54 protein-coding genes and 1 pseudogene (1 of these 55 only partly in view) are annotated in these 56,130 nt (G+C 70.8%); 30 read left to right on the forward strand and 25 right to left on the reverse strand.

Going from position 1 to position 56,130, the window contains the following annotated elements:
• Nucleotides 1–294 (forward strand): annotated as a pseudogene (locus tag OFY01_RS06025) (hypothetical protein); the annotation flags it as partial.
• Between the two features lie 77 nt (nt 295–371).
• Here OFY01_RS06025 and OFY01_RS06030 read toward each other — a convergent pair.
• From OFY01_RS06030 to OFY01_RS06045, 4 genes are all read right to left on the reverse strand, one after another.
• Entirely contained in the window at nt 372–1,046 is a 675-nt protein-coding gene (locus OFY01_RS06030; RefSeq protein WP_266597038.1) for a D-alanine--D-alanine ligase family protein, read from the reverse strand.
• Nucleotides 1,043–1,840 (reverse strand): diaminopimelate epimerase, encoded by a 798-nt coding sequence (gene dapF, locus OFY01_RS06035; protein ID WP_266597040.1) that lies wholly within the window; start codon nt 1,838–1,840, stop codon nt 1,043–1,045. The genes OFY01_RS06030 and dapF overlap by 4 nt, the downstream gene beginning before the upstream one ends.
• A 455-nt stretch (nt 1,841–2,295) precedes the next feature.
• Nucleotides 2,296–3,486 carry a methyltransferase domain-containing protein gene (locus OFY01_RS06040; RefSeq protein ID WP_266597042.1) on the reverse strand — a complete coding sequence of 397 codons (1,191 nt, stop codon included), beginning with the start codon at nt 3,484–3,486 and terminating at the stop codon, nt 2,296–2,298.
• The gene (locus OFY01_RS06045) at nt 3,487–3,624 is read right to left on the reverse strand and encodes a hypothetical protein (RefSeq protein WP_266597044.1); all 138 of its coding nucleotides are present in this window, start codon (nt 3,622–3,624) and stop codon (nt 3,487–3,489) included.
• Between the two features lie 147 nt (nt 3,625–3,771).
• Here OFY01_RS06045 and OFY01_RS06050 point away from each other — a divergent pair, with 147 nt between their 5' ends.
• Both OFY01_RS06050 and OFY01_RS06055 read left to right on the forward strand, forming a co-directional pair.
• Entirely contained in the window at nt 3,772–4,950 is a 1,179-nt protein-coding gene (locus tag OFY01_RS06050; protein ID WP_266597046.1) for a helix-turn-helix domain-containing protein, read from the forward strand.
• A 305-nt stretch (nt 4,951–5,255) separates the two neighbouring features.
• On the forward strand, nt 5,256–5,510 hold the full coding sequence (locus OFY01_RS06055; protein ID WP_266597048.1) for a hypothetical protein: 255 nt from the start codon (nt 5,256–5,258) through the stop codon (nt 5,508–5,510).
• Nucleotides 5,511–5,617: 107 nt separating this feature from the next.
• Here the strand turns inward: OFY01_RS06055 and OFY01_RS06060 are convergent, their stop codons facing one another.
• Both OFY01_RS06060 and OFY01_RS06065 read right to left on the reverse strand, forming a co-directional pair.
• A complete protein-coding gene (locus OFY01_RS06060; RefSeq protein ID WP_323135482.1) occupies nt 5,618–6,481 on the reverse strand; it encodes a S1 family serine peptidase in 864 nt (287 codons plus the stop codon).
• 351 nt (nt 6,482–6,832) lie between these two features.
• The gene (locus OFY01_RS06065) at nt 6,833–7,330 is read right to left on the reverse strand and encodes a hypothetical protein (protein ID WP_266597052.1); all 498 of its coding nucleotides are present in this window, start codon (nt 7,328–7,330) and stop codon (nt 6,833–6,835) included.
• A gap of 1,231 nt (nt 7,331–8,561) precedes the next feature.
• Between OFY01_RS06065 and OFY01_RS06070 the strand changes: the two genes are divergently transcribed.
• From OFY01_RS06070 to leuE, 4 genes are all read left to right on the forward strand, one after another.
• Complete coding sequence (locus OFY01_RS06070; RefSeq protein WP_266597054.1) at nt 8,562–9,260, forward strand: RNA polymerase sigma factor; 699 nt, start codon at nt 8,562–8,564, stop codon at nt 9,258–9,260.
• A complete protein-coding gene (locus OFY01_RS06075) occupies nt 9,260–10,528 on the forward strand; it encodes a hypothetical protein (protein WP_266597056.1) in 1,269 nt (422 codons plus the stop codon). The genes OFY01_RS06070 and OFY01_RS06075 overlap by 1 nt, the downstream gene beginning before the upstream one ends.
• 376 nt (nt 10,529–10,904) lie before the next feature.
• A complete protein-coding gene (locus tag OFY01_RS06080) occupies nt 10,905–12,485 on the forward strand; it encodes an acyl-CoA mutase large subunit family protein (RefSeq protein WP_266597058.1) in 1,581 nt (526 codons plus the stop codon).
• Between the two features lie 147 nt (nt 12,486–12,632).
• Nucleotides 12,633–13,289, forward strand: a complete 657-nt coding sequence (gene leuE / locus OFY01_RS06085; RefSeq protein ID WP_266597060.1) for a leucine efflux protein LeuE — start codon at nt 12,633–12,635, stop codon at nt 13,287–13,289.
• Here leuE and OFY01_RS06090 read toward each other — a convergent pair.
• The 4 genes from OFY01_RS06090 to OFY01_RS06105 all read right to left on the reverse strand — a co-directional run bounded on the left by OFY01_RS06090 (nt 13,272) and on the right by OFY01_RS06105 (nt 20,155).
• Nucleotides 13,272–14,429 carry an acyltransferase family protein gene (locus OFY01_RS06090; protein ID WP_266597062.1) on the reverse strand — a complete coding sequence of 386 codons (1,158 nt, stop codon included), beginning with the start codon at nt 14,427–14,429 and terminating at the stop codon, nt 13,272–13,274. The two genes, leuE and OFY01_RS06090, sit on opposite strands and share 18 nt — an antisense overlap.
• A gap of 316 nt (nt 14,430–14,745) precedes the next feature.
• On the reverse strand, nt 14,746–17,487 hold the full coding sequence (locus OFY01_RS06095; protein ID WP_266597064.1) for a glycosyltransferase family 4 protein: 2,742 nt from the start codon (nt 17,485–17,487) through the stop codon (nt 14,746–14,748).
• 266 nt (nt 17,488–17,753) lie between these two features.
• Entirely contained in the window at nt 17,754–19,169 is a 1,416-nt protein-coding gene (locus OFY01_RS06100; RefSeq protein WP_266597066.1) for an alpha-2,8-polysialyltransferase family protein, read from the reverse strand.
• Complete coding sequence (locus OFY01_RS06105) at nt 19,169–20,155, reverse strand: glycosyltransferase family 2 protein (protein ID WP_266597068.1); 987 nt, start codon at nt 20,153–20,155, stop codon at nt 19,169–19,171. The genes OFY01_RS06100 and OFY01_RS06105 overlap by 1 nt, the downstream gene beginning before the upstream one ends.
• A 198-nt stretch (nt 20,156–20,353) precedes the next feature.
• On the opposite strand from OFY01_RS06105, the gene OFY01_RS06110 reads away from it, so the two are divergent.
• The 12 genes from OFY01_RS06110 to OFY01_RS06165 all read left to right on the forward strand — a co-directional run bounded on the left by OFY01_RS06110 (nt 20,354) and on the right by OFY01_RS06165 (nt 34,728).
• Entirely contained in the window at nt 20,354–21,682 is a 1,329-nt protein-coding gene (locus OFY01_RS06110; protein ID WP_266597070.1) for a DUF6716 putative glycosyltransferase, read from the forward strand.
• Between the two features lie 50 nt (nt 21,683–21,732).
• Nucleotides 21,733–23,016, forward strand: coding sequence for an N-acylneuraminate cytidylyltransferase (locus tag OFY01_RS06115; RefSeq protein ID WP_266597072.1), 1,284 nt, complete (start codon nt 21,733–21,735; stop codon nt 23,014–23,016).
• Between the two features lie 87 nt (nt 23,017–23,103).
• A complete protein-coding gene (locus tag OFY01_RS06120; protein WP_266597074.1) occupies nt 23,104–24,060 on the forward strand; it encodes an N-acetylneuraminate synthase family protein in 957 nt (318 codons plus the stop codon).
• Nucleotides 24,061–24,130: 70 nt separating this feature from the next.
• On the forward strand, nt 24,131–25,177 hold the full coding sequence (locus OFY01_RS06125; protein WP_266597076.1) for a hypothetical protein: 1,047 nt from the start codon (nt 24,131–24,133) through the stop codon (nt 25,175–25,177).
• A 557-nt stretch (nt 25,178–25,734) separates the two neighbouring features.
• Nucleotides 25,735–26,205 carry a pyridoxamine 5'-phosphate oxidase family protein gene (locus OFY01_RS06130; RefSeq protein ID WP_266597078.1) on the forward strand — a complete coding sequence of 157 codons (471 nt, stop codon included), beginning with the start codon at nt 25,735–25,737 and terminating at the stop codon, nt 26,203–26,205.
• Nucleotides 26,206–26,342: 137 nt separating this feature from the next.
• Nucleotides 26,343–27,626, forward strand: coding sequence for an amidohydrolase (locus OFY01_RS06135; protein WP_266597158.1), 1,284 nt, complete (start codon nt 26,343–26,345; stop codon nt 27,624–27,626).
• Nucleotides 27,627–27,758: 132 nt separating this feature from the next.
• The gene (locus OFY01_RS06140; protein ID WP_266597080.1) at nt 27,759–28,865 is read left to right on the forward strand and encodes a BMP family lipoprotein; all 1,107 of its coding nucleotides are present in this window, start codon (nt 27,759–27,761) and stop codon (nt 28,863–28,865) included.
• A 256-nt stretch (nt 28,866–29,121) separates the two neighbouring features.
• Nucleotides 29,122–30,174 carry a BMP family lipoprotein gene (locus tag OFY01_RS06145; protein WP_266597082.1) on the forward strand — a complete coding sequence of 351 codons (1,053 nt, stop codon included), beginning with the start codon at nt 29,122–29,124 and terminating at the stop codon, nt 30,172–30,174.
• Between the two features lie 150 nt (nt 30,175–30,324).
• Nucleotides 30,325–31,914: an ABC transporter ATP-binding protein gene (locus OFY01_RS06150; RefSeq protein ID WP_266597159.1), complete on the forward strand. Its 1,590-nt coding sequence runs from the start codon at nt 30,325–30,327 to the stop codon at nt 31,912–31,914.
• Complete coding sequence (locus OFY01_RS06155; RefSeq protein ID WP_266597084.1) at nt 31,914–33,053, forward strand: ABC transporter permease; 1,140 nt, start codon at nt 31,914–31,916, stop codon at nt 33,051–33,053. The genes OFY01_RS06150 and OFY01_RS06155 overlap by 1 nt, the downstream gene beginning before the upstream one ends.
• Nucleotides 33,053–34,333: an ABC transporter permease gene (locus OFY01_RS06160; RefSeq protein ID WP_266597086.1), complete on the forward strand. Its 1,281-nt coding sequence runs from the start codon at nt 33,053–33,055 to the stop codon at nt 34,331–34,333. The genes OFY01_RS06155 and OFY01_RS06160 overlap by 1 nt, the downstream gene beginning before the upstream one ends.
• Nucleotides 34,330–34,728: a cytidine deaminase gene (locus OFY01_RS06165; RefSeq protein ID WP_266597088.1), complete on the forward strand. Its 399-nt coding sequence runs from the start codon at nt 34,330–34,332 to the stop codon at nt 34,726–34,728. Before OFY01_RS06160 ends, OFY01_RS06165 begins: the two co-directional genes overlap by 4 nt.
• Nucleotides 34,729–34,816: 88 nt before the next feature.
• Here OFY01_RS06165 and OFY01_RS32740 read toward each other — a convergent pair whose 3' ends face one another.
• On the reverse strand, nt 34,817–35,047 hold the full coding sequence (locus OFY01_RS32740; protein ID WP_456115282.1) for a hypothetical protein: 231 nt from the start codon (nt 35,045–35,047) through the stop codon (nt 34,817–34,819).
• A gap of 48 nt (nt 35,048–35,095) precedes the next feature.
• Between OFY01_RS32740 and OFY01_RS32745 the strand changes: the two genes are divergently transcribed.
• From OFY01_RS32745 to OFY01_RS06185, 3 genes are all read left to right on the forward strand, one after another.
• Entirely contained in the window at nt 35,096–35,242 is a 147-nt protein-coding gene (locus OFY01_RS32745; RefSeq protein ID WP_456115283.1) for a hypothetical protein, read from the forward strand.
• A gap of 124 nt (nt 35,243–35,366) precedes the next feature.
• Nucleotides 35,367–36,644 (forward strand): thymidine phosphorylase, encoded by a 1,278-nt coding sequence (locus tag OFY01_RS06180; protein ID WP_266597090.1) that lies wholly within the window; start codon nt 35,367–35,369, stop codon nt 36,642–36,644.
• A 105-nt stretch (nt 36,645–36,749) separates the two neighbouring features.
• On the forward strand, nt 36,750–37,340 hold the full coding sequence (locus OFY01_RS06185) for a Uma2 family endonuclease (protein WP_266597092.1): 591 nt from the start codon (nt 36,750–36,752) through the stop codon (nt 37,338–37,340).
• A 25-nt stretch (nt 37,341–37,365) separates the two neighbouring features.
• Here OFY01_RS06185 and OFY01_RS06190 read toward each other — a convergent pair whose 3' ends face one another.
• Nucleotides 37,366–38,301, reverse strand: a complete 936-nt coding sequence (locus OFY01_RS06190) for an AEC family transporter (protein WP_266597094.1) — start codon at nt 38,299–38,301, stop codon at nt 37,366–37,368.
• A 52-nt stretch (nt 38,302–38,353) separates the two neighbouring features.
• Between OFY01_RS06190 and OFY01_RS06195 the strand changes: the two genes are divergently transcribed.
• Nucleotides 38,354–38,803, forward strand: coding sequence for an STAS domain-containing protein (locus tag OFY01_RS06195; RefSeq protein WP_266597096.1), 450 nt, complete (start codon nt 38,354–38,356; stop codon nt 38,801–38,803).
• On the opposite strand, the gene OFY01_RS06200 is transcribed toward OFY01_RS06195, so the two are convergent.
• Nucleotides 38,714–39,691: a sigma-70 family RNA polymerase sigma factor gene (locus OFY01_RS06200; RefSeq protein WP_266597098.1), complete on the reverse strand. Its 978-nt coding sequence runs from the start codon at nt 39,689–39,691 to the stop codon at nt 38,714–38,716. The genes OFY01_RS06195 and OFY01_RS06200 overlap by 90 nt on opposite strands.
• A gap of 194 nt (nt 39,692–39,885) precedes the next feature.
• Nucleotides 39,886–41,286 carry an MFS transporter gene (locus OFY01_RS06205; RefSeq protein ID WP_266597100.1) on the reverse strand — a complete coding sequence of 467 codons (1,401 nt, stop codon included), beginning with the start codon at nt 41,284–41,286 and terminating at the stop codon, nt 39,886–39,888.
• A 62-nt stretch (nt 41,287–41,348) separates the two neighbouring features.
• Between OFY01_RS06205 and OFY01_RS06210 the strand changes: the two genes are divergently transcribed.
• On the forward strand, nt 41,349–42,320 hold the full coding sequence (locus tag OFY01_RS06210; RefSeq protein ID WP_266597102.1) for a LysR family transcriptional regulator: 972 nt from the start codon (nt 41,349–41,351) through the stop codon (nt 42,318–42,320).
• Between the two features lie 21 nt (nt 42,321–42,341).
• Here the strand turns inward: OFY01_RS06210 and OFY01_RS06215 are convergent, their stop codons facing one another.
• The gene (locus OFY01_RS06215; protein ID WP_266597104.1) at nt 42,342–43,109 is read right to left on the reverse strand and encodes an alpha/beta hydrolase; all 768 of its coding nucleotides are present in this window, start codon (nt 43,107–43,109) and stop codon (nt 42,342–42,344) included.
• Between the two features lie 113 nt (nt 43,110–43,222).
• Between OFY01_RS06215 and OFY01_RS06220 the strand changes: the two genes are divergently transcribed.
• Nucleotides 43,223–44,392, forward strand: coding sequence for an adenosine deaminase (locus OFY01_RS06220; RefSeq protein WP_266597106.1), 1,170 nt, complete (start codon nt 43,223–43,225; stop codon nt 44,390–44,392).
• Nucleotides 44,393–44,524: 132 nt separating this feature from the next.
• Complete coding sequence (locus OFY01_RS06225; RefSeq protein WP_266597108.1) at nt 44,525–44,890, forward strand: ATP-binding protein; 366 nt, start codon at nt 44,525–44,527, stop codon at nt 44,888–44,890.
• Between the two features lie 107 nt (nt 44,891–44,997).
• Here the strand turns inward: OFY01_RS06225 and OFY01_RS06230 are convergent, their stop codons facing one another.
• Nucleotides 44,998–45,198, reverse strand: coding sequence for a PspC domain-containing protein (locus OFY01_RS06230; RefSeq protein ID WP_266597110.1), 201 nt, complete (start codon nt 45,196–45,198; stop codon nt 44,998–45,000).
• 96 nt (nt 45,199–45,294) lie between these two features.
• The gene (locus OFY01_RS06235; RefSeq protein ID WP_266597112.1) at nt 45,295–45,837 is read right to left on the reverse strand and encodes a VanZ family protein; all 543 of its coding nucleotides are present in this window, start codon (nt 45,835–45,837) and stop codon (nt 45,295–45,297) included.
• 143 nt (nt 45,838–45,980) lie between these two features.
• Between OFY01_RS06235 and OFY01_RS06240 the strand changes: the two genes are divergently transcribed.
• Nucleotides 45,981–46,151: a hydrophobic protein gene (locus tag OFY01_RS06240; RefSeq protein WP_266597160.1), complete on the forward strand. Its 171-nt coding sequence runs from the start codon at nt 45,981–45,983 to the stop codon at nt 46,149–46,151.
• Between the two features lie 34 nt (nt 46,152–46,185).
• Here OFY01_RS06240 and OFY01_RS06245 read toward each other — a convergent pair whose 3' ends face one another.
• From OFY01_RS06245 to afsQ1, 3 genes are read right to left on the reverse strand one after another with little or no spacing between them, the layout of a single operon-like run.
• On the reverse strand, nt 46,186–46,818 hold the full coding sequence (locus OFY01_RS06245; protein WP_266597114.1) for a hypothetical protein: 633 nt from the start codon (nt 46,816–46,818) through the stop codon (nt 46,186–46,188).
• 14 nt (nt 46,819–46,832) lie between these two features.
• The gene (locus tag OFY01_RS06250) at nt 46,833–48,560 is read right to left on the reverse strand and encodes an ATP-binding protein (RefSeq protein ID WP_407700284.1); all 1,728 of its coding nucleotides are present in this window, start codon (nt 48,558–48,560) and stop codon (nt 46,833–46,835) included.
• Nucleotides 48,458–49,135: a two-component system response regulator AfsQ1 gene (gene afsQ1, locus OFY01_RS06255; protein ID WP_067017699.1), complete on the reverse strand. Its 678-nt coding sequence runs from the start codon at nt 49,133–49,135 to the stop codon at nt 48,458–48,460. The genes OFY01_RS06250 and afsQ1 overlap by 103 nt, the downstream gene beginning before the upstream one ends.
• Before the next feature lie 278 nt (nt 49,136–49,413).
• On the opposite strand from afsQ1, the gene OFY01_RS06260 reads away from it, so the two are divergent.
• Complete coding sequence (locus OFY01_RS06260; protein ID WP_266597118.1) at nt 49,414–50,235, forward strand: SigE family RNA polymerase sigma factor; 822 nt, start codon at nt 49,414–49,416, stop codon at nt 50,233–50,235.
• 152 nt (nt 50,236–50,387) lie between these two features.
• Here OFY01_RS06260 and OFY01_RS06265 read toward each other — a convergent pair whose 3' ends face one another.
• The gene (locus tag OFY01_RS06265; protein ID WP_266597120.1) at nt 50,388–51,068 is read right to left on the reverse strand and encodes a uridine kinase family protein; all 681 of its coding nucleotides are present in this window, start codon (nt 51,066–51,068) and stop codon (nt 50,388–50,390) included.
• 130 nt (nt 51,069–51,198) lie between these two features.
• On the opposite strand from OFY01_RS06265, the gene OFY01_RS06270 reads away from it, so the two are divergent.
• Complete coding sequence (locus OFY01_RS06270; RefSeq protein ID WP_266597121.1) at nt 51,199–51,594, forward strand: hypothetical protein; 396 nt, start codon at nt 51,199–51,201, stop codon at nt 51,592–51,594.
• A gap of 62 nt (nt 51,595–51,656) precedes the next feature.
• Here the strand turns inward: OFY01_RS06270 and OFY01_RS06275 are convergent, their stop codons facing one another.
• Nucleotides 51,657–52,244 (reverse strand): NADPH-dependent FMN reductase, encoded by a 588-nt coding sequence (locus OFY01_RS06275; protein WP_266597122.1) that lies wholly within the window; start codon nt 52,242–52,244, stop codon nt 51,657–51,659.
• Nucleotides 52,245–52,377: 133 nt separating this feature from the next.
• On the opposite strand from OFY01_RS06275, the gene OFY01_RS06280 reads away from it, so the two are divergent.
• On the forward strand, nt 52,378–53,118 hold the full coding sequence (locus OFY01_RS06280; RefSeq protein WP_266597123.1) for a TetR/AcrR family transcriptional regulator: 741 nt from the start codon (nt 52,378–52,380) through the stop codon (nt 53,116–53,118).
• Between the two features lie 160 nt (nt 53,119–53,278).
• Here OFY01_RS06280 and OFY01_RS06285 read toward each other — a convergent pair whose 3' ends face one another.
• The 3 genes in view from OFY01_RS06285 to deoC are tightly spaced (at most 6 nt apart) and all read right to left on the reverse strand, a layout consistent with a single transcriptional unit that may run on beyond the window.
• Nucleotides 53,279–54,184 carry an aldehyde dehydrogenase family protein gene (locus OFY01_RS06285; protein WP_266597124.1) on the reverse strand — a complete coding sequence of 302 codons (906 nt, stop codon included), beginning with the start codon at nt 54,182–54,184 and terminating at the stop codon, nt 53,279–53,281.
• A complete protein-coding gene (locus OFY01_RS06290) occupies nt 54,177–55,613 on the reverse strand; it encodes an aldehyde dehydrogenase family protein (RefSeq protein WP_266597126.1) in 1,437 nt (478 codons plus the stop codon). The genes OFY01_RS06285 and OFY01_RS06290 overlap by 8 nt, the downstream gene beginning before the upstream one ends.
• A 6-nt stretch (nt 55,614–55,619) precedes the next feature.
• Nucleotides 55,620–56,130, reverse strand: the 3' portion of a protein-coding gene (gene deoC / locus OFY01_RS06295; protein ID WP_266597162.1) for a deoxyribose-phosphate aldolase. It continues 452 nt past the right edge of the window; the window shows 511 of its 963 coding nt (coding positions 453–963); its start codon lies beyond the right edge, outside the window; it ends in the stop codon at nt 55,620–55,622.

Raw genomic sequence — 56,130 nt, forward strand, 5'->3', positions numbered from 1 at the left:
ACCACCGCGCCCACCTCGGCCGGGCCGCCCCCGGCCGCCACGCCCGGTCGCCCGGGCCAGGCCAAGGACGAGGCCGCGCGGTGCCGTTCGTACGAGAACGGGCACGGGCTCAGCCGTGCCGACCGGGCCGCGGCGGGCTGCGACGAACCGGCCGCCGCGGAGCCGGCGGCCCCGGCGGCCGCCACATCGACAGCGGGCCCCGCCCCGACCGCGGCCCCGGTACCGTCCTCGGCACGTTCCGCCGCGGCGGCCGCCACCTCGCAGACCGGGCGGCACGGCCCCAAGCAGCCGTAGGCCGTGGTCGGCCGGGAGACCCGTGGGCGGGCCGTGAGCCTTGGGTGGGCCGTGAGTCGTGGAGTGGTCGTACGTCGTCAACGGCGGCAGCCGCCCCGGTCGTAGCCCGCATACGCGGGACGGCCGAGGTCGCCACCCCTGGCTGGAGTGAGGGTTAAATGATCCTCTGACCTGCGATTTTGTCGCGTGAGAGCCCTGTGGAAGTCGACCTCTTCGTGGACGAGGGCCATGCCGACGCTGGACCCTCCGAACGGAGGCTTCACCATGACCGTGTCGCCGCACCACTCGGCCGGGCCGCCGGACCAGACGCGCCAGTCGGGTGTGGGTACCTGGAGCGTCTCCATGACGCGTTTGCAGAGGATCTTGTCCGCCGCCACCGCCGAGGCGGCGACCCCGTTCCCGCAGTACGGCATGCGCAGGAAATCCATCAGGCCCTGAAGCCGCCCGTCCTCGCCGAAGGGGCCGTGCAGATTCGGCAGAGCCACGTCGTAGCGGACGAGCTCCTGGAGGAACCCCGGGTCGGTCGGGTCGAGGATCTTGAACCAGACACCCAGGCTTGCGAGCGACTCGGCGAGCGCGGTGCTCGACCTCTGCTCGACCGGGCACTTCGTGGAGTAGAGCTGGTCCTCGGCCGAGAGCGGACCGTACACGACGGCCACTTTGAGGCCCTGGTGCTCGCGCCTCCAGCCGCGCAGGCATCCGGTTGCCCGCTGAACGGACTCGGCGGTATCGGAATCGAGGAAGGTCGTCATGCGAGAACTCCTTCAAAGACCTGAGTGACGGGGCCGCCGACCCATTTCGTCTGTCGCCTGTCGTTGTGGGGGCGCACGACGAGCGGCTCGCCGGCGCGGTTGTGGACGGTCACTTCGCCGGGAGCGACGAGTCCCCTCATGGTGGCGATGACAACGGCTGCGACAGTGCCGCTGCCGCAGGAGAGCGTCTCGGCTTCTACGCCGCGCTCGTAGGTGCGGAGCTTGAGAGCCTGACGGCCGACGGATTGAACGAAGTTGACGTTCGTCCCGAGCGGGGCGAGGGCGGAGTGATGACGTACGAGACGTCCGACGAGCTCCGTGTCGATGGAGTCCACGTCGGAGACGACCGCGACGACATACTCGGTGCCCGTGTGAGCGCCGTCGAACCATGTCGGTCGGCCGTTGATGACGACTTGCACCACCCGGGGGTGGACGGACCCGACCTCGGCAGTGACCCAAACCGCGTCGTCGCCCACCATCGCCTGGTGATCGACTCCGGCCATCCGGAGCGTCATCTCCTGGTACCCGTAGTCGTGGCGCGCGGCCCATGCGCTGCACCGCAGTGCGTTGCCGCACATGGTGGCGATGCTGCCGTCCGCGTTGAAGCAGTCGACTTCAAGGTGCTGCGAGCCTTCACCGACCGGCCTGGACACGACGAGGCCGTCAGCGCCGACCCCGGTGCGGCGGGAGCAGAGGCGTTCAGCTTCCTTGGCCCAGTCCTCGTCGCTGCCAGGTGATGGGGCGGAAAGGAGGATGAAGTCGTTCCCTGCTCCGTGAATCTTCCGGAATTGCACAACAGGACTCTCCTTGGTCTCCTCGTGAGGCGATGAGTCTGCTGGTCATCGGCGGCCAGGGCTCAGGTGTCCCATGGCGGCCAATACCAGAAAGGTGCAGATCGTTCCCCAGACGAGGAGGGAGAGGATTCCGCCCCAGAACGGGCCATCCGCAGTGAAGTTCCACCGGTAGGTCGGCTTCATCAACCGCCGCCGGTACGCGGGGTGCTTCTTGACGGATGCCCCATGGCGGGAGGCAAGCTGGTTCCGGTCATGCATGAGGAGGTCCCTTCTTCCGCATTGGGTGATCGTGTGAGACCTGACCCGCCTACGACGTTCTTTGGCCGGACCGCGTAGGCGGGGCAGGGTCTTACCGGGTACCGCGTGTCGGTGCATTGGACAGTGGCCTGTTGCAGCGAGCGCAGTCGCCGCTTCCGTCGTCCCAAAGAACAACTGCGTGGCAGCGAGCACACGTTTCAGGCTTCGTTTTTCCCTCGCCTCGGCACCGGGCTGTCGGGCGAGTCGAGCCAGACGGTGAAATGGGGGCCTCCGGTCGTCGTCAGTCCGAAGCGCTCGAAGCCAGGACGCCCCTGCTCGTCCCACCAGCGCCACGACGCTTCCAACTCGTGCCACAGGCGGCGAGGACCGCACTGTGCAACCGCGTAACGGTCCTGGGCGGGCGCATAGTCGGCGGTGGCCCAACTGGCGCCGTCTGCGTCGCCGAGCCAGAGCCGGTACCAACCGTCCTCGCCGTACTCGACATGACAGAACAGATCCGGCACTTGAACGCCGATGGCGAACATGTGAATCCAGTCGCCCACGTCATCCGGACTCAGCTCCGTGATGTCCATCGAGGCGTCTGCCGGCCACTCCTGCCCGCACAGCCGGTCAGCGATCTGGGGGAACCGCTTGCGTTGCCGCGAAATGCGCATGAACGCCGACGACCGGGTGAGGTGCCCCTGAGCGATCCCGGACTCGTCGACCGTGAGCCGGGCGATCCCCTCGCCGCCGTAGCCGGGACCCCAGGGAGCGACGATGACGGCCCCCGGTTTGGCCTGCCCGATCCACTGTGAGGGGATCTCGCCGACCGAACAGGTTGCAATGATCCGGTCGTACGGAGACATCTTTCCGTACCCGTTCGTCCCATCACCGATGGCGATGTACGGAGCGAAGTCGCATTTGTAGAGCCGTCCCCGGGCCCCCTGCGCCAACTCGGGGTCGAGTTCGACGGTGAAGACGTTCTGGTCCCCGAGGCGATGGCACAAGAGGGCTGTGTTCCACCCGGTGCCCGTTCCGATCTCCAGTACGCGATGCCCCGGCTTCACATCCAGGTCGTGAAGCATCGAGAAGACCATCGTGGGCATGGACGAGGACGAGGTCGGCGTGCGTCCCCGGCGGTCTCCGTCGTACATGCCGCTGTCCCATTGGACCGTGATCGGAGCGTCGGACCAGACGGCCTGGCTCCACAGGTCCGGGTCTCGGGTGCGAAGAACTCGGTCGGTCTGACGGTTCATGCCCGCTCTGCCGGGCCAGATCCCGTCCGGGAGGAACTTGTCTCTCGGGCAGGCTTGGAAGGCCGACAGCCAATCGGAGGTGAGAACCCCCTTGCTGACCAGCTCAGCGGCAAGGGACTCTTGACTCGCTGGCGTCTTGGTCTCTTCGGTCATTTACCTACCGTCCGCCGGACCCTGGCCGTCGTTGGTGTTGCCGCCCTCGTCGGAACCGCCGCCGCCGTGCTTGTTCCCACTGTCCGAGTCGTCCTGGGGGTTGCCGCCATCCGTCGCCTTGAGCATCCACCAAGCCATCGTGATGCCTCCTTGTTGTGGTCGGCTTGCTGTCTGTAACTAGGGAACCGTGGAGGACCAAGATCAGTTAACACAATGCTTGCACAACTGCTATGAGCCAAGCTCTAGTTGGTGATGTCGGGCGTCTTGACATGGAAGAGTGGCTATATGGAGAGCACCCCTGCCGCTGGCGAGAACATCGCGGTTCTGCGTAAAGCCCGAGAGATGGCTCAGGCGAAACTTGCTCGGGAAGCGAAGATTTCGGTTTCGTACCTGACGAAGATCGAAACAGGGCTGCGGCCAGCTACACCGCCGGTGGTTGCGGCCATCGCGAAGGCTCTCCACGTACCCACGGCCCGGATCTACGGCCAACCATTCCTGGGGCCGTCAGAACAGGCCGACCTTCTCAACGACCTTCGCGGGGCCGTGCGTCGACACACGCTACCCAGGGAGGACACTCCACCGCTCGACGAGCTGACGGCCAACCTGAAGAACGCGGCCGACCTGCGCGCCGAAACTCGTTACCTTCAACTTCTGCGGATATTGCCCAGACTGCTCGGGCAGGCCACGGCCATTGCCCTTGATTCCAGGGGAGATAGCCAAGCCTGGGGGCAGGTGGCCGACCTCTACGGATGCGCCTACGCCGTAGCCCACCGCCTGGCTCAGCCCGATCTCGCCGACATGATCGTCTCCCGACAGCAATGGGCCGCACAGCAGACCTGGAACCCGACAGCCGAGGCCGCCGCAGCATGGAACGAGGCGGGCACCTTTCAATCGGCAGGGCAGTATGACGACGGGCTCGCGATCGTCGAACGAGCCATCTCGAAGTACGAAGCCGCCGGAGGAAACGGGCCAGAGCACGTCATAGCGCTCGGTTCCCTGCACCTGCGTGGAGTTGTCCTCGCCTCCCGCCACAAGGACAAGAACGCCACCGCGGATCATCTGCGTAGGGCGAAGGCGCTCGCCGGGCAGGTCGAGGGCGACCTCATGCGCCACAACCTCACCTTCGGCGCGGGAAACACGGCCCTCTACGAACTCGCGGCCCACATCGAGCTTGATCAGCCGAACAAGGCGACCGAGATGTCCGCCCCTCTGATGCAGACACCTCCGCCGGGCCTGAAGCCGAACCGCGTCGGGCGCCTCTACATCGACGTGAGCAGGGCGCGTCTGGCAACCAAAGACCTTCCAGGGGCGGAAGAGGCGTTGAAGAAGGCGTTCGAGGTTTCTCCGCAGATGGCGGAGATCCATCCGATGAGTCGGGAAGTGCTCCGCGTCCTGTTCGTCATGCACCAGCGGAGCCGCCCTGACCTGATGACGATGGCCAAGCGCACGGGGCTCGCCTCGTAGGTGCGCTCAGGTGCGGAGGGCGGCGTCGTACAGACAGTGGCTTTGTTCACGAGAACCGACAACAGATGTTCACGACTTTGGACGGCGGCCCAGGTGCCGCCGCGTTCGATTTCGCAGGGGGAATGTGGGGGTGCTGGTCTCGGTCGTCGGAGGGTGGTGCGCGCGCCGCTCCGTGCCGGGGCTCTGCCGGGAGGCTCGGCACGGAGCGGCCGAGGGGGGTGCCGGGTTCTGACGGCGCGCCGCCGCAGTGTCCAGCCATCTGCCCTGGGAGACTTTCCCGAATCGGACGAAAGGGAGCTACCTCGATGAACATGCCGTTCACCACCGTCCTGCGCTCTGCCGGGGAAGAGGCGGCCGCCGAGCACCGTGACGTGGAGTCTCTCGCCGTGCGCATGCCGGACGGCATCGAGATCAGTGCCTGGCTCGACGCCGACCAGGGTGTCCTGGTCCTGGAGGTCGAGGGCGACCCGCAAGCTCCTCACTTCCACGAGTTCGAGATCAGGCCCGGCGCGGCCAACCTGTTCTCCGTGAAGGCACATCGCCACCCGCGCCGACAGTAAGGCCGCGCCTTCGTCTTCGGGCGTCTGTCGGTGCGGTGACCGAGGCGGCGGTCCACACGGGTGCCGCAGGAAAGCGCTCTGCGGCACCCGTGGCCGGGGCGGGGCTGCTACTGCGAGGAGAGCCAGGCGTTGAAGTGGGCGGTGCTGCTGAGGATGGCGGGTGAGTCGGGCAGGCCGCAGCCGCGGCCTCCGGAGATGACGCCGACCACCGTGCCGTTGAGGATGGCCGGGCCGCCGGCGTCGCCGCGGCAGATGGCCTTGCTGCCGTCGGCGGGGCCCGCGCAGAACCGGCCGGTGGTGTCGAACGGGGTGAGGGGTGTGGAGTAGTCGGTGGCGCAGGTCTCGCTGGTGGTCACCGGCATCCGGGCGGCTTGCAGGCCCTCGGGCAGGGCCGTGGTGTCCGGCGCGGCGTGCCCCCAGCCCGCGAGGGTGAGGGACTGTCCCGGTGCCGGGTCGCTGGTGGCCAGTTTCGCGTAACGGACCCCGTTGTTCTCCGATGCTGCGGTGGCGAGGGTGAGGACACCGACGTCGTTCCTGAGGCTGGCGGCGTCGTAGCTCGGGTGGATCTTGATCGCGCTGACCGCGCTCTTGTTGGGGAGGCTGGAGCGGTTCGTCCCGCCCCAGGCCACCCGCAGCTTGGCGGAGGTCTGTCCGTCCAGGCAGTGGGCGGCCGTCACCACCTTGTGCGGGCCGCGCAGGAAGCCGCCGCAGATGTGGCGGAAACTGCCGCTCCAGCCCTGCGCCTGGATGCTGACCATGTACGGAGCGGTGTCCAGGGATGCGGCCTCGCCACCCGTGATGGCGTGAGCCGGGGCCGAGCCCGTAACCGCCAATCCGAAGACAGCCAGAGCAGAAACGATTGTCCTTCGCAGTAGCACCGCGAAACTCCTCAAGAACGGTGAACACCTGTATGTCGATGGCAGGACGTCGTCCTGCCATCGACATGAACGATCACGGGCCTGGCAGGTCACTTCGCGGCCATGCCCCCACGTGGCCGTCAGAGCTGAACACTCCCTGGGATCGGCAGCATCGGAGCCCTAGCGGGGGGCGCGTACCGGTTGGGCGGCGGCGTTCCCAGGCCGGTGTGGAGGCAATCGCACGACATGCCGGAGATCGACGCGGACGGAGCAAGCACGCCACCGTCAGACAGGAGGGCCTCATGTTGGTCGGTCGACTCGACATCACCGACCTGTGCAAGAGGCCCTCTGCCATGTGTCGCCCGCACAGCGATCACCCGAACGAGCCTGACTGGCAGGGGAGTTCGAGCAAGTCATATCCATCGGTCTGAGAGTCGCTTCTCAGGGGGCGGACGGTGTCCGGAACTACTCCACGCACATCGCCAACGCCTTGGAGGCGCCGTTCATCATCTCCGCTTTCCACGTGTTCGCCGTCTTCGCGTCCGGCGCGTTGGCCTGCTGCGCGTCAGTCACGTTGTTGTACAGGTTCGTGGAGGGCTTGGAGTCGGCGCCACCGCCGATGAGTGCCGTACCCTCCGGGCAAGTGGCACGGGCGATGCCACCGCTGTTCGCCCACTTCGAAGCGACGATCGTGGGCGTGGGCGCCCCGGGGGCGCACATGGCATACGCCCTGGCCTGGCCGTTGGTCAGCTGGACCTCCCAAGTGTTGGGCGTGTCCTCACTGGGTGCGTTCAGCTCCACGGAGTCGGTGTTCTGCTGGTAGCCGTTCCTGGTGTTGCGTGAGTCGAAGCCGCCGCCGACCAGCCCGGTGCCGGCCGGACACTTGGCAGTCGCTACCTCGTGCCTTTCCGACCAGCCCGACTCCACGATGGTGGGGGTCGGGGTCCGGTCAGACGCTGCCAACTGGTTGGCGAACGAAGCGGCAGGGGCAGAGCTTGAGTGGTCTGCCGGAGCGACCAGGATCGCCGCGACGGCTGCTCCTGCGACAGCGGCGATGGCGGACCGAGTAACGATGGACAACACAGCACGCTCCTGTGTGGGACGGCCGGAATTCCGGCGGTTTACAGGCAGAGGTATCGGTGACTTTGGCCCGGACTAGATCACGCACTGTGCGCGACGAACCGCGCAAACACCTGTCAGAAGAGCCGGAACGGCCAGAGCTCCAGCGAGCTCTTTGATGACGACCGTGGGCACGCCAACACACCTCCGCCACGAGAAACGGACATCAAGCACACCCTGCCCGCGAAGAACAGCAGTTGGCTGGGCGGCGTGCCCATGATGGCTATGCCCGGATGGGCAGCCACTCCGAGACACGGTCGTCGGCCTGAGGTCCACTCCAGCGAGTGACGATCAAGAACAAGCGTGTCTGGTGCCCGCAGTTGTCGTCGGCGCCTGGTCGCCTCGGATCGTGGGGTGCACCGTGGCAAGGTTGCTTCCCCTCCGCTGTGCGGGAGGCGCTGAGTACCTGGTCAGGACGGGTGTGGGGGCGACGGCGACTGATGCGGCCGTCGCGTGGTCGGTCGTAAACAAGATTCAGACCGTCACGGCCGGGGCTACCCGATCCTTGCGGGATCCGGTGCGAGAAGACTGACAGCCGTAGGAGTCGCCCACGGTGCGCCTGTCGGGCTCGATTCCCGCTCTCAGCAGGCGGGTTGTGAGCTTGATGGACGTGTACTGCTCCCGTGGTCGCTGTGGTGGACCAGCTCCCCGGGCAACGAGCAAAGCAGGAGCAACAGCCGCCCTCACCAACAGGCGGTCGGACGGCTCAGCGCATCGGCCTGGAGGGGATCGCGTGAGGTTCCGGACCGGTTGGTCACGGAGGTGGATGGCGCCGCACGTAGCCTCAGGTCAGGGCGGTAGATGCTGCGGAGACGGCCGGGGTCGCCACCCCCCACAGGAGAGACCCCGGCCGTCGCGCGGTACGGGTCGCGAGCGGCCCGTACTCTCTTCAGCGCCGGGCGTGCGGTTTCTGTCACACCGCTCTGTGTCACGTGATCGTCGCCCCTCGTACAGACATGGACGCCGGGCGTTTCAGGCCGTACCGTGCTGATTCGCGCCGCAGGCGCAGAATCGGGCGCGGGCAGACCGCCGGTGCCACGGGCGGCACGTCAACACGCCAGAACAGGGACAGGGAGTGCTGGGGGACGACGCGGAGCTGACCACCGCGGTGCTTGCGGCACAGGACGGGGACGAGACCGCGTTCCGGACTGTGTACCGCGCCGTGCACCCACGGCTGCTCGGATACATACGTACGCTCGTCGGCGATCCGGACGCCGAGGACGTCGCTTCGGAGGCATGGCTGCAGATCGCGCGCGACCTCGACCGGTTCGAGGGTGACGCCGACCGGTTCCGCGGCTGGGCCGCCAGGATCGCCCGCAACCGCGCCCTCGACCACATACGGATGAGGGGGCGCAGGCCCGCCATAGGCGGCGACGAGACCGAACTCACAGGCAAGCCCGCCCCCTCCGACACCGCCGACGAGGCGATCGAGACGCTCGCCACCGCGGACGCCATGGCGCTGATCGCCCGGCTCCCGCAGGACCAGGCCGAGGCCGTCGTGCTGCGCGTCGTCGTCGGGCTCGACGCCAAGACCGCCGCGCAGACCCTCGGCAAGCGCCCCGGCGCCGTCCGCACCGCCGCCCACCGCGGCCTCAAGAAGCTCGCCGAGCTGATCGGCGCCGAGGCGGCGGCCGGGCGGGGGAGTAGTGGCGACTCCCTCGACGGAGTGCCGCCACCGCGGCAACCGCAGCCGCCACATCAGTCCCGTACGACCACCACCGTGACGTCCGCCGGTGTGACGCATTCGCGTATGCGGACGCAGAAGGACATGTGATGGCCGACGAGCACTACAAGTGGCTGAACCGCGAGGCGGCGGAGCGTCTGCTGCGCGGGGAGCCCCTGAAGGCCGTCGAGAACGACGACAACGCTGCCCAGGCGCGGCAACTCGCCGCCGCGCTCGACGCGCTGGCCGCGCAGCGGTTCGCCGCCCCCGACACCTCTGACGCCTCCGTCACGAAGCCCTCGGCCGCCGGCACCGAACGTGCCGGCGCCGAGCTGCCGGGCGAGGAAGCCGCGCTGAAGGCGTTCCGCGACGCGCGGGCCGTGTCAGCCGTCGACGGCGCCGTGCGCGGCGCCGGTGGTGGCCGCGGTGCGCGCGGCGTACGCGCGTCCGGCGCGGGAGCGCGTCCCGGCGGGCCCCGGTGGACGCGGCCAATACGGTACGGGCTCGCGGCCGCCGTCGCCGCGTGCATGGTCGGCGGGGTCGCGGTCGCCGCGGGCGTCGGATTCCTGCCGTCGCCGTTCGGCGGCGGTGACGGGCCGACACCGGCCACGTCCGTGTCGCCCGCGGCGACCCAGGAACAGCCGCTCGCCTCCCCGTCGCCCGATCGGGCCGACGGCGGTGTGCCGGAGCGGCCCGACGGTTCGGCATCGTCCGACACCGGTGCCTCCGGCGACCCGGACCACCGGCGAGGAACCGGCGCGAACGACGACGGCGCCTCGAAGTCGCCCGGCGGCACCGCGGCGCCGGAGACCGGCAAGGGCTCCGACGCGCTCCACCGCCAACTGGTCGACGGCTGCCGCGACTACCGCGACGGCCGGCTCGGCACCGACGCCAAGCAGCGGTTGCGCGACGCCGCCCGCACGGCGGGCAACGCCACGGACGACCTCGGCCGCTTCTGCGACAAGGTGATCAGCCAGGTCGGCACGGAGCCCTCCGGCGGCTCCGACGGCGGCGGTTCGACTCGCTCGGGCGACACGGGCGGTGGCAAGGACGGGAAGTCCGCCAAGGACGGCAAGAGCAGCGACGAGGACGGAGAACACGGCCGTCGCAAGCACGCCCCCGTCCCGGTGGCCCCCGCCCCGGCCTCCGGCGAGCGGCCGGGCAAGAACCCCGGCACGGGTGGTCCCGGCCGGAGCCTCGTGAAGAAGCCCGGCAAGCCCGCCACTCACACGGCCGCGAGGCCGCCGAAGGCGCCGAAGGCACACCAACCGGTGAAGCCGGCCGTGGCGGTCAAGCCGGCCACGCCCACCGAGCGGTCCAAGCCGTCCAAGCTGTCTACGGCGTCCAAGGCGTCCAAGGCGTCACTCTCCGCGACCTGACGGCCGCGTCGAACGTTCGACGAACATCCGTCGAAAAAAGTTCAGCGACAGGTGTGACGTTTTCCGACCCCCCGGCGCAGTACTGAGTGAGCCGACTGGTCATCGGCCCGCGCACGAGCCGGGGTTCCCCCCGTACCTACGGCTCCGTGCCACTGGCGTGGGTGGGACACGTTCCCCCGGTCCCACCCACGCCGCTCAATCTCTCCCCCTTTCTCCTCTCTCCCGTTCTTCCGGTAGCTCTTCCGGTAACTCTGTGAGCAAGGTCCCAGCGTGGGCCCCTCCACTCGCCGCACGCCCGCCGCTACAGTCCGTCGCGAGGGTCGGCAATTACTTTCGAGTAACCGCAAGCAATCGGCAGATCGCTGGAGGCACAACCATGGCGCGCGAATCCGAGTCCGGACTGCCCATCGAGCCGGTGTACGGCCCGTCGGCTCTGGAGGGCTGGGACCCGGAGCAGAAGCTGGGCGAGCCGGGCGCCTACCCGTTCACCCGCGGCGTGTACCCGACGATGTACACCGGCCGTCCGTGGACCATGCGCCAGTACGCCGGGTTCGGCACGGCCACCGAGTCGAACGCCCGCTACAAGCAGCTGATCGCCAACGGCACGATGGGTCTGTCCGTCGCCTTCGACCTGCCGACCCAGATGGGCCACGACTCCGACGCGCCGATCGCGAGCGGCGAGGTCGGCAAGGTGGGCGTGGCGATCGACTCCATCGACGACATGCGGGTCCTGTTCGGCGGCATCCCGCTGGACAAGGTCTCGACGTCGATGACGATCAACGCCCCCGCCGCGCTGCTGCTGCTCCTCTACCAACTGGTCGCGGAGGAGCAGGGCGTGTCGGCGGACAAGCTGACCGGCACGATCCAGAACGACGTGCTCAAGGAGTACATCGCCCGCGGCACGTACATCTTCCCGCCCAAGCCCTCCCTCCGCCTGATCGCCGACATCTTCAAGTACTGCAAGGCCGAGATCCCGAAGTGGAACACCATCTCGATCTCGGGCTACCACATGGCGGAGGCCGGCGCCTCCCCCGCACAGGAGATCGCCTTCACCCTCGCGGACGGCATCCAGTACGTGCGCACGGCCATCGCCGCCGGGATGGACGTGGACGACTTCGCCCCGCGCCTCTCCTTCTTCTTCGTGGCGCGTACGACGATCCTGGAGGAGGTCGCCAAGTTCCGTGCGGCCAGGCGTATCTGGGCCCGTGTGATGAAGGAGGAGTTCGGCGCGAAGAACCCCAAGTCGCTCATGCTCCGGTTCCACACGCAGACGGCCGGGGTCCAGCTCACGGCCCAGCAGCCCGAGGTGAACCTGGTACGTGTGGCGGTCCAGGGCCTGGGCGCGGTCCTCGGCGGCACGCAGTCGCTGCACACGAACTCCTTCGACGAGGCGATCGCGCTGCCCACCGACAAGTCGGCCCGCCTCGCCCTGCGGACGCAGCAGGTCCTGGCCTACGAGACGGACGTGACGGCGACGGTCGACCCGTTCGCGGGCTCGTACGTCGTCGAGAAGATGACCGACGACGTGGAGGCGGCCGCCCTGGAGCTGATGGCCAAGGTCGAGGACCTCGGCGGCGCGGTCGACGCGATCGAGCGCGGCTTCCAGAAGTCCGAGATCGAGCGGTCCGCCTACCGGATCGCCCAGGAGACCGACTCCGGCGAGCGGGTCGTGGTCGGCGTCAACCGGTTCCAGCTCGACGAGGAGGAGCCCTACGAGCCGCTCCGCGTCGACCCGGCCATCGAGGCCCAGCAGGCCGAACGCCTCGCCAAGCTGCGCGCCGAGCGCGACCAGGGGGCGGTGGACGCGGCGCTGGCCGAGCTCAAGAAGGCCGCCGAGGGTGACGACAACGTTCTTTACCCGATGAAGGACGCGTTGCGCGCCCGCGCCACGGTCGGCGAGGTCTGCGACGCGCTGCGCGGGGTGTGGGGCACGTACGTTCCGTCGGACACCTTCTGAGCCCCGCGAGTCCCGAGGGCCCCGCGAGTCCCGAGGGCCCCGAGGGCCCCGAGGGCTCCGAGAGCCGGAGAAACGGCTCTGACCTGCTGGTTTTCAGTTCCTGAAACCCGAGGGCGGAGTGGCGCGCCGATATGCGACACTCCGCCCATGCTGGGTGTCATCGATCTGCCGACCTACCTCGCGGGCCTCGCCCTGATCATTCTTCTGCCGGGCCCGAACTCGCTGTACGTGGTGTCCGTCGCCGCCCGCCGCGGGATACGCACCGGCTACAAGGCCGCCGCGGGCGTGTGGTGCGGCGACACGGTCCTGATGACGCTGTCCGCGGCGGGCGTCGCGTCCCTGTTGCGGGCCAACGCGGTGCTGTTCGGCATCGTGAAGTACGCGGGTGCCGGATACCTCACCTGGCTCGCGGTCGGCATGCTGCGGGCCGCGTGGGGCATGTGGCGTACCCGCCGGGAGCGGCTCGCCGCCGACTCCGTCGCGGAGTCCGTGCCGCAGGCTCAGGAGCGGCCGCTGCGGCGCGCTTTCGTGATCAGCCTGCTCAACCCGAAGGCCATCTTGTTCTTCATCGCCTTCTTCGTGCAGTTCGTCGACCCGCACTACGCCTACCCGGCCCTGTCGTTCGTGGTCCTCGGCGCCTTCGCCCAGCTCGCCAGCGTGCTGTACCTCTCGACCCTCATCTTCGGCGGCACGAGGCTCGCGGCGGCCTTCCGCCGTCGCCGCCGTCTGTCGGCGGGCGCGACCTCGGCGGCGGGTGTCCTCTTCCTCGGCTTCGCCGTGAAGCTGTCACTGGCCGGCGCGTAGAGCTTCGGGAGCACGGTTCAGCGCGCCGCGCAGCCGCGGCGTCGCCCACCTCTCCACGTACCGGTTGAGCAGCCACGCGAGGAACAGCATCGCCGCCGCCGTCGCCAGGAACGTGGCCCAGGACGGCAGGCCCGCATGACGGTGCAGGGCGGCGATCACGACCCAGCCCAGGTGCTCGTGGACCAGGTAGAAGGGGTAGGTCAGCGCACCCGCGACCGTGAGCCAGCGCCAGTTCGCGCGGCGCGCCCAGCCGAGCGCCACGGCCGCCACCGCCGCGAAGCCGAACGTGACGATCGCGATGATCCAGAACGCGGAGCGGTACGAGAAGGCGTCCGGGGCCGGCCGGTGCCAGAGGTCGGCGACCGCGTAGTGCTGGCCGACGAGCCAGCTGACGGCGACAATGCCCCACGCCGTCGTGTCCCGGCGGTCGCGGTGCACCAGGTACAGGCCGATGCCGCCGATGAAGAACGGCGCGTACCGCGGCATCAGGACCAGGTCGAGGAGCGGCTCCCCGGACGCCTGCGCGATGGCCGCGCCCATCGTCCACAGCACGCAGAACATCACGACCCGGTGGCGGCTCGCGCCGGGCATGACGACGCACAGGGCGAACAGCGCGTAGAAGCGGATCTCCGCCCAAAGCGTCCAGTCCACGCCGAGGACACGGTGCGCGCCCACCGGCTGCTGGAGCAGCGTCAGGTTGGTCAGCGCGTCGCTGGGCGTGCCCGCCTTGTACGCCACCATCGGCAGCGCGAACACGGCCGTCACCAGCACCACCGCCACCCAGTAGGCGGGCATGAGGCGTGCGACGCGGGACGCGAAGAAGGCGCGCAGCGGGCGGCCCCAGCCGCTCATGCAGATCACGAAGCCGCTGATCACGAAGAAGATCTGCACGCCGAGGCAGCCGTAGGCGAAGGCGGAGTGCAGGCTCGGGAACTGCGTCGCCGGAGAACTCCCCCACGCGCGCGTGACGTCACCGCCCCGCCCGCCGTAGTGGTACGCCGCCACCATCAGCGCGGCGACCAGGCGGAGTCCGTCCAGCGCCCGCAGCCGCGAATGCGGGGCGGCCGACGGACTGGCTCCGTCTTGTCGCCGCGGCTGCCGCGGTGTTTCGGGCAGCGGCTTGACGGTCGTGCTGGTCACGTGAGTCCCCTCGGCGAGTGCTTCTCCAGGCGAGTCTCAGCAGGCTAGCCCCGGGACACGGCTGTATCCCGGGGCCGGTGGAACCGTTGGGCCGATGGTCCCGGCGAGTTCACCCGCGGGCCTCCTCCGGTTCGCGCTGTCTCGCGGGACCGCGCCCGGAGCGGTCGGATGCCACCAGCACCAGCACCAGCACCAGCACCAGCACCAGGGCAGCACCAGCACCAGCACAGCACCAACTGGGCCGGGCGGTGCAGCTGGCCGCGCTCTCCGGCCGGCACCAGCACCCCGCACCAGCACCTGTCGGGCTCGGCGGGCGTCAGTCGGCCTTCAGCAGCCGCGCCGAGCGGTTGCCGACCCCGATGCGGAGCGACTCCCTGCGGGCGAGCTGGCGTATCGCCTTGCCCCGCGCCCCGAGCAGCGGCGCCACGCGCGCGACCTCCGACCACACTCGGCCGCGGTCGCCGCCCGCCACCGCGGCCGCCGCCAGGAGTCGGCACGCCTTCTCGCTCTCGCCCTGCCGGGCCCGTATCTCGGCCATGCCGATGAGCACGTCCACCGGCTGCCGGCGGCGCAGAATCTCCTCGCCCACGCGCAGGGCGTCCTGGTGCCGGCCCGCCTTGAAGTGCCGGGTGAAGTCCTCCGCGAGGTAGCGGCCGTGCCGGGAGAGCACCGCGGGGAACGGCGGCTCGTCCGCGCCGTCGGGCTGCTCGGCCGCACGCGCGGGGTGCTCGGCCGCGCTCACGCGCAGTTCGGGGCCGGGCAGGCCGAGCGCCGTCGTCATGCGGGTGGTGAAGGCGGGAATGTCGAACAGCTCCTCCACGTCCTGGTACCCCTCCTCCGACACCTCCTCGTCGAGCACCCGCCGCAGCGCGTCGAGGGCCGCTTCGGGCGTGTACGCGGCGAAGGAGCGGTATCCGGGGACGCCTTCCAGGACCTCCCGGGAGCCCACCCGGTGGTAGGTGACCGTCCGAAGGCGCTGCTGCACCGCCTCGACCACGGACAGCGGCATCGGATCGTCGACGCTGGACAGGAAGAAGACGTCCGAGTCGGCGAGTTCCTCGCGCACCCGGCCACGGGAGAGCGCCCCCATCCAGTCGACGCGGTCCGACAGGAGTGTCGAGGAGCCGATGCGCCACGTCTTGTGGCCGATCCAGGAGAAGCGCCACGGCAGGCCCTGCGTGTGCGCGAGTTCCGCGACCCGCGAGAACAGGTCGAGGCCCTTGCGGTCCTGCATCGATCCGACCATCACGATCCTCGGCCGCTCGCCCGGGGTGCGCCGGGCACGGGCGCGGTGGGCGTCGCGGGGCACCGTGTTGTAGACGACGACCGGATCGGCCACGCCCAGCTGGCGGAACATGTCCGCCTGGGCGGTGGAGACGCACAACACCTTCAGTTTCGGCAGCAGTTCGAGCATCTCCGCGTGGCGCAGCGTGTGCTGCCCGCCCTCGAAGTTCATGACGTACTCCGTCTCGTGGGCGTAGAGCACCACGGAGCGCCCGGCCGTGAGCAGCGCGTTCACCAGGTCGTTGGCCAGCGGCGAACGCCAGAACGGCGCCAGGCTGTTGACGAGGACGACCTCGGCGCTCTCCAGGTCCGCGAGCACGTCCTCGGCGCGGGAGTAGACGCCCAGGTCGTAGTAGCGGACGTCGACCGGGCTCTGCGCGAGGAGCGCCTGCGTGTAGGTGAGTACCGGGATCGCCACACCGGTGACGTACGAGAAGCCCAGGCCGAGCACGGCCAGCGAGCGCGGCCGGTCCGCCCGCCGCTCGATGTCGCGCAGCGCGCGCGCCGCCCGCGAACCGGTCTCCGGCGCGATGTCGGCCGGTTCCGTGCCGGCCGGTTCCGTGCCGGCCGGTTCTGTGTCGGCCGGTTCTGTGCCGGCTGCCGCGTTCGCCGGTGCCGTACGCCGGGGCGCGGGCGGCTCGGCGGGGACGGCGGCCTCCTCGACGTGGCGCAGGGTGCGCGCGGCGACGTCCTCGTGGAAGGTGAGGAAGTGTTCGAGAGGCTCGCCGTGGGCGTTGGCGACGAACTTGCCGGAGCGGTGCAGGTCGGCGACGACGTCGACGAGTTCGCCGACGGTGCCGACGTTGCGCAGCAGCGGGTGGTTGATGGTCGGGAAGACGATGTTCAGCGGGGGCGGGCTGAACAGGACGAGCGGCGTGCCCGCCCGCAGCGTCTGCAGATAGGTGGTGGAGAAGAAGGTGATCGCGAGATCGTAGCCGTCCAGCGCCTCGGCCTCCAGGAGCGTGCCCTCGTCGAGCACGGTCACGTCGGGCAGGGAGCGCAGCCAGCCGAGGTGGCCGTCGAGAGTGGAGGGGTGCGGTTTGATCTCCACCTGCCCGAACTCGGCGAGGGCGGCGCACAGTTCGGACAGCTGCTTGCGGTGGTCCCCCCGGGGCAGCTTGCGCTGGTCACTGAGCGGCTGGTCGAGGATCACGATCCGCAGCGGTTCGCCGGGGCTCTTGCCGTGCCGGTGGGTGCTGGAGCGGGCGGCGCGCAGCAGTGTCGGGTCGTCGCTGTGGCCGAGCGCTCCGGTGATGTGGACGCGCGGGTCGGCATCGGCGGAGCGGAACATCAGGTGCTGCCGCGTGGCCGGGCCCCAGACACAGATCGCGGCGGGGGCGGACGCCCCGTAGTACCAGTTCTGGTCGCGCGGGCCCGTTTCCGTCTTCTTGAAGCGGAAGTCCAGGTGCCCGTCCTGGACCAGGACGAGCGGCAGGGCGCGTCTCAGGGTCTGGGCCACCCGACGGCCGCGCTGCGACTGGTCGTTGAAGAACACCAACCGGTCGATGCGCTCCTCATCGGTGAACGCGCGGACGCGGTGGCCGACCTCCTCGAGGAACTCGTCCCCGCTCAACGCCTCGTCCACGGTGAACAGGTTGCGGACCGTGAGGTCGTCGAAGCGGGCCTCGGCCTCCTGCTCGATCCAGCCGGCGACATTCCCGTCCCGGTCGGCGGTGATCAGGTGGAACGAGTGCGCTTCGGCCCCGGGGGCTCGCATGATGGAGGCGGCGAGGCCGACGCCGTTGCGGTTCTCGACAAAAACAGCGATGCGCATGGATGTATCAGTCCACTCCGAATGCAGGGGAACTATGGGTGCCCCGATACGCGTCGAGGCGGACATCACTGTTGACAAGCGAAACTCCCCGACGGTTGTGCGGAAGTTGAACACTTCACGCAACAGCGGGGAGTTTCATTTGCGCGGCGGAGCGGCGAGCAGAACGGAAAGAATTGGTGATGGACGAGAGGTGAACGACGGGCGACGCGATCCGGTCGCCCGACCTCATTCGACGCCCGCCCTCATTCGTCGACCGACCCTCATTCTCAGCGGCGTACCGATCGTTTCAGACGGCGAGCCTTGCGGGCGACCCGGCGGACCGTCGCGTTGCGCGGCAGGAACGCCAGCTGGGCCGGGACCCCGCCGGGCAGGCCGAGCGAGGTGAGGCGCTTCCTCTTGAAGTACCGCCAGGTGTCCGTGTCCAGGTGCCGCGTCAGATACCGCTCGGCGTGCGCGCGCAGCTCCGGCAGGATCTTCGGCTGCATGGTGAAGCCGACGGCGCGTACGAGATCGGTGAGCGCGTCGGCCTCCAGCGTCCCGCGCTGCTCGGCGACCTTCGCGCCGTCCGTCAGCTCGGGCAGCAGCGCGTCCACGATGGTGACCGGGACGCGGTTGCTGTTCTCGAAGGGCGACAGCCGGTCGAGCAGGGTGTCCGTGCCGATGCGGGCGACCGGCAGGTCGTAGAAGGTGGTGGCGGTGAACAGCGCTGTCGAGAAGCAGCCGACCACCAGGGCGGGCCGGGCCTTCTCGAACAGCACCTCGGCGAGCATCGGCGTGTCCAGGACCGTGAGCCGCACCCCGAGCCGCTCGGCCTCGGTCTCCAGGGCGCGGCTGTAGCGGGCCGGTGCCGTCGGGTGGGGCTTGAAGACGGCCGTGCGGTGGCCGCGGTCGACCGCGCCCCGCAGCATCCGTACGTGCAACTCCTCTTCCTCCTCGGTGGAGAGCACGTTCAGCGCGGACAGGTACTGGCCGAGCAGCAGCGCCGCGTCGTCGGGGACCGCGAGCGACGACGGCAGCCGGTTCGCCAGCTCGCCCAGCACCTTCAGGAAGGCGGGCGTGGGCACCACCTGCGCGGGCACGTCGAACTCGGTCAGCAGCAGCGGAGCGAGCCCCGGCACCAGGTCCAGGTGGAGCAGGCGCCGCACCCGCGTGCCGACCAGCGGGTCCAGCTTGTTGCGGGTCGGGCCGTAGCTCATCAGGCCGTCGGCGTACACGTCGATCGGCGCGCCGGTGAACAACTGCGCCACCGTCATCGCGGGTGAGACCTGGATGGATTCCAGGGCCAGCTCCACGCGGTCGTCGCCGAGTCCCCACAGCAGCCGCAGATAGCGCTCGAAGAGCGGGACGTCGTCGGGGCGCGGCGACCAGACCCCGGGGTGGAAGGGCCGGATGGCCTCGTTCCAGGAGAGCACGTCGTCGAAGCGGTCGCGCAGCGCCTCGAAGCCGGGCATGGCGTCCAGCGGCGTCGTGGTCTCCGGGGTGGCGGAGTTGTTGAACACGAGCAGCACGCGCCGGTCGGCCTCGGTGAACTGCCCGGAGTCTAGGGCGGCGGCCAGGGTGGCGGCGCCGTACAGCGTCGAGGCGCAGAGGATCTGAGTGGTCCGACTGGTCCGACTGGTCCGACTGGTCCGACTGGTCCGACTGGTCTGAGTGGTCTGATTCGTCTGAGCGGTACGAGCCATCACACGGCCGCCTTTCCTGCGGTGACCCGGCGCCGCAGCCGCCGCAGCGTGCCGGCGCGGCGGTGGTCCATGGTGTCCAGAACGTCGCCGAGGACGTCCTGCGGCATGCGCTGCAGCGCGGCCGCGCTCATCGACCGCAGCCTCTTGGCCACGGCCGGCTCCCACTTGGCCTCGTCCGAGAGGTGGTGGGCGATGATCGCGCAGTACGTGCGCAGTGCTTTTGGCAGCAGCCGGTCCGCGTCCGGGTCGGCCGCGGTCTCCTCCACCACCTGGTCGAAGGCGCGGATGAAGTCGAGCTGGCGGGCGTCCCCGATCTGCGTGAGGGACGACGCGACACCGCGCCGGTAGAACACACCCATCAGGTTCACCACGGCGAACGACTCCGCCTCCCGGTGCAGCTTCCAGATCCACGGCCGGTCCTCGGCCGTGCGCAGCCCGTCGGTGAAGTGCAGCAGGCCCCGGTCGAGCAGCCGCCGGTGGTACGCCCCGGCCCAGGCGTAGGCGTAGTCCACCGAGGTGGTGCGGTGGGCCGGCAGGATCGCGTCCCGGGGGCTGAGCACCTGGCCCCGCGGCCCCACCGGCGCCCGGTGCACGGTGCGGGCCCGCGCGGTGGCCTGCACGTGGTCGGTGCGGATGAAGTCGCAGCCCAGCTCCTCGATGGCGGCGACGAGCCGCTCGAAGTAGCCGGGGACGAGCCAGTCGTCCCCGTCCAGGAACGTCAGGTACTCGCCCCGCGCCGCGTCGAGACCGGTGTTGCGCGCCGTGGCCAGCCCTCCGTTCTCCTCGTGGCGGATGACCCGCACCTGGGCGACGTCAGACAGCTCCTCGGCCGCACGTTCGAGAATGGCCGGGGTTTCGTCCTTCGATCTGTCGTCGACAAGAACGAACTCGAAATCGTCCCGCGCATTCATGCGAAGGCTGGTGAGGGTGTCCGGGGCGTATTGCTGCACGTTGTAGAACGGCACGATCGCGGAGAGCTTTGGCACCCGCAGAACAGTAGGAGCGCGTCCGGCTGAACAACTTTCCGCCGCCCGTACGGTGGGTGAACTCCATGTGTCGGAACGGTGCATCCCATGTGTTTCGCCGCTTGCCGCGGGCCAGTTCGGCTCACGGTGGCGCGTTGTTAACTTTTCGTTGATTCGCGGTTGGGCCGCAACTAGAAATTGATTTCTAGCGTCTTCGACGTGCCGCCCAGTACTACGAAGCCCCGACGCGTCGCCGTCCTCGCGGACTCGGACACCCGCTGGAAATGGGGTGCGCTGACCGCAGCCCGCATCCAGCCGGACCCGTCCCTGGACGGATACCTGCTGCGCGGGCGGGCCACCCCGACACCCCGCCAGCTGAGGGAGGTCGGCGTGCGCGCCGACTCGCTGCGCGAGGTTACCGCCGTCGAGTTCCTGCGCGCCATGGAGCGCGAAGCCCGTCCGTACGACGTGGTCGTCCTCGCCCTCGTCGGCGGGGCCGTCCAGGCCGTGCTGCACGGGCTCGCGAAGACCTGGCAGGGGCGCCAGAAGCGGCCCGTCGTCGTCACCGGCTATGTCGGCGTCGTCTACGAGAAGCTCACCGACGGCCTGCTGCTGCGCCACGGCGCGGACGTCGTGCTCGCCAACTCGGCCTACGACGCCGACCGCTTCCGCGCCGTGTACCAGGGCGTGGGCGCGGACGCGTCGTCGGTGACCGAGTGCGCGCTGCCCTTCCTGGGCGGCGAGCCGTACGAGGCCGGTGCCGCGCACGACCGCCCGTACACGGTCGTCTTCGCCGCGCAGCCGTCGGTGCCCGAGACCCCGGCCGACCGCGCCTACCTGCTCAACCGCCTCATCCAGCACGCCCGTTCGCACCCCGACCGCGAGGTGCTGCTCAAACTGCGCAGCAAGCCCGGCGAGCACACCACGCACATCGAGGAGACGCCCTACCAGAAGCTCGCGCGGAAGCTGGAGGGCGGCGGCGGCCTCCCGTCCAACTTCCGCCTCGTGTACGGGAACATGGGCGAGGTGCTCGACCGGACGGATCTGCTGGTCACGGTCAGCTCCACGGCCGCGCTCGAAGCCCTGCACCGGCGGATCCCCACCGCGCTGCTCACCGACCTCGGTGTGCGTGAAGCGCTGGGCAATCACCACTTCACCGGGTCGAACTGCCTCGTCTCCTGGGACCAGTTGGACGCCGACGCGCGCCCCGAGGCCGACCCCGCGTGGGTCGCCCGCCAGGGCGTCGCGGCCGACGGCTCGTACGAGCACGCCTTCGACGCGGCGCGCGAGCGCGTCGCCGGGCTGGTCGCGGCCGACCGGCTGCCCGCCATCGACCCGTACTACAGCCCCGCCACGGCCCCCGGCTACCTGCCCCGCATCCTCGCCCGCCACCACCTCGCCCCCGACGGCTCCCCGCTGCCCGGCGCGCCCGCGGCCGACAAGGAGCCCGGCGCCGTGCGCCAGGTCGTCCGGCGCGCGGCCCGCGGCGCCTACCGGCACGGCGTGCAGCGCGTGGCGCCCGTGATCCGGCGGATGGGGGAGCTGTGACCCCGCGGACCCATGACCCTTCCGACAGCCCTCCCGAAGGAGAAGCGCCCATGACCGACCCCGCAGCGGGACAGGCGGCGACCCCGGTCCGCCGCGTCCTCGCCGTCATCCCCGCCCGCGGCGGCTCCAAGGGGGTGCCCGCCAAGAACCTCGCACCGGTCGGCGGCGTGCCGCTGGTGGCGCGGGCGGTCCGCGAGTGCCGGGCCACCCGGCTGGTCACGGACGTCGTGGTCTCCACCGACGACCAGGCCATCGCCGCCGCGGCCCGGCAGGCCGGCGCGGAGGTCGTCCTTCGCCCCGCCGACATCGCCGGGGACACGGCGACCTCCGAGGCCGCGGTCCTGCACGCCATGGACGCCCACGAGGCGCTGCACGGCGAGGCCGTGGACGTGGTGCTGCTCGTCCAGTGCACCAGCCCGTTCATCGCCCGCGAGGACGTCGAGGGTGTCGCCGCCGCCGTGGTCGAGCAGGGCGCGGACACGGCCGTGACGGTGGCCCCGTTCCACGGGTTCGTCTGGCGCGAGGCGGACGAGGCGGGCGAGGCGCACGAGGCGCACGAGGCGGGCCAGGCGCCGGACGGCGACGACCGCACCGGCGGCGGCCACGGCGTCAACCACGACAAGAGCTTCCGCCCGCGCCGCCAGGACCGCCCCCAGGACTACCTGGAGACCGGCGCCGCGTACGCCATGGACGCGCCCGGCTTCCGCAAGCACCAGCACCGCTTCTTCGGCCGCACGGAACTCGTCCGCACGGACCCCGCGCGCGTCCTGGAGATCGACGACCCGCACGACCTCGCGCGGGCCCGCGCCCTGGCCCCGCTGCTCGACGCGGACCGTCCCGGCGCGCTCCCGGCGGCCGAGGACGTCGACGCGGTCGTCCTCGACTTCGACGGCACCCAGACCGACGACCGGGTGCTCATCGACGTCGACGGACGGGAGTTCGTCACCGTCCACCGCGGCGACGGTCTCGGCATCGCGGCCCTGCGCAGGAGCGGCCTGCGCCTGCTGATCCTCTCCACGGAACAGAACCCGATCGTCGCCGCCCGCGCGCGCAAGCTCAAGATCCCCGTCCTTCACGGCATCGACCGCAAGGACGTCGCCCTCAAACAGTGGTGCGAGGAACAGGGCATCGCGCCCGAGCGCGTGCTCTACGTCGGCAACGACGTCAACGACCTGCCCTGCTTCGACCTCGTCGGCTGGCCGGTGGCGGTCGCCGGCGCCCACGACGTCGTACGGGGCGCCGCCCGCGCGGTCACCACCGTGCGCGGTGGCGACGGCGCGATCCGGGAGATCGCGGGCTGGCTCCTCGGCCCGTCACTCACCCCGGCCTCCTGAACACCTCACCCAACGCCCCACCCAACGCCTCACTTCCCGAACCTCTCGCCTCCCGCGACTCCCCCGAAAAGTAAGGAACGAACCACCATGTCCGCACTGCACGCCGTAGACGCCAACTCCCGCCTCCGTACGTTCGGTTCGCGCACCGCCGGCCCCGGCCACCCCGTGTACATCACCGGCGAGATCGGCATCAACCACAACGGCGACCTGGACAACGCGTTCAAGCTGATCGACGTCGCCGCCGAGGCCGGCTGCGACGCCGTCAAGTTCCAGAAGCGCACCCCGGAGATCTGCACCCCGCGCGACCAGTGGGACATCGAGCGCGACACCCCCTGGGGCCGGATGACGTACATCGACTACCGTCACCGCGTCGAGTTCGGCGAGGACGAGTACCGCCAGATCGACGAGTACTGCAAGTCGAAGAACATCCACTGGTTCGCCTCCCCGTGGGACACCGAGGCCGTCGCCTTCCTGGAGAAGTTCGACGTCCCCGCCCACAAGGTCGCGTCCGCGTCCCTGACCGACGACGAGCTGCTGCGCGCCCTGCGCGCGACGGGCCGGACGATCATCCTCTCCACCGGCATGTCGACCCCGAAGCAGATCCGCCACGCGGTCGAGGTCCTCGGCTCCGACAACATCCTGATGTGCCACGCCACGTCGACGTACCCGGCCAAGGCCGAGGAGCTCAACCTCCGCGTCATCAACACGCTTCAGCAGGAGTACCCGAACGTCCCGATCGGCTACTCCGGCCACGAGACGGGCCTGCAGACGACGCTCGCCGCCGTCGCCCTCGGCGCCACGTTCGTCGAGCGTCACATCACCCTCGACCGCGCCATGTGGGGCTCGGACCAGGCCGCCTCGGTCGAGCCGGGGGGCCTCGTCCGCCTCGTCCGCGACATCCGCACCATCGAGGAGTCGCTCGGTGACGGCGTCAAGAAGGTCTACGAGTCCGAGCTCGGCCCGATGAAGAAGCTGCGCCGAGTCGCCGGTGTCGTCGCGGAGGCGGAGATCGCCGACGCGGCCGGCGAGCCGGTCGCCGTCTGATCCACCACACCTGGCGGTCCGGCGCACCCGACACGCCGGACCGCCTCGGCGTCCCTGGGGAGGGCCGCGCATGACCAGCAGCAGTGCGAGCGGAACGCTGTGCTTCGTCGAGAGCCCGGTGCAGCTTCTGAACGTCCTGGAGTGGACCCACCACACCGCGACCACGGCGAGCGTCGTGGTGCTCTCGCCCAACGACCCCATGACCCGGGGCCAGCTGCGCCGCATGGCCGAACTCGCCCGCGAGGAGGGCCACTCGGTCCGCTGGGAGGAAGCGCGCGGTGGCCCGACCGCGCCCCTGCGCACGGTCCGCGGCCTGACCGGTCAGCTCCGCAAGGCGCACCGGATCGTCATCGGCGACCCGTTCTCCCGCTACGTACAGCTGCTCCTGACGATCACCCGCGCGAAAGACCTGGTCGTGGTCGACGACGGCACGGCGACCATGGAGTTCGTCTCCCAACTGGCCGACGGTGAACGCCTGGTGCGCTGGCACCGGCGCGGCGGCCGGCCCCGCCCGATGGACCTGGCCTTCGCGCCCGTCTCCTCCTCGGCCCGCCGCAGGCTCACGCCCCGGCCGAACGGCCGCCGCACCGTGTCGGTCTTCACGTCGATGCCGGTGGAGCGGGCCCCGGAAGGCGTCACGCTGGAGACGAACGCCTACGCCTGGACGCGCGAGCGCTTCGGCCCCCCGCGCCTGACGCGCGGCGCGGACCTGGTCGGAACGTCACTGGTGGAGACGGGCGTGGTCGACCTGGACCGCTACCTCGTGGCCGTCCGCGACCTGGCCACGGCCCACGGCGCGACCCGCTACTTCGCCCACCGCCGCGAAAGCGCCGACAAGCTCCACCGCCTGGTCGCAAAGACGGGCCTGGAGGTCGTCCGCCCGGACCTGCCCCTGGAACTGATCGCCCGACGCGGCCCGGTCGGCCGCACGATCCTCAGCTTCCCGTCGACGGTGGTCCACACGCTCCCGATCGCGCTCGCCGGAACCGGGGTGAACGTGGCGGTCTGCGAGATCGACCCGGCCTGGCTGCGCCAGGGCGTCTCCGAACACGCACAGGGCTTCCTCGCGGGCATCGCGGGGTCGGCGCGTGGGGCGCGGGGGACAGTCGCGGAGTGACGCCCCGTGCCGTGCCTGCCGGACGGCGCGCTGAGTGACCCAGCAGCAACCCATGGCCGACGGGGGTCGCGTCCCGATCGAAGACGGGGGCCGGGGGGCGGGTCGTCGCCACCGGCGCCGAGCCGGGCGGGACCGAGGCCGCCGCCGTCACCGACCTGATCGCCCGTGAAGGCGTCAAGCACCTGGTCCGGATCACCGTGAACGGCGACGGCGACGGCGGCAGCGGCGGCCGAAAGAGCATCACCGCCACCGAAACCACCCCTTCAACCACCCCTTCCGGACCGCGCGTCCAGGCCGCTGGGCCGACGCCGACGAGCTCCGGCCGGGCACGTGGCCGCGCACCGACACCGGCGCCCTCGTCAAGGCCACCGCCGCCAAGGCGTGGACGGCCCGGCATCAGAGAGTCGGTCCCGGTCCGTAGCCTCACCGTGCCGAACCGCACACGTACGAGGGCGTCGAGCGCCCTTCCCTCGCCCCGCCGCCACCGCGGCTCCGTCTTCGGCCCTACGTCCGCGGCCGGATGTGGGCGCCGCCGGTACCGGCATAGTCTTCGCCGCATGACGACCACCGATTCTGGCCCCACCGGCCCCCGCAGCCCCGAGCAGCGAAAGCGGGAGGCGCTGGAACGGCTCGTGCGGGACAACGACGTGTGGGTCGCCACGGCCGCTGCGAGCGGCGAGCCGTGCCTGGTGCCGCTGGCCTTCTGGTGGGACGGGGAGGCGGTGTGGCTGGCCACCCGCGACACCAACCCGACCGGGCGCAACCTGATTGCCTCCGGCCGGGTCCGGCTCTCCTTCGGACACACCCGGGATGTGGTCCTGGTCCACGGCACCGCGCGCATGCTGACCCGCGAGGAACTCCCGGTCGAGGTGGGTGACGCCTTCGCGGCCAAGGACGGGTGGGACCCCCGCAAGGACCATCCGTCGTACGTGTTCTTCCAGGTCACCCCGTACCTGCTGCAAGCGTGGGGCACGGTCGCCGAGATGCCGACACGGACCGTCATGCGCGAGGGCGAGTGGCTGGTGTGAACCAGGTTTCATACCCTCCTCGTCCGATCCGTACGCGCGCCACGACCAAGTTTCTTACGTCAATCTGGCTGAACTTTTGTTGATCTCGAGTTAGTTGCCCGGTGCACCGCTCTACCCTTCGCAGGGTGAACGAGTCGATGTCCCGTCAGCCCTCCCGACGTTCCGAGCTCCCCGGCACCCTGCCCGACGCGCTGCGCGATGAACTGGTCGCCTTCCGGCGCGACCTGCACATGCACCCGGAGCTGGGCAACCAGGAGTTCCGCACCACCGCCGCGCTCAAGGCCCGCCTGGAGCAGGCCGGGCTCACGCCGCGCGTGCTCGCCACCGGGACCGGGCTCGTCTGCGACATCGGCATCGAAGCCGAAGCGGAAGCCGAAGCCGTAGGCGAAGTCGAAGTCGAAGTCGAAGTCGAAGACGAGGGTGGGGGCGGCGGCGGGCGCGGGATGCTCGCGCTGCGGGCCGACATCGACGCGCTGCCCATCCCGGACACCAAGACCGACTGCCCGTACCGCTCCACCGTTGCGGACCGCGCGCACGCCTGCGGGCACGACGTGCACACCACCGTCGTGCTCGGCACCGGGCTCGTCCTCGCCGAGCTGCACCGGCGCGGGCAGCTGCCGCGCCCCGTACGGCTGATCTTCCAGCCCGCCGAGGAAGTGCTGCCGGGCGGGGCGCCGGACGCCATCGAGTGCGGGGTGCTCGACGGGGTGCGCAGGATCGTCGCCGTGCACTGCGACCCGAAGGTCGAGGCCGGGCGGATCGGGCTGCGGCACGGCGCCATCACCTCCGCCTGCGACCGGCTCGAAGTCACCCTCGACGGGCCCGGCGGCCACACCGCGCGCCCCCACCTCACCACCGACCTCGTCACCGCCGCCGCCAAGGTCGCCACCGAGGTCCCGTCCCTGGTCGCCCGCCGTGTCGACGCCCGCTCCGGACTCGCCGTCACCTGGGGGCGGCTGGAGGTCGGGCACGCGTGCAACGTCATCCCGCAGCACGCCGAACTCTCCGGCACCGTCCGCTGCCTCGACCTCCACTCCTGGCGGCAGGCGCCCGACGTGGTGCACGGCGCCGTCCAGGAGGTCGCCGACCTGTACCGGGCCAAGCCCGTCGTGAACTACGTACGAGGGGTGCCTCCGGTCGTCAACGACCCAGGCACGACAGACCTGTTGCGGGACGCCATGGCCGCGCGCCGCGGCGCCGACTCCGTCGAGGACACCCCGCAGAGCCTCGGCGGCGAGGACTTCTCCTGGTACCTGGAGCACGTGCCGGGGGCCATGGCCCGGCTCGGCGTGAAGGGGCCGGGGGAGCGCGGCAGCCGCGACCTCCACCAGGGCGACTTCGACGCCGACGAGTACGCCATCACGGTGGGCGTGGAGCTCTTCACCGCGGCCGCCCTGCTGGACGGCGCCGACGAAGGCTGACGCCCGCCACGAATCGGTAACGGCGGGGCCGAACCCCCCGCCAGGCCGCACTACGCGCGTTACGCTCCGCCGAACTCAGCGCCCCACACGGCGTGTTGACGTGTTGACGTGTTGACGAAGGAGCGTTCCGCCATGCCCACCATGCGTCGAACTCGTACGTCCCCCCGCACGTCCCGGCCCACCGCGCGACGCACGCCCCGGCTCACGGCCGTCGCCGTGGTCGTCACCGGTCTCGCCCTCACCGCCACCGCCTGTGGCGGCACCAGCGCCGACCAGGCGAAGAACGAGGCCAAGAACAAGCACCTGGGGCTCGCCCTCTCGTACGACGTCGGGGGCCGCGGCGACCAGTCGTTCAACGACGCCGCCTACTCCGGCATGGTCAAGGCCGACAAGGCGTTCGGCTACAAGAGCGCCGCCCAGGAGCCCACCGAGGGCGAGACCGACGCCGACAAGGTCGCGCGGCTCACCTCGCTCGCGCGCAGCGGCTACAACCCGGTCATCGGTGTCGGCTTCGCCTACGCGCCCGCCGTCAAGGCCGCCGCCGCGAAGTACCCGAAGACCACCTTCGGGATCATCGACGACTCGACGATCCACGCCAAGAACGTCGCCGACCTCGTCTTCAGCGAGGAGCAGGGGTCGTACCTCGCCGGTGTCGCCGCCGCGAAGGCGACCAGGACGAAGACCGTCGGATTCGTGGGCGGCGTCGACGTGCCGCTGATCCACAAGTTCGAGGCCGGGTACGTGCAGGGCGTGCACGACACCGATCCCAAGGTCAAGGTCGTCAAGCAGTATCTGACCGAGACCGCGCAGGAAGGCGGCTTCTCCAGCCCCGACAAGGGACGCACCGCCGCCGAGGGCGAGCTGGAGAAGGGCGCGGACGTCGTCTACCACGCCGCCGGGCTGTCCGGTCAGGGCGTCATCGAGGCATGCGCCAAGGCGAAGAAGTTCGCGATCGGCGTCGACTCCGACCAGTACAAGCAGAAGCCGCTCGCCCCGTACAAGGACTACATCCTCACCTCCGCCACCAAGGACGTCGGCCGCGCCGTCTACGAGCTGGCCAAGTCCGTGCACGACGGCAAGCCACTGTCCGGTGTGACCCGGTTCGACCTGAAGGCCGGCGGCGTCGGCGTCACCGACACCAACCCGGAGTACGGCCGGATCCCCGGCCTCGCGGCGGCCGTGGAGAAGGCGAAGCAGGGCATCATCGACGGCAGCATCACGGTCGCGACCAAGCCGTAGCCGGCGCTGTACGCTGCGTCGCCCCGCCCTGGTCCCAGCCCTGTCCCGCCCCGGTCCCGGCGGCGGGGCCGGGGCGTTCCTGTAGGTACGTACAACATCTGGACCGCCCCGGCGCAAGATCACTTCCGGCCCGTTGCAGTACGGACCGATAACGGTATTCCTGAGGGGGTTCAGCGAGCGTTCTACGCGCGTTAATCTGCGGCGAAGCCAGCGCCGTCCGGTCCGTCGTCGGTGCTTGTACACAAGGAGCTCACCCATGCGCCGCGTTTCTCGAATAGCGCTCGCAGGCACTGCGACCGTCGCTCTCGCCGCCTCCCTCTCCGCCTGTGGCGGTACGTCCAGCGACGCCGCAAGCAAGTCGAGCGGTGGCAAGGACAAGGGCCTCGCCATCTCCTTCGACGTCGGGGGCCGCGGCGACCAGTCGTTCAACGACGCCGCCTACGAGGGCCTGGTCAAGGCGCAGAAGACCTTCGGCTACAAGACCACCAGCCAGGAGCCGACCGACGGCGAGACCGACGCCGACAAGACCGCCCGCCTCGTCGCCCTCGCCAAGCAGGGCTACAACCCGGTCATCGGCATCGGCTACTCGTACGCTCCGGCCATCTCGGCCGCCGCCAAGAAGTTCCCGAAGACCACCTTCGGCATCGTCGACGACTCCCAGGACCAGGCGAAGAACATCGCCGACCTGGTCTTCAGCGAGCAGGAGTCCTCCTACCTCGCCGGTGTGGCCGCCGCCGAGGCGACCAAGACCAAGACCGTCGGGTTCGTGGGCGGCGTGGACGTACCGCTGATCCACAAGTTCCAGGCCGGGTTCCTGCAGGGTGTCCACGACACCGACCCGAAGGTGAAGGTGCTCTCGCAGTACCTGACGCAGACCGCGCAGGAGGGCGGCTTCGCCAGCCCCGACAAGGGCAAGACGGCCGCCGAGGCGCAGATCGAGAAGGGCGCCGACGTGGTCTACCACGCGGCCGGCCTGTCCGGTCAGGGCGTCATCCAGGCCGCCGCGGCCAAGAAGGTCTGGGCGATCGGCGTCGACTCCGACCAGTACAAGCAGAAGGCCCTGGCCAAGTACAAGGACTACATCCTCACCTCGGCCACGAAGAACGTCTCCCAGGCCGTGTTCAACCTGGCCAAGTCCGTCCACGACGGCAAGCCGGAGTCGGGCATCATCCGCGGCGACCTGAAGTCGGGCGGTGTCGGCCTCGCCGACTCCAACCCGAAGTTCTCCGGTAACGATGCGATTCAGAAGGCCGTGAAGGCCGCCGAGGCGGACATCATCAGCGGCAAGATCCAGGTCAACAGCAAGTAGTGACCATGAGGGCATGAGCGGACGACGGGGTGCGGGGGGAAACTGACCCGCACCCCGTTCGCGAGCGGCTCGTGCCCCCCTCTTCACCACGCCGCAGGGGCTCTTCGCGCAGAACCGGCGCCCGGCCCCCATCTCCCAGGAGAGTGCGCCATCAACGCGTCCAGCAGCCCGCCGGCAGTCGAACTGGCCGGCATCACCAAACGCTTCCCCGGCGTCGTCGCCAACCACGACATCCACCTCACCGTCAACAAGGGCACCGTGCACGCCCTCGTCGGTGAGAACGGTGCGGGCAAGTCGACGCTGATGAAGATCCTCTACGGCATGCAGAAGCCCGACGAGGGCACCATCGCCGTCGACGGCGAGCAGGTCACCTACTCCTCGCCCGCCGACGCCATCGCCCGGGGCATCGGCATGGTGCACCAGCACTTCATGCTCGCCGACAACCTCACGGTCCTGGAGAACGTGGTCCTGGGCAGCGAGAAGCTGTACGGGATCGGGGGCAAGGCCCGGCGCAAGATCGCCGAGATCTCCGAGCGCTACCACCTCAACGTGCGGCCCGACGCCCTGGTCGAGGACCTCGGCGTCGCCGACCGGCAGCGCGTGGAGATCCTCAAGGTCCTCTACCGCGGCGCCCGTACGCTGATTCTCGACGAGCCGACCGCCGTGCTCGTGCCGCAGGAGGTCGACGCGCTCTTCGACAACCTGCGCGAGCTCAAGGCGGAGGGCCTCTCGGTCATCTTCATCTCGCACAAGCTGGGCGAGGTGCTGTCCGTCGCCGACGAGATCACCGTCATCCGGCGCGGCACCACGGTCGGCACGGCCGTGCCCGCCGAGACGACGCCGCGCCAGCTCGCGGAGCTGATGGTCGGCTCCGAACTGCCCACGCCCGAGACCGCCGAGTCGACCGTCACCGACCGCCCGGTCCTGACCGTCGAGGGCCTGCGCCTGGACGCCGAGGGCGGCCGCCCGCTGCTCGACGACATCTCGTTCACCATCCACGCGGGCGAGGTCCTCGGCCTCGCCGGCGTCGAGGGCAACGGCCAGACCGAGCTGATCGACGCGCTCATCGGACTCAAGCACGCCGACTCCGGGACCATCGCCCTCGAAGGCGACGAGATCACCGACTGGGGCACCCGCAAGCGCCGCGAGAGCGGCATCGGCTACATCCCCGAGGACCGCCACCGCCACGGCCTGCTCCTGGAGTCGCCGCTCTGGGAGAACCGCATCCTCGGCCACGTCACCGAGAAGCCCAACGCGCGCGGCGTCCTCATCGACATCAAGGCGGCACAGGCCGACACCCGCCGCATCGTCGAGGAGTACGACGTCCGTACCCCCGGCATCGACGTCACCGCGGCCTCCCTGTCGGGCGGCAACCAGCAGAAGCTGATCGTCGGCCGCGAGATGAGCCACCACCCGCGCTTCCTCATCGCCGCGCACCCCACCCGCGGCGTCGACGTCGGCGCGCAGGCGCAGATCTGGGACCAGATACGCGAGGCCCGCCGCGAGGGCCTGGCCGTGCTGCTCATCTCCGCCGACCTCGACGAGCTGATCGGCCTCTCCGACACCCTGCGGGTGATCTACCGCGGCAAGCTCGTCGCCGACGCCGACCCGGCCACCATCACGCCGGAGGAGCTGGGTTCGGCGATGACCGGCGCGTCCGCCGGACACCTGGAACACGAGGAAGAAGGCGGCGACTCAGTGCCCGCAGCACGCAAGCCGCAGCCGGAGGACGAGTCCTGATGGCCATCGACATGAAGAAGAAGTTCGCCCTCGACAAGGAGCGGCTGCTCCTCGGCGTCGCGGGACCCGTCATCGCCCTGGTGACGGCCGTGGTCCTCACCTCGGTCGTGCTGCTGGCCTCCGGCAAGAGCCCGGTCGAGCCGTACAGCATCATGTTCACGCAGGCGACGTACTCCGACGTGCAGGTCCTGATCATCAACCAGGCCGGCATGTACTACCTCGCCGCGCTCGCGGTCGCCATCGGCTTCCGCATGAACCTGTTCAACATCGGTGTGGACGGCCAGTACCGCCTCGCCGCCGTCGTCGCCGCGATCGTCGGTGCGAAGGTGGCGCTGCCCGGCATCCTCCAGATCCCGCTCCTCATTCTGGTCGCGATGCTGACCGGAGCGATGTGGGCGGGCATCGCGGGCCTGCTGAAGGTGACGCGCGGGGTCAGCGAGGTCGTCGCGACGATCATGCTGAACTCCATCGCCTCCAGCCTCATCGGCTACCTCTATCTGCCGAGCGTCTTCGGCGTGCAGGTCGGCAACAACAAGACGACCGGCACCATGCACAAGTCCGGCTGGTTCCCCGGCATCAACATGGGCGAGGCGGGCGAGATCTACGGCTTCGTCGTCATCGCCGCGCTGCTCGGCGTCGCCTACTGGTTCGTCCTGAACCGCACCCGCTTCGGCTTCGACCTGCGCGCCACGGGCGCCTCCGAGTCGGCCGCCGCGGCCAGTGGCGTCGACGCCAAGCGCATGCTCCTGACGGCGATGCTCGTCTCGGGCGCGCTCGCGGGTCTTGCGGGCCTGCCGCTCCTCCTCGGCGACACGCACACGTACTCGCTCACCTTCCCGACGACGATCGGCTTCCAGGGCATCACCATCGCGCTGCTCGGCCGCAACTCGCCGGTGGGCATCGCCTTCGCCGCGCTGCTGATCTCCTGGCTGGAGAAGGCATCGGCGGCGCTCGACCTGCAGGGCTACGACAAGGAGATCGCGGTGATCATGCAGGGCATCATCACGATCGCCGTCGTCGTCTCCTACGAGGCCGTACGCGTCTGGGGCCAGCGGCGCCAGCAGCGCAGGGTCGGCATCGAACTCGCCATCGCCGCCGGTGAGAACACCAGCGAACTCAAGAAGGAGGTGGCTGCCTGATGAGTACGGCCACGGTCCTCGACAAGAAGCCCGCGTCGCAGCCCGCACCCGGCGGCCGCCGCAAGATGTCCCTCCCGATGGTCATGATCGTCGTAGCGGCGGTCCTGGCCCTCACCTCCGTCGTCCGCATGATCACCGGCGCCGACGGCATCACCAACGTCAGCCAGATGTCCACGGCGCTGCAACTCGCCGTGCCGATCGGCCTCGCGGGCCTGGGCGGCCTGTGGGCCGAGCGGTCCGGCGTCGTCAACATCGGCCTGGAGGGCATGCTGATCCTCGGCACCTGGTTCGGCGCGTGGGCCGGCTACCAGTGGGGGCCCTGGGTCGGTGTCCTCGCCGGCATCATCGGCGGCGCGATCGGCGGACTGCTCCACGCCGTCGTGACGGTCACCTTCAACGTCAACCACATCGTCTCCGGTGTGGCCATCAACATCCTGGCCCTCGGCGCCACCCGCTACCTCGCGAAGTTCGCCTTCGAGGGAGTCCAGGCCAACGGCGCGGTCGGCACCACGAAGCAGTCCCCGCCGGTCCACTCGCTCGGCCACATCACGGTCCCCGGCCTGTCCGACTGGCTGACGACGCTCAACGAGAAACACTGGTTCCTGATCTCGGACATCGCGGGCCTGCTCGGCGGCCTGGTCACGGACCTGTCGCCGCTGACGCTGATCGCGCTCGCACTGATCCCCTTCACCTGGTGGGTGCTGTGGCGCACGCCGTTCGGCCTGCGCCTGCGCTCGTGCGGCGAGAACCCGATCGCGGCCGAGTCCCTCGGCGTCAACGTCATCAAGTACAAGTACCTGGCGGTCATCATCTCCGGCGGCCTGGCGGGCCTGGGCGGCGCGTTCCTCTCGATCGTCGCCAACCCGTTCTACCTGGAGGGCCAGACGGCGGGCCGCGGCTACATCGGCCTCGCCGCGATGATCTTCGGCAACTGGCTGCCGGGCGGCCTGGCCCTCGGCGCCGGCCTGTTCGGCTACACGGACTCCCTCAACCTGCGAGGCGGCACGGAGAACGTGCACGCGCTGCTTCTGCTGGTGGCCCTGCTCCTGGTGGCGGGCGCGGTCTGGACGCTGCTGAAGCGCAAGTACGTGGCGGGTGTCGTCTGCGTGGTGGCGGCCGCCGCAATGGCAGCCTGGTACCTGACGACGAACGACGTGCCCACCCAGCTGGTCACGGCGACCCCGTACATCGCGACCCTGCTGGTCCTCTCCCTCTCGGCGCAGCGCCTGCGCATGCCGAGGGCGAACGGCCAGCCGTACCGGAAGGGCCAGGGCAAGTGAGTTCCGAGACCGGCGTCGACTGGGCGGCTCTGCGCGAGGCGGCCCGCGAGGCCATGACCCACGCGTACGCCCGGTACTCCGGTTTCCCGGTCGGCGCGGCGGCGCGGGTGGACGACGGCCGTGTGGTGACGGGCTGCAACGTGGAGAACGCCTCGTACGGCATCGGGCTGTGCGCCGAGTGCGGCCTGGTCTCCCAGCTCCAGCTCACCGGCGGCGGCCGCCTCACGCACTTCACGTGCGTGGACGGCAAGGGCGACCTTTTGATGCCGTGCGGGCGCTGCCGTCAGCTGCTGTACGAGTTCGGCGGCCGGGAGCTGCTCCTCGAAACCCCGTCGGGCGTACACACGCTGGGCGAGATGCTGCCGGAGGCGTTCGGGCCGGAGAATCTGGTCTGAGGCGCCTGCGCGAGGCCAGGGCCGCTCTTCCCGTGGACCGGGAGGGGCGGCCCTGGCCGTTGTCACACTCCCGCACCCGCCGGTGTCTTCATGCCGAACAGCCGATGAGCGGTTGGACGGACGTCCCAGGCCAGGTGCCGCGCTGGCGCGAGGCCGACGTCTTCACACCGCTGGAGCGGTACGTGATGGAGTACGCCGAGGCGATGACGGACACGCCGCCGACCGTCACCGACGAGCTGCACGCGAGCCTGCTCGACCGGCTCGGCCCGGCGGCGATGGTCGAACTCACCGGGTACATCGCCTTCGTCAACTTCTCCACGCGCGGCAACGTCGCGAACGGCGTCACCTCCCAAGGCTTCTCCGCGTCGTGCGCGATCCCGCCGGCGGCGGTTGCCCCGGCGAACCGGCCACGGCGAGCCTGGCCGTCGAGAACGGCCGGATCACCCACGTCTACGTCATGCGCAACCCGGAGAAGCTGACCCGCATCGACGAGGCGGCACAGCTGGCGAGGTAGGGGACCGGGCGCCGCCGGCCCGGCGGTGCCCGGCGTCGGCGCTCGGCGCCCACTTCACGCCAGACATCTATGCGCGTAGAGTCACCCGTGCTGAACTGTTGGGCTGGCTGCTGGAGGATTTGCCATGGACGTCATCTCCGTCATCCGTACGAAGCGCGACCGCGGTCGGCTGAGCGACGAGCAGATCGACTGGGTCATCGACGCGTACACGCGCGGCGAGGTCGCCGACGAGCAGATGTCGGCCCTGGCCATGGCGGTCTTCCTGAACGGGATGGACCGGGGCGAGATCGCCCGCTGGACCGCCGCGATGATCGACTCCGGTGAGCGGATGGACTTCTCCGTGCTGTCCCGGCCCACCGCCGACAAGCACTCCACCGGCGGCGTCGGCGACAAGATCACGCTGCCGCTCGCCCCGCTGGTCGCGGCGTGCGGCGCGGCCGTGCCGCAGCTGTCGGGGCGCGGGCTCGGGCACACCGGCGGCACGCTCGACAAGCTGGAGTCGATCCCCGGCTGGCGCGCGAACCTCACCAACGAGGAGATGGTGCGCACCCTGGAGGATGTCGGCGCCGTCATCTGCGCGGCGGGCAGTGGGCTCGCCCCCGCCGACAAGAAGCTCTACGCGCTGCGCGATGTCACCGCGACCGTGGACTGCATCCCGCTCATCGCCTCGTCGATCATGTCGAAGAAGATCGCGGAGGGGACGGGCTCGCTCGTCCTGGATGTGAAGGTCGGTTCCGGCGCCTTCATGCGCGAACTGGAGCAGGCCCGCGAACTCGCCCGCACGATGGTCGGGCTCGGTGCCGACCACGGGCTGCCGACCGTCGCCCTGGTCACCGACATGAACACCCCGCTCGGCCTCACCGCCGGAAACGCCCTCGAAGTACGGGAGTCCGTCGAGGTGCTGGCGGGCGGCGGCCCGGCCGACGTCGTCGAGCTGACCCTCGCCCTCGCCCGCGAGATGCTCGACGCCGCCGGACTCAAGGACGCCGACCCGGCCAAGGCCCTCATGGACGGTTCGGCCATGGACACGTGGCGGCGGATGATCGCCGCGCAGGGCGGCGACCCGGACGCGGTCCTGCCCACCGCCCGCGAGACCCACACCGTGACCGCCGCCGAGTCCGGTGTGCTCACCCGGCTCGACGCCATGGGTGTCGGGCTCGCCGCCTGGCGGCTCGGCGCGGGGCGCTCGCGCAAGGAGGACCCGGTGCAGGCGGCGGCCGGTGTCCAGCTGCATGCCAAGCCGGGCGACTCCGTCTTCGCGGGCCAGACCCTGATGACCCTGCACACGGACACGCCCGAGCGGTTCGCGTACGCCCTCGATGCCCTGGAGGGCGCGTACGACATCGCGCCCGCCGGGACCGGCTTCGACGCCCGCCCGATCGTGCTGGAACGCATCGCCTGACCTGGCCTGACCTGCGGTTTCCTCGTAAGGGTGAACGGGATCGGTGGACCTGTGCCGGTCCCGTTCGGCATGCTGGTATCGGTGACGACCGATTGGAGCACCGCCATGAGCGCACTCGCCGTCGAGCCGGATCCCACCCAGGGGCCGGGCTGGGACGAGGCCGTCCGCCTCTGGGAGGAGACGGACGGCCCCGAGGGCTGCAAGGTGGAGATCATCGAGGGGATCGTCACCTCGGCACCGCCGCCTTCCGAGAAGCACAACGACGCCGCGGAGCTGGTGCAGCGCCTTCTCTACAGCGTGGTTTCGGACGAGTACGGGATCTACCGGACGCTCGGCCTGGTCGCCGCCGACGCGGCCGGGCTGTACATCCCCGACCTCTGCGTCGTCCCCAGGGCCGCCCTGCGGGAGGGGCGCCGGGTCCAGGCCGCCGAGGCCGAACTCGTCGTGGGGATCACCTCGGCGGGCAACGCCAACCACGACCGGATCCAGAAGGCCCACGGTTACGCGGTGGCGGGCGTGCCCCTCTACCTGCTCCTCGACCCGTGGCACTCGGGCCGCCCCACCGCGACGCTCTACGGTGAGCCGCACCACGGCACCTACCGTGTGCTGGACTCCGTCGAGTACGGCAAGCAGCTGACCCTCCCCGCGCCCTTCGACGTCGTCCTCGACACCAACGTGCTGCCACTGAAGAGCTGAGCCGACCTGAGCCGCCCGATCCGCCTCACCCGAGCAGCGCCGCCACCGCCACGAGCACCGGCACCGACGCCATCGTCGACAGCAGGATCGACTCCCTCGCCAGGCGTTCGCCCACGCCATAACGGCTCGCGTACGTGAACAGGTTCTGCGCCGCCGGGAGCGACGAGGTCACCACCACGTCCAGGAGCGGCGCCCCGCGCAGGCCGAAGACGAGCGCCGCCAGGGCCCACGCCACCGTCGGCTGGCCCACCGCCTTCAACGCCGTCGACAGCAGCACCGGCACCCGGTCCACGCCGCGTCCGCCCGGCCACGAACTGCCGCACAGCGAGATGCCGAACGCGATCAGGATCGTCGGGACCGACATGTGCGCGATGAGCTCCACCGGGCCGAGGACGGGGGAGGGCACCGTCCATCCCGCCGCCGACACCGCCACACCGGAGAGCGCCCCGATCGCGATCGGGTTCCTGAACGGGGTGGCGAGGCGCCGCCCCCACGTCTGACGCTTCCCCGACGTACGCGACGCCTCCGACACATCGAGGATCGTCAGCGCCACCGGGACCACGACGATCTGCTGGAAGAGCAGGACCGGCGCCACCAGCGAGGCGTCGCCCAGCACGTACACCGCGATCGGGATGCCCAGGTTCCCCGAGTTCACGTACGAGGAGCAGAGAGCGCCGATCGTGGTGCGGCTCAGGCCCCAGCCGCGCGCGGCCCCGACCGCGATGAAGATCCCGGCCATCGCCGCCGTGGACAGCGCCGTCACCAGCAGGCGCGACGACAGGATCACCGACAGGTCGGCCTTCGCCAGCGTCGTGAACAGCAGGGCCGGAGTGGCCACATGGAACGCGAGCCAGGTGAGCACCTCCTGTCCGTGCTTGTCCAGCGAACCGAGCCGCCCGATGACGTAGCCGACCGCGATGACGACCGCGATCACCGCGAACCCGTTGAGTACCCCCTGCACGGAGCCAGCTTCGGGCCCGACTGACCGGTCGGTCAATCCTGATCGGGGCAACGTGATCGACGGCACGCCGATGCGGTTCGGTACGCCGATGAGTTCCGGCGCGGCGACCGGTCTCGTCTACATGGATGCCTCCCCGCACCCTCCCGTCGTGGTGATCGCCGGGCCCGTCCGCCCCGGCGACACGCCCGCGCTGTGCGAGCGCGTGCTCGCGGCCCGCCGCCAGGCCACCGGGGACGTGGTCTGTGACGTCTCCGGCGTGACCACCTGTGACCTCGCCACCGTCGACGCGCTCGCCCGCGTGCGACTCGCCGTCCTGCGGGCCGGGGGACGGCTGGCGCTGCGCGGGCCGACGCCCGGCCTCGCCGCGCTGCTCGAACTCACCGGACTAGCCGCCGAGTCGGGGGCCCGGCCCTCAGGCGTCCAGCCGGTCGGGGACGCCGAAGAGCGGGAACCAGCGCTTGGTGTCGAGGAAGCAGTGGAAACCGGCGATCCGCCCCCCTGACATCTCGATGACCTGGATCGCCCACGGCACGAACCCGCCGTGCTCCGGGTCCGGCTTGTACTGGGCGAACCCCGGCGTCCCGTTCGCCACCACCGGCAGCAGCCGCGAGCCCGCGCACGCCGCGCCGAGTGTCGTCATGAACCCCGTGATGTCCGGGGCGCCGCGCAGCCACAGGTCGAACGGCGGCATCGTCATGACCGCGTCCTCGGCGAGCAGTTCGGTGAGAGCCTTCATGTCGTAACCCTCGAACGCCGCGACGTACCGCTCAAGGAGCTTTCGCTGTTCCTCGTCGAGCGGGTCGGCCGTCGCGGAATCGGCGGGCGGCGCCTCGGCCAGCGTCGCCCGCGCCCGCTGGAGCGCGCTGTTGACCGACGCCACCGTCGTGCCGAGCAGCTCCGCCACCTCGCTCGCCCGCCACGCGAGCACCTCGCGCAGGATCAGCACCGCACGCTGCTTCGGCGGCAGTCTCTGCAACGCCGCGACGAACGCGAGCCGCACCGACTCCCGCGCCACCGCCGCCTCCGCCGGATCGTGCGTCGTCGGCACGGAGCGTGCGTCCGGCATCGGTTCCAGCCACACGTTGTCCGGGCGCGGGGTGAGCGCGGCCTGGGCGAGCGGCGCGGCGGCCGTCAGGTCCATCGGACGGGCCCGCTTGTTGCCCGCGGTCAGCTGGTCGAGGCAGACGTTCGTCGCGATGCGGTACAGCCACGAGCGCAGGCTCGCACGCCCCTCGAACTTCTCCAGGGCGCGCCACGCCCGCACCATGGTGTCCTGCACGGCGTCCTCCGCCTCGAACGCCGACCCCAGCATCCGGTAGCAGTACCCGGTCAGCTCGGTCCGGAACTTCTCCAGGTCGTCCGGCCTGACCTCTGTCGCTGTGTCACTCATGTCCAACGCCCCCATTGCCGCCGCACGTCTCTCCGCTGTGCCTCCCAGCACTCCGCAAGCTACCCCAGCCCACTGACAACGGCCCCCGGACCGGGGAGAACCCCAGGTCCGGGGGCCGCAATCACGATGTCGCCGCGAGCCGCGAGCCGCGAGCCGCGAGCCGCGAGCCGCGAGCCGCGAGCCGTACGGACGTGTCAGCGCGCCGCCGCCAGCGCGCCGCCCTCCCGCGCCTGAGCCCCCGCCTGTGCCTGTGCCTGAGCCCGTGCCTGAGCCCGCGCCGCGTACGTGCCCCACACCGTCACCGCCACCACACCGAGCACCGCGACGAAGCCGAGCCCCGCCGTCCCGGCCCAGCCGCCCGCGTGGAAGGCCGTCGCGCCCACCGCCGCGCCGAAGCTGGAGCCGATGTAGTACGCCGACTGGTACAGCGCCGACGCCTGCGCCCGCCCGTGCGTGGCCGTGCGGCTCACCGCCGACGAGGCCACCGCGTGACCGGCGAAGAAGCCCGCCGTGATCAGCACCAGACCGAGGAAGATCACCGGCAGGCGCGGCACCAGCGACAGCGCGAGCCCGCTCGTCGTGGTGCCCGCCGCCAGGTACAGCGCGCCGCGCCGCCCGAGCCGCCCCACGAGCCGCCCGGCCGCGGCCGACGAGACCGTACCGACCAGGTAGACCAGGAAGATCGAGCCGATGAGGCCCTGCGGCAGCGAGAACGGGGCGGCGGTCAGCCGGTAGCCGATCACCGTGTACACCGCGCCGAACACCGTCATGAACAGCGCGCCGATCCCGTACAGGCGGCGCAGCAGTGGGTTGGCCAGGTGGCCGCCGACCGTACGCGCGAGGGCGCGCGGGTGCAGCGACCGCGGCGCGCTGTGCTCCGTGGAGGACACCCCCGCGCCCCCGTGGCGCGACGCGGGCAGCAGCACGCGGAACGCCACCGCGCACACCACCGCGATCACCCCGATGGTGCCGACCGCCACCCGCCAGCCGAAGCCCTGAGCGATCCAGCCGCCGATGACCCGGCCGCTCATGCCGCCGATGGAGTTGCCGGCGACGAACAGGCCGATCGCCCCGACCAGCGCCTTCGGCCGTACTTCCTCGGCGAGATACGCCATCGCCGACGCGGGCAGCCCCGCCAGCGCCGCGCCCTGCAGCGCCCGCAGCGCGATCAGCGTGCCGAGCGAGGGCGCGAAGGGTGCCAGCAGGCCGACCGTCACCGCCACCGTCAGCGAGCCCGTCATCACCGTACGCCGCCCGAACCGTTCCGACAGGGCGCTCAGTGGGAGCACGCACAGCGCCAGGGCGCCGGTGGCCCCCGACACCGTCCAACTCGCCGCGCTCGCGCTCGCGTCGAACGTGTCCGAGATCAGGGGGAGCAGCGCCTGCGTGGAGTAGAGGAGCGCGAAGGTCGCGATACCGGCGAGGAAGAGCGCGAAGCTCATCCTGCGGTAGCCGGGCCCGCCGGGAGCCAGCCGGCCGTCGGTCGCGTCGGGGTCGGGGTCGGGGTCGGAGGCGGGGTCACAGGGAACGGGGGGCGCAGGGGCGGCGGCCGCGCGGATGCTGGTGGCGGCCGCCCCGCTACTGGCGGGAGACATGGTTGGAAGGTAGAGCCGCCCTGTTCATGCGTCCAATGCATGGACTCGTCATAATCGTTCCCATGGAGCATCAGCACAGGTCACAGATGCCTACGGCCCCGGACGACACCGACGATGTCGTGCGCCTCCTCGCGCCGCGCCTCGCGTACTTCGCCGGGGTCGCCCGCACCGAACACGTCACGCGCGCCGCCCAGGAGATGCAGGTCCCGCAGTCGACGCTGTCCCGCGCCATGGTCCGCCTCGAACGCGACCTGCGCGTCGACCTGTTCGCCCGCCACGGCCGTACGGTGTCGCTCACCCCGGCGGGCCGCACCTTCCTCGCCTCCGTGGAGCGTGCGCTCGGCGAGGTCGCCAAGGCCGCCGAATCGGTGCGCGCCGACGCCGACCCCGGCTCGGGCAAGGTCGCCTTCGGGTTTTTGCACACCATGGGCACGGAGACGGTGCCGGGGCTGCTGCGCGCCTTCCGCGCGGACCACCCGCGCATCAGGTTCAGCCTGGTGCAGAACTACGGCGAGGCGATGCTGGAGCGGCTGCGCGCCGGAGAGCTCGACCTGTGTCTCACCTCGCCCGTTCCCGCCGCGCCCGACCTGGTGGCGCGCCGCCTGGACGAGCAGCGGCTGCGTCTGGTCGTGCCCGAGGACCACCGCCTGGCGGGGCGCAAGCGCATCCGCCTGGAGGAGACGGCCGACGAGTCCTTCGTCACCCTGGAGCCTGGCTACGGGCTGCGCCGTATCACCGACGACCTGTGCGCGCGGGCGGGCTTCCGGCCCCGGATCGCGTTCGAGGGCGAGGAGGCGGAGACGCTGCGCGGCCTGGTCGCGGCGGGCCTGGGCGTCGCCCTGCTGCCGCCGCCGACCGTGCCGCGCCCCGGAGTCGTCGAGCTGACGGTGACCGGGCAGCGCGCGGTGCGCGAGATCGGGGTCGCCTGGATGGCGGACCGCCCGGACACGCCCCCCGTGGCCGCGTTCAAGAAGTTCCTGCTGTCGCGGCGGGGCAGGCTGCTGCCGGAGCAGGACGGCGGGCGAAGGGCGTGAGCCGCGCGCGGCTCCCCTTGGCTACTGGTCCAGCGACCGGCCGAACCCCACCGCGAGCGGCATCCGCAGTCCCAGCGGCGGCGGCGCGGCCAGCGCGTCCTGCAACGGGCGCGCGTAGGGGTGGCCGAAGAGCGAGCCCATCGTGAAGTCCACGGCCAGGGCGGCGACTTCGGCCCGGTGCTGTGCGAGGGAGTGCCCGTCCGAGTGGACCTCGAAGCGGCACACGTCCCGGTCGACCTTCTTGGCGCGGTTCGCGAGCCGGAACGACAACTCCGGGTCGGTGCGCCGGTCGTCGGTGCCGTGCACGATCAGGACGGGCCTGCCCGCGAGCTGTTTCACCGGTTCGGGTACCGCCGCGACATCGTCCTCGGGCAGCCAGGGGGACAGCGCGAGCACACAGTTGACGGCCGGGTGGCCGCCCGCGCGCAGCGCCGCGCGGGCGCCCATGTCGTACCCGGCGAGGCAGATCGGTACGTCCCCGTAGCGGCGCACGACCTCGTCGGCGGCCCAGGCCGCGTCCTGGGCGAGGTCGGCCTGCGCCCCGTTCCAGCCGCGGTACCGGTAGTGGACGATATGCGTGACCAGGCCGTCGTGGCGCCCCGCGCGCGCGAGGCGGCGCGCCAGCGGACGGAGCACGGACGCCGTCAGCGGCGACGGCCTGCGCCCCGAGGTCTCCTCGCCCGCGGGAAGCAGCAGCACCACGCCGCCGACCGCCGCGGGCGCGAGCCCGAACGCCTTTCCGAGCCCGGCCGTGCGGACCGGCATCGCTTCCCGCTGCTCCTGCTGCATGACAGAACAGTGTCAGAAGGCGCGATGTACGCCACCCGTGCGCACGGTCACCGTTACGTATCGACCAGCGGATTCCGGACGCGATCTACGCGCGTAGGCGTTAGAGTGCCGCAATGACGAGCCAGACCACCGCAGCGAGCCCCGCCCACTCCCGCGTTCCCAGCCGCGAACAGATCCGCCGAGCCCCCAAGGTGCTGCTCCACGACCACCTCGACGGCGGTCTGCGCCCCGGCACGATCGTCGACCTGGCACGCGAGCAGGGGTACGAGAACCTGCCCGAGAGCGACGCCGACAAGCTCGGCACCTGGTTCCGCGAGGCCGCGGACTCCGGCTCCCTTGAGCGGTACCTGGAGACGTTCGCCCACACCTGTGCCGTCATGCAGACCAAGGAAGCGCTCAAGCGGGTCGCCGCCGAGTGCGCCGAGGACCTCGCCGAGGACGGCGTCGTCTACGCGGAGATCCGTTACGCCCCCGAGCAGCACCTGGAGCAGGGCCTCACCCTCGAAGAGGTCGTCGAGGCGGTCAACGACGGCTTCCGGGAGGGCGAGCGCCGCGCGAAGGAGAACGGCCACCGCATCCGCGTGGGCGCCCTGCTGACCGCCATGCGGCACGCGGCCCGCGCCCTGGAGATCGCCGAACTCGCCAACCGCTACCGCGACCTCGGCGTCGTCGGCTTCGACATCGCGGGCGCCGAGGCGGGCCACCCGCCCACCCGGCACCTCGACGCGTTCGAGTACCTCAAGCGCGAGAACAACCACTTCACCATCCACGCGGGCGAGGCGTTCGGCCTCCCGTCCATCTGGCAGGCGCTCCAGTGGTGCGGCGCCGACCGGCTCGGCCACGGCGTGCGCATCATCGACGACATCAAGGTCGCCGCCGACGGCTCGGTACAGCTCGGCCGCCTCGCCTCGTACGTCCGCGACAAGCGCATCCCGCTGGAGATGTGCCCGTCGTCCAACCTCCAGACGGGCGCGGCCGCCTCGTACGCCGACCACCCCATCGGGCTGCTGCGCAAGCTGCACTTCAGGGCCACGGTCAACACGGACAACCGGCTGATGTCGGGGACGTCGATGAGCCGCGAGTTCGAGCACCTGGTCGACGCCTTCGGTTATACGCTCGACGACCTGCAATGGTTTTCCGTCAATGCGATGAAGTCGGCATTCATTCCTTTCGACGAACGACTGGCGATGATCAATGACGTCATCAAGCCCGGCTACGCGGAGTTGAAGGCCGAATGGCTGTTCCGCCAGACCGCTTCGACCAGCGGTTCTGTCGCCGAATAAGGCGCGCGGGAGGATTTCGGAAGCGGCCGGGTGGGGCAACACTCGGCCGCTTCCGGGTGTTTGCGGCGGGGTCGAGGTGATGTTTACGTTCGTGGACCGCTCAAACCCCCCGTCATGAGGACTCATTTCACGATGAAGCAGTCTGCTGCCAAGACCCTCGGTGTCGCCGCTCTCGGCGCCGCCTTCGCCGCCGCCGGTGCGGGCGCCGCGAACGCCGCCGCCCCGGCCCTCCCGGACACCACCGGGGCCCTCGACAGCGTGACCTCGACGCTGCCCGCGGGCGGCACCCAGGCGCTGCCCCAGGCCGAGAGCGCCCTCAACAACGCCATGACCACGGCCCGGCCCGTCGTCGAGAAGGTCGCGCCGCACGTGCTCCCCGGCGACCAGGGTGGCCAGGGTGCCCCGTCGGGGCTCCTCGGCGGCCTGCCGGTGAACGGCCTGACCGGTCAGGGCCTGCCCCTCGGCCCCGGCCTGCCGGTGGGTGGCCTCGGCGGCTGATCCCCGCGACGACGAAGGGGCGCGCCCGCGGTCTGCGCGGGCGCGCCCCTTCGCGTGCGTGCCGGTCGCCTTCGCGTGCGTGCCGGTCGCCTTCGCGCGTACGCGGCTCACCATGCCTGGCGGACCCTGTCCTCGCTCGGGAACAGGATCCACAGGGCGATGTAGAGCACGAACTGCGGTCCCGGCAGCAGGCACGACAGCAGGAAGATCACGCGCATCGTGGTCGCGGAGGTGCCGAAGCGCCGTGCCAGCGCTGCGCACACTCCGCCGATCATCCGTCCGTGGGTGGGGCGGGCAAGGGCGGTCATGGTGGGCTCCTTCGCGAACCGTTGCGGGTGTCGAACCGTTGCGGGTTGTCCTTACGCTGACGACCGTACGGCCGCGAACCGGGGCAAAGCGTCAGCTCACGGGGCGATACCGACCCTGGGAATCGTCGGGGTCGGACCCTGAGACGGCTCCTCCGCCGGCCGGGGCGGGCGCGCGGAGCGGCGGCGAAGACGGGCGCGGGCGGCCGGGACCACGGCGAGGTGGGCGAGGGCGACACCGACTGTGTTCAGGAGCAGCGCGTCGACGTCGACGACCCGGCCGGGGACGCCGGTCTGAAGCAGCTCGATGCCCAGGGAGATGAGCGCGCCGGCCGCGACCGTACGCATGAGGGAGCCCCACGTCGACGCGTGCGGCCGGCCTCCCGCCAGGGGCAGGAGCACGCCGAGCGGGGCGAGCAGGGCGAGGCCCTCGCCGATGCGGCGGGCGGCCTCGCGCCAGCCGAGCGCCAGGTCGGCGCGGATACCGGCGAGCGGGTGGAGGTTGGCCGCGCTCACCCAGGGCACGTCCAGGGGGCGCAGCGTGATCCACCCGACGAGCAGAAGGTACGCGGCGAGAAGACCGAGACCTGCCGTACGGAAGCGGACGGCGGCCCCGCGGCCGCCCGAGCGATGACGCTGCACGCCCCCCTAGACGCGGTGTGCGGGAGAAACGGTTCCGGGCGGGCCGGGATCCGTGCGCCGGGTGGGTCGTGCCGCGAGAAAATCTCCGCTGGACAGACGTGATCCGCGGTTTTGGGGAAACAGAAGAGCAGGAGGTGAGCAGCATGGTCCCGATCCTGCTCGTCCTGCTTGTGGTGCTGGTCCTCTTCGGCGTCGGCTTCGCGGTGAAACTGCTCTGGTGGATCGCGTTGGCGGTTCTTGTTCTGTGGCTTCTGGGATTCCTCGTGCGCGGTACCACCGCGACCGGAGGCAGGGGGCGCTGGTACAGGTGGTGACGACCGAGGCGGGCGCGAGTCGTTCGCCGCTGGGTCAGCCGATCGTCTGGCCGGTGGTGGCGGGAAAGCCCGGGCGGGCCTTCAGGGCGTCCGTGCACGCGTAGGTGCGCAGCGGGTCGTCGCCGGGGCCGCCCAGGGTCACCTTCTCGTCCCCCTGCGTGGTCACCTTGTTGTTGGCGAGCGTGCAGACGATCTGGGCCAGCGCCACGGGCGAGAGGTCGTCCGGCGAGGTGGTCAGGCGCAGGGCGTTCGACGGGTCGCCCGCGTGGGGGCCCGTCACCTTGAGGCCCTTGCGGACTTCCGAGGAGTAGCCCGCCCGGCTCTCCTCGGCCGTCGGTTTCCTCGTCAGCTGGGCCAGGAGCTCGTTGCTGATGCCGACGCGGCCGAAGGCCCGGTCGTGCCCGAGCCTGATCGTACGGTCGACGGTGACCAGCTGCGACGTACAGACCAGATAGACCTGCACAGGGAACTCGCCCGCCGCGCGGGGCGTCACGTCCGAGCCGGACAGCGTGCAGCCCACGCGGGTCGGCGCCGCCCCGAAGTCCGTGGGCACCCCCGTGGAGCGGATGCCGCACCCGGCGAGCGCCGCGGCCAGGACGAGCGCTCCGGCCACGCCGAGCGGTCCCCGTGGAGCGGCCGTGCGGCGTGCGCGCCCGGTCTGCCTCATCCCCGTCGTCCTCCTCATTCGGTGGGGTCCCCGCTCTTCTCCGGCTCCTCCGTCAGCGGGGACGCGTCCCTGGGCAGGCGCAGCGTGAAGACGGCGCCGCCCTCGGGGGAGTTCGCGGCGGTGATCCGGCCGCCGTGGATGCGGGCGTTCTCCATCGCGATGGAGAGGCCGAGGCCGCTGCCCTCCGAGCGGGGCCGTGACGCGCTCGCCTTGTAGAAGCGGTCGAAGACGTGCGGCAGGACGTCCTCCGGGATGCCGGGGCCGTGGTCGCGTACGTCGATGACGACCTCCGCGCCGTCCTGCTCGGGCCGCGTCTCCGTGCGCACGCAGACCCTCACCGGGGAACCGCCGTGCTTGAGGGCGTTGCCGATCAGGTTGGCGAGGATCACGTCGAGGCGGCGCGGGTCGAGGCGGGCCGTGATGCCGCGCGCCGCGTCGAGCTCGACCGCGTCCAGCCAGGCGCGGGCGTCGATGCAGGCGGTGATCTGGTCGGCGACGTCGACGTCGTCGAGGACGAGCCGGGCGGTGCCCGCGTCGAAGCGGGTGACCTCCATGAGGTTCTCGACCAGGTCGTTCAGCCTTCGCGTCTCGCTGACGACCAGCCGCACGGCCGGTTCGATCATCGGGTCGACCGAACCCGTCTCCGCGTCCAGTTCCTCCTCGAGAACCTCCGTCACCGCCGTGATCGCGGTCAGCGGCGTACGCAGTTCGTGCGACATGTCCGCGACGAAGCGCCGCGACGACTCCTCGCGTGAGCTCATGTCGGCGACCTGCTTCTCCAGGTTCTCCGCCGCCTTGTTGAACGTACGTGACAGGTCTGCCAGTTCGTCCGTGCCGGAGACGCGCAGCCGGGTGTCCAGCTTGCCCTCGCCGAGCCGCCGCGCGGCGACCCCGAGACGGTGCACCGGCTTGAGCACGGTCGTCGCGGCGGCCTGCGCGAGCAGCGCCGCGCCGATCAGGGCGAGCCCGGTGGCGATCCCGAGCGACCAGGCGAGCGACGTGAGGTCCTTGGCCTCCGGTTCGAGCGACTTGAGCATGTACCCCGTCGGCCCGCCGTCGACCTTCGCCCCGCCCACCAGGTAGGGCGTGCCGCCCTGCGAGACGCGCTGCCAGTACAGGTGGTACGGATGCTTGTTGTGCCCGGTGATCTTCTGCTTCTGGGCCACGGCCTCGCGCAGCGACACCGGCACGTCCTGGAGCGTGAACGCGTCGAGGTCCGAATTACCCGCGACCTGGCGGCCGTTGTCGTCCGTGCCGACGAGCAGCACGCTGAAGTGCTGGCTGCTGTCGGCCATCAGGTTCGCGGTGTGCTGAAGCTCCCCCTGGGTGGGGTGTGCGGGCAGCACCGCCGCCCGGTCCTGCATCTGCTGCCGGAAGTCGCTGAGCGCCGAGTTCTGCGTGCGCGTGAGGACCGCCTCGCGGTTGAGCCAGTACGCGATCCCGGAGGCCGACACCGCCGCCGTCAGGGCGACCAGGGCGAACACCACGACCAGGCGCAGCCGCAGGCTGGTGAAGCGGAGCCCGGCCATGAGCGCCTTCTTCGCGGCGGGCAGCCGGCGGGGCTGGCCCTGCGCCGTGTCCTGCGCCGTGTCCCGCGCCTCGCCGTCAGCTCTGCCGTGTGCCTTGTCGTGCGGTTCGCTCACTGAGGGGTGTCCAGCCGGTAGCCGACGCCGCGCACGGTACGGATCAGGGTCGGTGACGACGGCACGTCCTCGACCTTCGCGCGCAGCCGCTGCACGCACGCGTCGACGAGCCGGGAGTCACCCAGGTAGTCGTGCTCCCACACCAGGCGAAGCAGCTGCTGGCGGGAGAGCGCCTGGCCGGGCCGCCGGCTCAGTTCGAGCAGCAGCCGCAGCTCGGTCGGGGTCAGCTGCAGGTCCTCGCCGTTCTTGGTGACGGTCATCGCGGCACGGTCGATGACCAGCGAGCCGAACGTCGCCGCGTCGTTGGACTCCCGCTCGCCGCGCCGCAGCACCGCCCGGATCCGGGCGTCGAGCACCCGGCCCTGGACCGGCTTGACCACATAGTCGTCCGCGCCCGACTCGAGGCCGACCACCACGTCGATGTCGTCGCTGCGCGCCGTGAGCAGGATGATCGGCAGCTGGTCGGTGCGCCGGATGCGGCGGCACACCTCGAACCCGTCGATGCCGGGCAGCATCACGTCGAGGACGATCAGGTCGGGCCGCTGCTCGCGCAACAGCTTCAGACCGTCCTCGCCGGTGGCAGCGGTGGCGACCCGATGGCCCTGGCGCGTAAGAGAGAGCTCCAGGGCCGTCCGGATGGCGTCGTCGTCCTCGATCAGCAACAGGGAAGGCACGAGCGCCATTCTGGCCCATCACAGGGCTCCAGTTCGACCGCCGGACGGGCTCGGGCCCCTGGTATGTCCGGAGGAAGCGGCTCCGTATGTGACCGCCTTGTCGTTCATGTGTCCGTCCGTGTGCGGGTCGGGGGCCGTCTCGTGCCGTCCCGGCCTCTGTGACAGCCCTGTGACAGTCGGCGGACACCGCCATGAAGTCACCCGGGCAGGCTTTTGGACATCGCAGAGCACGACGGCGACGTACCGAGTACACGGACTCCACGACAGGAGGGCGCGAGATGAACACGCTGCACGGCACCACCACGAGCGCGGTTGTCACGCGTCTGCACGACGTCGTCGCGGTCCGGTCCGAGAAGTCCGGTGCTGAGGGGGGTCCCTCCCGCGCGAGCGTATTCGAGCGTGGGGGAGGGCGGGGGTGCGCTCGCGGCACCGGGCGTCAGCACACCGCGTACATGACGGTGGTTGACGCGGCACAGGCGGTACCCGACGGGGGTGCTCACGGGGGAGCTCACGGGGGAGCCGCGTACAGGGAGGGCTCGGGGGAACGGCGCGATACGTCCTTGTCGCAGGCCGCGGATGCCGAAGCGGCGTTCACGGCCTACGTACAAGAGCGCCGCGCCTCCCTGTACGCCACCGCCTACCACCTGACCGGTGACCGTTACGAGGCCGAGGACCTGCTGCAGAGCGCGCTGTTCTCGACGTACCGGGCGTGGGACCGGATCAGCGACAAGGCGGCCGTGGGCGGCTACCTGCGCCGGACCATGACCAACCTCCACATCAGCGCGTGGCGCCGCCGCAAGCTGAACGAGTACCCGACCGAGGAGCTGCCGGAGACGGTCGGCGACACGGACGCGATGCGCGGCACGGAGCTGCGCGCCGTGCTGTGGCAGGCGCTGGCCCGCCTGCCCGAACTGCAGCGCACGATGCTGGTGCTGCGCTACTACGAGGGCCGTACGGACCCGGAGATCGCGGACATCCTCGACATCAGCGTCGGCACGGTGAAGTCCAGCATCTGGCGGTCGCTGCGCAGGCTGCGCGACGACGAGGTGCTCAGCTTCGGGCGTGACCAGGAAGAGTCGTTCGGGGAGCTCGTGGCGTAGACCTCCAGGGGTCACGGGGGACCACGGGGGCGGGGGTCCGGGGAGCCACGAGAACGGGGGAGCGGGACCGGAAGGCCGGGGGGTCTTTCCGGTCCCGCTGTTTTCTGTGCGCCCGGCGTGGTCGACGTGGGCTTGGCGCGTGCCCGCCGTGGCTACGCGCCGTTGCGGGTCGCCGCCTGTTCGCGGGCGCGTGGCCTGCGCGGCTGGTCGCGCCCCTTCGGCCGGCACCGGCCCGCGGCCGCCGCCAGCCTGCCCATCGCCTCCTCCTTGCCGCACGCGTGGGCGCCCAGCGCCACCTGGCGGGCCACGATGGCACGTTCCGCCCGCATCAGACGCCAGCCGCGTCGCAGCAGGAACAGGACCGGCTTGCGGGCCTCCTTGAGGTCGCGCAGCAGACGGCGGCGGAACGTGGTGGACGGGCGGCCGCGCAGGCACAACGCGTCAGCGAGCAGCCCGAGTTCGCGGCAGTGTGCCACGATGTCCGCCGCGAAGATCCCCTCGGCGACGAACAAAGGCGTGCGCCCGACGCGCAGTGGCTGAGCGCCGACCCGCGAGCTGGTGGAGATGTCGTAGACGGGGACGTCCGTACGGCCCTTCTCGCAGAGGGAGACGATGGCGTCGACCGCGGCCCGCGCGTCCCACGACTCCACGGAGTCCCAGTCGACGTCCGAGGAGCCCGGCACCCGGGGCAGCGTCGGGTCGCCCGCCTCCTTGTAGAAGTCGTCGAGGCAGAGCACGGGCAGGCCGGAGCGGGCGGCGAAGGACGACTTGCCGGAGCCGGAGGGGCCGGTCAGCAGCACGACCCGGGTCGGTGTCGGAGGATGCGAACTCACGAGAGTCCAGTGTGAGGCATGGCGGCGCCGGTGCCGACCCTGCGCGGCGTGCGTGTGGCAGGATCCACGACAGCAACTACTCCACGTGTTTGCGCGATCACCAGAATCGAGAGAGTCAGGCGGATCCACCATGGCCCGACACACAGCTTCCATGTCCCCCTCCGGCGGCGCCCGCCGTACGCTGCTGCGCGCCGGCCTCACCGTTGCCGCGGCGGGAGCGGTCGTCGCCGCGGGCGGCGCCGCCGCGAGTGCCGAGCCGCTCGGCGGCACCGATCCGGCCGCCGCGGCCCAGGGCCTCACGCAGGCGCTGCACACCGCGACGTCCGGCGGCCTCGGCCCGGTCAAGCACATCAAGCTCGACCCGCTCGCGGGCACCGGCGTCGACCCGCTCACCAACGCGGTCGGCACCCAGGTCGCCGACTTCAAGCCGGTCAGCACGGCCGCCGTGACCGGCCCGGTGACGTCGGGCAGCTCGCTCTCCGAACTCCCGCTGGTCGGCGGCGTGACGAAGGTGCTACCCGGCTGACCGCTCGGCGTGAGGCTCCGCCCTGAGCGTCCTCGCCTCGCCTCGTCTCCGTCGCCGTGACGTCAGGCGGCGTACGGGCGGGCGGACTTGGCGTCGCGCAGGGCGTGCCCCCACCAGGCCAGCTGGTCGAGCATCGCCTTGGCCGCGCCCTCGACGGCCGGGTCGTCGACGCGGCCGTCCGGGCCGAAGGCGGCGTAGGCGTTGTGGAAGCTGACCGTGTTGCGGATGGTCATGGCGTTCAACTCCGCCATCACGACCCGGAGTTGCTCGACGGCGCGCAGGCCGCCCGAGAGGCCGCCGTACGAGACGAAGGCGATCGGCTTGCCGTGCCACTGCTGGTTGTGCCAGTCGATCGCGTTCTTCAGGGCGGCCGGGAAGCTGTGGTTGTACTCGGGCGTGACGAAGACGAACGCGTCGGCGGCAGCCAGGCGCGGCGTGACGAGCCCGAGCGCCTGCGACGCGGCGGGCTCCGGCTCCTGGCCGAAGGCGGGCAGGACGGTCGGCAGCGGGGTCTCGGTGAGGTCCACGACATCGGCGCGCATGTCGTCGCGCTGCCCGAGGTGGCCGGTCAGCCACTGGGTGACGACGGGCGCGAAGCGCCCCTCGCGGGTGGAGCCGACGAGGACGGCGACGCGGAGCGGTGCGGACATGGTGGTGGACCCCCTGGTGATGAGCGATGCGGTGTACGCCGTATCCATTGGCGTACACCGTACACATCTATGTGTACGGTGTCTACTGTCGATACGCTGTACGCATACAGTGAGACCGAGGGAGGCCGGACACATGGCGACGCGGAAGAGGTCGGGGGGCGACGGGCTGGTCGAGCCGTCCCTGTGGGAACGTCTCGAACGGCCCGCGCACACGCAGCGCGCCGCGCTCACGCTGGACAGGATCGCGGCGGCGGCCGTCGAACTCGCCGACGAGGAGGGCGCAGGGGCCGTCACCATGCGGCGCTTGGCCACGAAGCTCGGCGTCGCGCCCATGGCCGCATATCGCCACGTCTCCGGCAAGGACGACCTGTGGGCGCTGATGATCGACCGGGTGTCGGCCGATCTCACGGTGCCCGACGACGTGACGGACTGGCGTCAGGTGCTGCGCTTGTACGCCGAGCGGTCACGGGAGCTGATGCTGCGCCACCCGTGGATCGGGCAGACGCCCCTGCCGACGGTCGTGCTCACCCCGGCCCGGATGGCCGTCGCCGAACGGCAGTTGCGGGTGCTGGCCGAGCAGGGACTGGACGCCGACACGACGATGGCGGCGTTCCGCGCGGTCAGCTCGTACGTCCACGGCGCCACGCAGGCGGAGGTCGCCGTGCGCCAGTTCCGGGAGGGACACGGCTGGGAGAGCGGCGACGAGACCCGCGAGGCCCTCGCCCCGCAGATGACCTACCTGTTGGAGACCGGCCGTTACCCCACGTACCGGGAGTACGCCCGCGCGGCGACCCGCAAGGACGACCCCGCCTGGGAGTTCGCGTTCGGCCTCGACTGCGTACTGGACGGCATCGCGCGGCGGCTCGGCATCTGAGCCGGGGCGGGGCCCGCGCAGGCGTGCACGCACGGGCGAGGCCCCGGCCCCTCCTGGACGGAGAAGGGGCCGGGGCCTCGGGTCCTGAACCCGGCGGGACGAGGGCTCGGCGCGCGGTACTCGGTACGGCGGAACTCGACGAAACCCGGTACGGCGGAACTCAGTACGACGAACCCGACGCGCCCAGCGACCCCGTCGGGTGCCAGACCGTCTTCGTCTCCAGGAAGTACGTCAGGCGGTCCGTGCCCGGATCGGCGGTGAAGTCCTCCGCGGCCCGGGGGCGGCGGACCCGCTTGAGGTTGTCCGCCGCCGCGATCTCCAGCTGCTTCGCCAGGCCGAGGTCGGCGGCCGTGCCGGTCAGGTCGATGCCGTTGACGTCCTGGTGGGCGGCGAGCGACGGGGCGATCTCCGCCGCCTTGCCGGACAGGATGTTGACGACGCCGCCGGGCAGGTCGGAGGTGGCGAGCACCTCGCCGAGGGAGAGCGCCGGGAGCGGCGCCCTCTCGCTCGCGATCACGACGACGGTGTTGCCGGAGGCGATGACCGGCGCGATCACCGAGACAAGACCCAGGAACGACGACTCCTGCGGCGCGAGGACCGTCACGACACCGGTCGGCTCCGGGGTGGAGAGGTTGAAGAAGGGGCCGGCGACGGGGTTCGCCCCGCCCGCGACCTGGGCGATCTTGTCGGTCCAGCCCGCGTACCAGACCCAGCGGTCGATCGCGGCGTCCACGACGGCCGCCGCCTTCGACCTGCCGATGCCCTCCGCGTCAGCGACCTCGCGCACGAACTGCTCGCGGCGGCCCTCCAGCATCTCGGCGACGCGGTAGAGGACCTGGCCCCGGTTGTAGGCGGTGGCGCCCGACCAGCCGCCGAACGCCTTGCGCGCGGCGACGACCGCGTCACGGCCGTCCTTGCGGGAGGAGAGGGGCGCGTTGGCCAGCCAGTCGCCGTTCTTGCCGTCGGTCACTTCGTACACCCGGCCGCTCTCGGAACGCGGGAACTTCCCGCCCACGTACAGCTTGTAGGTCTTGAAGACGCTCAGTCGTTCCGTGCGCTCAGACATCGAGGTACGCCTCCAGACCGTGACGGCCGCCCTCGCGGCCGAAGCCCGACTCCTTGTAGCCGCCGAACGGCGAGGTCGGGTCGAACTTGTTGAACGTGTTGGCCCAGACGACGCCCGCGCGGAGCTTGTTCGCCACGGCGAGGATCCTGGACCCCTTCTCGGTCCAGATGCCCGCCGACAGGCCGTACTGCGTGTTGTTGGCCTTGGCGACGGCCTCGTCCGGCGTACGGAAGGTCAGCACGGACAGGACCGGGCCGAAGATCTCGTCGCGGGCGACGGTGTGGGCCTGCGTGACGCCGGTGAAGAGCGTCGGCGCGAACCAGTAGCCGGAGGACGGCAGCTCGCAGGGCGCGGTCCAGCGCTCGGCGCCCTCCGCCTCGCCCGTCTCGGCGAGCGCGGTGATACGGGCCAGCTGCTCGGCGGAGTTGATGGCGCCGATGTCGGTGTTCTTGTCGAGCGGATCGCCGAGGCGGAGGGTGGAAAGGCGGCGCTTGAGCGAGTGCAGCAGCTCGTCGTGGACGGACTCCTGCACGAGCAACCGCGAGCCGGCGCAGCAGACCTGCCCCTGGTTGAAGAAGATCCCGGTGACGATCCCTTCCACGGCCTGATCGACGGGAGCATCGTCGAAGACGATGTTGGCGCCCTTGCCCCCCAGCTCCAGGGTGAGCTTCTTGTCCGTACCGGCGACGGTCCGGGCGATCTCCTTGCCGACGGCGGTGGAGCCGGTGAAGGCGACCTTGTCGACGTCGGGGTGGGCGACGAGGGCCGCGCCCGCGTCCCCGTACCCGGGAAGGATGTTGACGACGCCCTTGGGCAGTCCGGCCTGGCGGCAGATGTCCGCGAAGAAGAGCGCGGACAGCGGGGTCGTCTCGGCGGGCTTGAGGACGACGGTGTTGCCGGTGGCGAGCGCCGGGGCGATCTTCCAGGCGAGCATGAGGAGCGGGAAGTTCCAGGGAATGACCTGCCCGGCGACCCCCAGCGCCTTCGGGCCCGGCCCGAACCCCGCGTGGTCCAGCTTGTCGGCCCACCCGGCGTAGTAGAAGAAGTGCGCGGCGACGAGCGGGAGGTCCGCGTCGCGCGTCTCCTTGATCGGCTTGCCGTTGTCGAGCGTCTCGAGCACGGCGAGCTCGCGGGAGCGTTCCTGGATGATGCGGGCGATGCGGAACAGGTACTTGCCGCGCTCGGCGCCGGGAAGGGCGGACCACTTCTCGAACGCCTTGCGGGCGGCCCTCACGGCACGCTCGACGTCGGCCTCACCGGCCTGGGCGACCTCGGAGAGAACCTCCTCGGTGGCGGGGGAGACGGTCTTGAAGACCTTCCCGTCGGCGGCGTCGACGAACTCGCCGTCGATGAACAGCCCGTAGTTCGGAGCGATGTCGACGACCGCACGCGACTCGGGCGCGGGCGCGTACTCAAACACAGATGCCATGGGTGATCAGTCCACCGTCACGTAGTCGGGACCGGAGTAGCGGCCGGTGGCCAGCTTCTGACGCTGCATCAGCAGATCGTTGAGGAGGCTGGAGGCGCCGAACCGGAACCAGTGGTTGTCGAGCCAGTCCTCGCCCACGGTCTCGTTCACGAGAACCAGGAACTTGATGGCGTCCTTCGATGTGCGGATGCCTCCGGCGGGCTTGACGCCGACCTGGACGCCGGTGGCGGCGCGGAAGTCGCGCACTGCTTCGAGCATCAACAGGGTGTTGGCGGGGGTCGCGTTGACCCCCACCTTCCCGGTGGAGGTCTTGATGAAGTCGGCCCCGGCGAGCATGCCGATCCAGCTGGCGCGCCGGATGTTGTCGTACGTCGACAGCTCCCCGGTCTCGAAGATGACCTTGAGCCGCGCGGAGCCGGACGCCTCCTTCACGGCCCGGATCTCCTCGTAGACCTTCATGTGGTGACCGGCGAGGAAGGCGCCTCGGTCGATGACCATGTCGATCTCGTCGGCCCCG

The sequence above is a fragment of the Streptomyces beihaiensis genome (assembly GCF_026274175.1).
GTDB classification, from domain to species: domain Bacteria; phylum Actinomycetota; class Actinomycetes; order Streptomycetales; family Streptomycetaceae; genus Streptomyces; species Streptomyces beihaiensis.

Excerpts from the sequence above, each read along its gene's own strand:
- OFY01_RS06230 (WP_266597110.1), bottom strand. The coding sequence starts at position 45,198 with ATGACCGCCCTTGCCCGCCCCACCCACGGACGGATGATCGGCGGAGTG.
- OFY01_RS06260 (WP_266597118.1), top strand. The coding sequence starts at position 49,414 with ATGAACACGCTGCACGGCACCACCACGAGCGCGGTTGTCACGCGTCTG.
- OFY01_RS06200 (WP_266597098.1), bottom strand. The coding sequence starts at position 39,691 with ATGAGTGACACAGCGACAGAGGTCAGGCCGGACGACCTGGAGAAGTTC.
- OFY01_RS06145 (WP_266597082.1), top strand. The coding sequence starts at position 29,122 with ATGCGCCGCGTTTCTCGAATAGCGCTCGCAGGCACTGCGACCGTCGCT.
- OFY01_RS06030 (WP_266597038.1), bottom strand. The coding sequence starts at position 1,046 with ATGACGACCTTCCTCGATTCCGATACCGCCGAGTCCGTTCAGCGGGCA.
- OFY01_RS06215 (WP_266597104.1), bottom strand. The coding sequence starts at position 43,109 with ATGCAGCAGGAGCAGCGGGAAGCGATGCCGGTCCGCACGGCCGGGCTC.
- OFY01_RS06245 (WP_266597114.1), bottom strand. The coding sequence starts at position 46,818 with ATGAGGCAGACCGGGCGCGCACGCCGCACGGCCGCTCCACGGGGACCG.
- OFY01_RS06185 (WP_266597092.1), top strand. The coding sequence starts at position 36,750 with ATGAGCGCACTCGCCGTCGAGCCGGATCCCACCCAGGGGCCGGGCTGG.
- OFY01_RS06220 (WP_266597106.1), top strand. The coding sequence starts at position 43,223 with ATGACGAGCCAGACCACCGCAGCGAGCCCCGCCCACTCCCGCGTTCCC.
- OFY01_RS06075 (WP_266597056.1), top strand. The coding sequence starts at position 9,260 with ATGGCCGACGAGCACTACAAGTGGCTGAACCGCGAGGCGGCGGAGCGT.
- OFY01_RS06135 (WP_266597158.1), top strand. The coding sequence starts at position 26,343 with ATGTCCCGTCAGCCCTCCCGACGTTCCGAGCTCCCCGGCACCCTGCCC.
- OFY01_RS06240 (WP_266597160.1), top strand. The coding sequence starts at position 45,981 with ATGGTCCCGATCCTGCTCGTCCTGCTTGTGGTGCTGGTCCTCTTCGGC.
- OFY01_RS06205 (WP_266597100.1), bottom strand. The coding sequence starts at position 41,286 with ATGTCTCCCGCCAGTAGCGGGGCGGCCGCCACCAGCATCCGCGCGGCC.
- OFY01_RS06130 (WP_266597078.1), top strand. The coding sequence starts at position 25,735 with ATGACGACCACCGATTCTGGCCCCACCGGCCCCCGCAGCCCCGAGCAG.
- leuE (WP_266597060.1), top strand. The coding sequence starts at position 12,633 with ATGCTGGGTGTCATCGATCTGCCGACCTACCTCGCGGGCCTCGCCCTG.
- OFY01_RS06210 (WP_266597102.1), top strand. The coding sequence starts at position 41,349 with ATGGAGCATCAGCACAGGTCACAGATGCCTACGGCCCCGGACGACACC.
- OFY01_RS06080 (WP_266597058.1), top strand. The coding sequence starts at position 10,905 with ATGGCGCGCGAATCCGAGTCCGGACTGCCCATCGAGCCGGTGTACGGC.
- OFY01_RS06285 (WP_266597124.1), bottom strand. The coding sequence starts at position 54,184 with ATGTCTGAGCGCACGGAACGACTGAGCGTCTTCAAGACCTACAAGCTG.
- OFY01_RS06275 (WP_266597122.1), bottom strand. The coding sequence starts at position 52,244 with ATGTCCGCACCGCTCCGCGTCGCCGTCCTCGTCGGCTCCACCCGCGAG.
- OFY01_RS06290 (WP_266597126.1), bottom strand. The coding sequence starts at position 55,613 with ATGGCATCTGTGTTTGAGTACGCGCCCGCGCCCGAGTCGCGTGCGGTC.
- OFY01_RS06120 (WP_266597074.1), top strand. The coding sequence starts at position 23,104 with ATGTCCGCACTGCACGCCGTAGACGCCAACTCCCGCCTCCGTACGTTC.
- OFY01_RS06155 (WP_266597084.1), top strand. The coding sequence starts at position 31,914 with ATGGCCATCGACATGAAGAAGAAGTTCGCCCTCGACAAGGAGCGGCTG.
- OFY01_RS06115 (WP_266597072.1), top strand. The coding sequence starts at position 21,733 with ATGACCGACCCCGCAGCGGGACAGGCGGCGACCCCGGTCCGCCGCGTC.
- OFY01_RS06160 (WP_266597086.1), top strand. The coding sequence starts at position 33,053 with ATGAGTACGGCCACGGTCCTCGACAAGAAGCCCGCGTCGCAGCCCGCA.
- OFY01_RS06055 (WP_266597048.1), top strand. The coding sequence starts at position 5,256 with ATGAACATGCCGTTCACCACCGTCCTGCGCTCTGCCGGGGAAGAGGCG.
- OFY01_RS06280 (WP_266597123.1), top strand. The coding sequence starts at position 52,378 with ATGGCGACGCGGAAGAGGTCGGGGGGCGACGGGCTGGTCGAGCCGTCC.
- OFY01_RS06180 (WP_266597090.1), top strand. The coding sequence starts at position 35,367 with ATGGACGTCATCTCCGTCATCCGTACGAAGCGCGACCGCGGTCGGCTG.
- OFY01_RS06225 (WP_266597108.1), top strand. The coding sequence starts at position 44,525 with ATGAAGCAGTCTGCTGCCAAGACCCTCGGTGTCGCCGCTCTCGGCGCC.
- OFY01_RS06040 (WP_266597042.1), bottom strand. The coding sequence starts at position 3,486 with ATGACCGAAGAGACCAAGACGCCAGCGAGTCAAGAGTCCCTTGCCGCT.
- OFY01_RS06095 (WP_266597064.1), bottom strand. The coding sequence starts at position 17,487 with ATGCGCATCGCTGTTTTTGTCGAGAACCGCAACGGCGTCGGCCTCGCC.
- OFY01_RS06100 (WP_266597066.1), bottom strand. The coding sequence starts at position 19,169 with ATGGCTCGTACCGCTCAGACGAATCAGACCACTCAGACCAGTCGGACC.
- OFY01_RS06140 (WP_266597080.1), top strand. The coding sequence starts at position 27,759 with ATGCCCACCATGCGTCGAACTCGTACGTCCCCCCGCACGTCCCGGCCC.
- OFY01_RS06270 (WP_266597121.1), top strand. The coding sequence starts at position 51,199 with ATGGCCCGACACACAGCTTCCATGTCCCCCTCCGGCGGCGCCCGCCGT.
- OFY01_RS06125 (WP_266597076.1), top strand. The coding sequence starts at position 24,131 with ATGACCAGCAGCAGTGCGAGCGGAACGCTGTGCTTCGTCGAGAGCCCG.
- OFY01_RS06050 (WP_266597046.1), top strand. The coding sequence starts at position 3,772 with ATGGAGAGCACCCCTGCCGCTGGCGAGAACATCGCGGTTCTGCGTAAA.
- OFY01_RS06045 (WP_266597044.1), bottom strand. The coding sequence starts at position 3,624 with ATGGCTTGGTGGATGCTCAAGGCGACGGATGGCGGCAACCCCCAGGAC.